This window comes from Bradyrhizobium manausense (assembly GCF_018129685.1).
In the GTDB taxonomy this organism is placed as follows: Bacteria; Pseudomonadota; Alphaproteobacteria; order Rhizobiales; family Xanthobacteraceae; genus Bradyrhizobium; species Bradyrhizobium manausense_D.
On sequence record NZ_JAFCLG010000025.1, the window covers coordinates 1 to 56,181 of the forward strand.

At 59.0% G+C, this 56,181-nt stretch carries 54 protein-coding genes and 7 pseudogenes (1 of these 61 only partly in view); 26 read left to right on the forward strand and 35 right to left on the reverse strand.

Translation table 11 applies throughout. The features are described from left to right. From JQ621_RS31505 to JQ621_RS31525, 6 genes are all read left to right on the forward strand, one after another. On the forward strand, window positions 1-616 hold a 616-nt coding region (locus JQ621_RS31505; RefSeq protein WP_212240800.1), incomplete at its 5' end, for a putative inorganic carbon transporter subunit DabA. Between the two features lie 8 nt (window positions 617-624). Next, window positions 625-1,482 (forward strand): DUF6671 family protein, encoded by an 858-nt coding sequence (locus JQ621_RS31510; RefSeq protein ID WP_212240802.1) that lies wholly within the window; start codon window positions 625-627, stop codon window positions 1,480-1,482. A gap of 427 nt (window positions 1,483-1,909) precedes the next feature. Continuing rightward, complete coding sequence (locus JQ621_RS35945; protein WP_312015459.1) at window positions 1,910-2,209, forward strand: hypothetical protein; 300 nt, start codon at window positions 1,910-1,912, stop codon at window positions 2,207-2,209. 5 nt (window positions 2,210-2,214) lie between these two features. Beyond that, window positions 2,215-3,507, forward strand: coding sequence for an ATP-binding protein (locus JQ621_RS31515; RefSeq protein WP_312015460.1), 1,293 nt, complete (start codon window positions 2,215-2,217; stop codon window positions 3,505-3,507). Window positions 3,508-4,238: 731 nt separating this feature from the next. Further along, window positions 4,239-5,741, forward strand: a complete 1,503-nt coding sequence (locus JQ621_RS31520; RefSeq protein WP_212240804.1) for an amidase — start codon at window positions 4,239-4,241, stop codon at window positions 5,739-5,741. A 17-nt stretch (window positions 5,742-5,758) separates the two neighbouring features. Continuing rightward, the gene (locus JQ621_RS31525) at window positions 5,759-6,580 is read left to right on the forward strand and encodes a sulfite exporter TauE/SafE family protein (RefSeq protein ID WP_212240806.1); all 822 of its coding nucleotides are present in this window, start codon (window positions 5,759-5,761) and stop codon (window positions 6,578-6,580) included. 313 nt (window positions 6,581-6,893) lie between these two features. Here the strand turns inward: JQ621_RS31525 and JQ621_RS31530 are convergent, their stop codons facing one another. Further along, complete coding sequence (locus JQ621_RS31530; protein WP_212240808.1) at window positions 6,894-7,466, reverse strand: hypothetical protein; 573 nt, start codon at window positions 7,464-7,466, stop codon at window positions 6,894-6,896. 499 nt (window positions 7,467-7,965) lie between these two features. On the opposite strand from JQ621_RS31530, the gene JQ621_RS31535 reads away from it, so the two are divergent. Next, the gene (locus tag JQ621_RS31535) at window positions 7,966-9,873 is read left to right on the forward strand and encodes a BTAD domain-containing putative transcriptional regulator (protein WP_212240810.1); all 1,908 of its coding nucleotides are present in this window, start codon (window positions 7,966-7,968) and stop codon (window positions 9,871-9,873) included. 108 nt (window positions 9,874-9,981) lie between these two features. Here the strand turns inward: JQ621_RS31535 and JQ621_RS31540 are convergent, their stop codons facing one another. Next, on the reverse strand, window positions 9,982-10,371 hold the full coding sequence (locus JQ621_RS31540; RefSeq protein ID WP_212240812.1) for an ABC transporter substrate binding protein: 390 nt from the start codon (window positions 10,369-10,371) through the stop codon (window positions 9,982-9,984). A gap of 20 nt (window positions 10,372-10,391) precedes the next feature. Here JQ621_RS31540 and JQ621_RS31545 point away from each other — a divergent pair, with 20 nt between their 5' ends. Next, the gene (locus JQ621_RS31545) at window positions 10,392-12,026 is read left to right on the forward strand and encodes an ATP-binding protein (RefSeq protein WP_249125689.1); all 1,635 of its coding nucleotides are present in this window, start codon (window positions 10,392-10,394) and stop codon (window positions 12,024-12,026) included. Window positions 12,027-12,227: 201 nt separating this feature from the next. Here the strand turns inward: JQ621_RS31545 and JQ621_RS31550 are convergent. The 3 genes and pseudogenes from JQ621_RS31550 to JQ621_RS31560 all read right to left on the reverse strand — a co-directional run. Next, window positions 12,228-12,386: pseudogene (locus tag JQ621_RS31550) on the reverse strand (transposase domain-containing protein); the annotation flags it as partial. 125 nt (window positions 12,387-12,511) lie between these two features. Then, window positions 12,512-13,162, reverse strand: a pseudogene (locus JQ621_RS31555) (PHB depolymerase family esterase); the annotation flags it as partial. 5 nt (window positions 13,163-13,167) lie between these two features. Next, window positions 13,168-13,587 carry a CopG family transcriptional regulator gene (locus JQ621_RS31560; RefSeq protein WP_212240816.1) on the reverse strand — a complete coding sequence of 140 codons (420 nt, stop codon included), beginning with the start codon at window positions 13,585-13,587 and terminating at the stop codon, window positions 13,168-13,170. A 233-nt stretch (window positions 13,588-13,820) separates the two neighbouring features. On the opposite strand from JQ621_RS31560, the pseudogene JQ621_RS35620 reads away from it, so the two are divergent. After that, window positions 13,821-14,080: pseudogene (locus tag JQ621_RS35620) on the forward strand (hypothetical protein). A 117-nt stretch (window positions 14,081-14,197) separates the two neighbouring features. Here JQ621_RS35620 and JQ621_RS31565 read toward each other — a convergent pair. The 5 genes from JQ621_RS31565 to JQ621_RS31585 all read right to left on the reverse strand — a co-directional run bounded on the left by JQ621_RS31565 (window position 14,198) and on the right by JQ621_RS31585 (window position 20,903). After that, window positions 14,198-14,425, reverse strand: coding sequence for a hypothetical protein (locus JQ621_RS31565; RefSeq protein ID WP_212240818.1), 228 nt, complete (start codon window positions 14,423-14,425; stop codon window positions 14,198-14,200). A 489-nt stretch (window positions 14,426-14,914) separates the two neighbouring features. After that, window positions 14,915-17,056 (reverse strand): glucans biosynthesis glucosyltransferase MdoH, encoded by a 2,142-nt coding sequence (mdoH, locus tag JQ621_RS31570; protein ID WP_212240820.1) that lies wholly within the window; start codon window positions 17,054-17,056, stop codon window positions 14,915-14,917. Continuing rightward, the gene (locus tag JQ621_RS31575; protein WP_312015464.1) at window positions 17,044-18,504 is read right to left on the reverse strand and encodes a glucan biosynthesis protein G; all 1,461 of its coding nucleotides are present in this window, start codon (window positions 18,502-18,504) and stop codon (window positions 17,044-17,046) included. The genes mdoH and JQ621_RS31575 overlap by 13 nt, the downstream gene beginning before the upstream one ends. Before the next feature lie 1,395 nt (window positions 18,505-19,899). Next, the gene (locus JQ621_RS31580; protein ID WP_212240823.1) at window positions 19,900-20,274 is read right to left on the reverse strand and encodes a hypothetical protein; all 375 of its coding nucleotides are present in this window, start codon (window positions 20,272-20,274) and stop codon (window positions 19,900-19,902) included. A 224-nt stretch (window positions 20,275-20,498) separates the two neighbouring features. Further along, window positions 20,499-20,903, reverse strand: a complete 405-nt coding sequence (locus tag JQ621_RS31585) for a hypothetical protein (protein WP_212240824.1) — start codon at window positions 20,901-20,903, stop codon at window positions 20,499-20,501. Between the two features lie 153 nt (window positions 20,904-21,056). Here JQ621_RS31585 and JQ621_RS31590 point away from each other — a divergent pair, with 153 nt between their 5' ends. Further along, complete coding sequence (locus JQ621_RS31590) at window positions 21,057-21,254, forward strand: hypothetical protein (protein WP_212240825.1); 198 nt, start codon at window positions 21,057-21,059, stop codon at window positions 21,252-21,254. A 50-nt stretch (window positions 21,255-21,304) separates the two neighbouring features. Here JQ621_RS31590 and JQ621_RS31595 read toward each other — a convergent pair whose 3' ends face one another. The 5 genes from JQ621_RS31595 to JQ621_RS31615 form a co-directional block, all read right to left on the reverse strand. After that, entirely contained in the window at window positions 21,305-21,616 is a 312-nt protein-coding gene (locus JQ621_RS31595; RefSeq protein ID WP_212240826.1) for a hypothetical protein, read from the reverse strand. A 25-nt stretch (window positions 21,617-21,641) separates the two neighbouring features. Further along, window positions 21,642-22,733, reverse strand: coding sequence for a DUF1236 domain-containing protein (locus JQ621_RS31600; RefSeq protein WP_212240827.1), 1,092 nt, complete (start codon window positions 22,731-22,733; stop codon window positions 21,642-21,644). 120 nt (window positions 22,734-22,853) lie between these two features. Continuing rightward, a complete protein-coding gene (locus JQ621_RS31605) occupies window positions 22,854-23,276 on the reverse strand; it encodes a hypothetical protein (protein ID WP_212240829.1) in 423 nt (140 codons plus the stop codon). A gap of 84 nt (window positions 23,277-23,360) precedes the next feature. Further along, window positions 23,361-23,762, reverse strand: coding sequence for a hypothetical protein (locus JQ621_RS31610; RefSeq protein WP_212240831.1), 402 nt, complete (start codon window positions 23,760-23,762; stop codon window positions 23,361-23,363). 393 nt (window positions 23,763-24,155) lie between these two features. Then, window positions 24,156-24,497, reverse strand: a complete 342-nt coding sequence (locus JQ621_RS31615; RefSeq protein WP_212240833.1) for a DUF1236 domain-containing protein — start codon at window positions 24,495-24,497, stop codon at window positions 24,156-24,158. Between the two features lie 143 nt (window positions 24,498-24,640). Here JQ621_RS31615 and JQ621_RS31620 point away from each other — a divergent pair, with 143 nt between their 5' ends. After that, a complete protein-coding gene (locus JQ621_RS31620) occupies window positions 24,641-24,874 on the forward strand; it encodes a hypothetical protein (protein ID WP_041955248.1) in 234 nt (77 codons plus the stop codon). 168 nt (window positions 24,875-25,042) lie between these two features. Here the strand turns inward: JQ621_RS31620 and JQ621_RS31625 are convergent, their stop codons facing one another. Then, the gene (locus JQ621_RS31625; RefSeq protein WP_212240835.1) at window positions 25,043-25,408 is read right to left on the reverse strand and encodes a nuclear transport factor 2 family protein; all 366 of its coding nucleotides are present in this window, start codon (window positions 25,406-25,408) and stop codon (window positions 25,043-25,045) included. 87 nt (window positions 25,409-25,495) lie between these two features. After that, entirely contained in the window at window positions 25,496-26,821 is a 1,326-nt protein-coding gene (locus JQ621_RS31630) for a histidine kinase (RefSeq protein WP_249125690.1), read from the reverse strand. 99 nt (window positions 26,822-26,920) lie between these two features. On the opposite strand from JQ621_RS31630, the gene JQ621_RS31635 reads away from it, so the two are divergent. Next, a complete protein-coding gene (locus JQ621_RS31635; protein ID WP_212240837.1) occupies window positions 26,921-27,565 on the forward strand; it encodes a response regulator transcription factor in 645 nt (214 codons plus the stop codon). A 10-nt stretch (window positions 27,566-27,575) separates the two neighbouring features. Here the strand turns inward: JQ621_RS31635 and JQ621_RS31640 are convergent, their stop codons facing one another. After that, window positions 27,576-27,914 (reverse strand): hypothetical protein, encoded by a 339-nt coding sequence (locus JQ621_RS31640; RefSeq protein WP_249125691.1) that lies wholly within the window; start codon window positions 27,912-27,914, stop codon window positions 27,576-27,578. A 69-nt stretch (window positions 27,915-27,983) separates the two neighbouring features. Here JQ621_RS31640 and JQ621_RS31645 point away from each other — a divergent pair, with 69 nt between their 5' ends. The 5 genes and pseudogenes from JQ621_RS31645 to JQ621_RS31665 form a co-directional block, all read left to right on the forward strand. Next, window positions 27,984-28,379, forward strand: a complete 396-nt coding sequence (locus JQ621_RS31645) for a PRC-barrel domain-containing protein (protein WP_212240838.1) — start codon at window positions 27,984-27,986, stop codon at window positions 28,377-28,379. A 387-nt stretch (window positions 28,380-28,766) separates the two neighbouring features. Next, window positions 28,767-29,699: an AI-2E family transporter gene (locus JQ621_RS31650; RefSeq protein ID WP_312015461.1), complete on the forward strand. Its 933-nt coding sequence runs from the start codon at window positions 28,767-28,769 to the stop codon at window positions 29,697-29,699. A 138-nt stretch (window positions 29,700-29,837) separates the two neighbouring features. Then, window positions 29,838-31,244, forward strand: coding sequence for a TAXI family TRAP transporter solute-binding subunit (locus JQ621_RS31655; RefSeq protein ID WP_212240839.1), 1,407 nt, complete (start codon window positions 29,838-29,840; stop codon window positions 31,242-31,244). Window positions 31,245-32,041: 797 nt separating this feature from the next. Next, entirely contained in the window at window positions 32,042-32,254 is a 213-nt protein-coding gene (locus tag JQ621_RS36140; protein ID WP_464165375.1) for a Ku protein, read from the forward strand. A 370-nt stretch (window positions 32,255-32,624) separates the two neighbouring features. Next, window positions 32,625-33,098, forward strand: a pseudogene (locus JQ621_RS31665) (integrase core domain-containing protein); the annotation flags it as partial. A 669-nt stretch (window positions 33,099-33,767) separates the two neighbouring features. Here the strand turns inward: JQ621_RS31665 and JQ621_RS31670 are convergent. The 3 genes from JQ621_RS31670 to JQ621_RS31680 form a co-directional block, all read right to left on the reverse strand. Then, on the reverse strand, window positions 33,768-33,953 hold the full coding sequence (locus JQ621_RS31670; protein ID WP_212240840.1) for a hypothetical protein: 186 nt from the start codon (window positions 33,951-33,953) through the stop codon (window positions 33,768-33,770). Between the two features lie 499 nt (window positions 33,954-34,452). Next, on the reverse strand, window positions 34,453-34,830 hold the full coding sequence (locus JQ621_RS31675; RefSeq protein WP_212240841.1) for a response regulator: 378 nt from the start codon (window positions 34,828-34,830) through the stop codon (window positions 34,453-34,455). Window positions 34,831-34,843: 13 nt separating this feature from the next. Beyond that, entirely contained in the window at window positions 34,844-35,239 is a 396-nt protein-coding gene (locus JQ621_RS31680; RefSeq protein WP_212240842.1) for a response regulator, read from the reverse strand. A 137-nt stretch (window positions 35,240-35,376) separates the two neighbouring features. Between JQ621_RS31680 and JQ621_RS31685 the strand changes: the two genes are divergently transcribed. Next, the gene (locus JQ621_RS31685; RefSeq protein WP_212240843.1) at window positions 35,377-36,363 is read left to right on the forward strand and encodes a sensor histidine kinase; all 987 of its coding nucleotides are present in this window, start codon (window positions 35,377-35,379) and stop codon (window positions 36,361-36,363) included. Between the two features lie 811 nt (window positions 36,364-37,174). Further along, window positions 37,175-37,271: pseudogene (locus JQ621_RS31690) on the forward strand (transposase); the annotation flags it as partial. 36 nt (window positions 37,272-37,307) lie between these two features. Here JQ621_RS31690 and JQ621_RS31695 read toward each other — a convergent pair. The 3 genes and pseudogenes from JQ621_RS31695 to JQ621_RS31705 all read right to left on the reverse strand — a co-directional run. Beyond that, window positions 37,308-37,541 (reverse strand): hypothetical protein, encoded by a 234-nt coding sequence (locus JQ621_RS31695; RefSeq protein WP_212240844.1) that lies wholly within the window; start codon window positions 37,539-37,541, stop codon window positions 37,308-37,310. A gap of 28 nt (window positions 37,542-37,569) precedes the next feature. Continuing rightward, complete coding sequence (locus JQ621_RS31700) at window positions 37,570-37,830, reverse strand: hypothetical protein (protein ID WP_212240846.1); 261 nt, start codon at window positions 37,828-37,830, stop codon at window positions 37,570-37,572. 1,004 nt (window positions 37,831-38,834) lie between these two features. Beyond that, a pseudogene (locus tag JQ621_RS31705) lies at window positions 38,835-39,524 on the reverse strand (IS256 family transposase); the annotation flags it as partial. A 741-nt stretch (window positions 39,525-40,265) separates the two neighbouring features. Here JQ621_RS31705 and JQ621_RS35635 point away from each other — a divergent pair. The 4 genes from JQ621_RS35635 (at window position 40,266) to JQ621_RS31725 (ending at window position 42,577) form a co-directional block, all read left to right on the forward strand. Next, on the forward strand, window positions 40,266-40,907 hold the full coding sequence (locus JQ621_RS35635; RefSeq protein WP_249125692.1) for a reverse transcriptase domain-containing protein: 642 nt from the start codon (window positions 40,266-40,268) through the stop codon (window positions 40,905-40,907). Window positions 40,908-41,240: 333 nt separating this feature from the next. Continuing rightward, window positions 41,241-41,423 (forward strand): hypothetical protein, encoded by a 183-nt coding sequence (locus JQ621_RS31715; RefSeq protein ID WP_212240849.1) that lies wholly within the window; start codon window positions 41,241-41,243, stop codon window positions 41,421-41,423. 124 nt (window positions 41,424-41,547) lie between these two features. After that, window positions 41,548-42,381: a sulfite exporter TauE/SafE family protein gene (locus JQ621_RS31720; RefSeq protein WP_212240851.1), complete on the forward strand. Its 834-nt coding sequence runs from the start codon at window positions 41,548-41,550 to the stop codon at window positions 42,379-42,381. Between the two features lie 16 nt (window positions 42,382-42,397). Then, a complete protein-coding gene (locus JQ621_RS31725) occupies window positions 42,398-42,577 on the forward strand; it encodes a hypothetical protein (protein ID WP_212240852.1) in 180 nt (59 codons plus the stop codon). A gap of 829 nt (window positions 42,578-43,406) precedes the next feature. Here JQ621_RS31725 and JQ621_RS31730 read toward each other — a convergent pair. The 5 genes from JQ621_RS31730 to JQ621_RS31750 form a co-directional block, all read right to left on the reverse strand. Continuing rightward, entirely contained in the window at window positions 43,407-43,919 is a 513-nt protein-coding gene (locus tag JQ621_RS31730) for a lipocalin-like domain-containing protein (RefSeq protein WP_212240853.1), read from the reverse strand. A 106-nt stretch (window positions 43,920-44,025) separates the two neighbouring features. After that, window positions 44,026-44,463 carry a cupin domain-containing protein gene (locus JQ621_RS31735; RefSeq protein WP_212240854.1) on the reverse strand — a complete coding sequence of 146 codons (438 nt, stop codon included), beginning with the start codon at window positions 44,461-44,463 and terminating at the stop codon, window positions 44,026-44,028. Window positions 44,464-44,530: 67 nt separating this feature from the next. Continuing rightward, complete coding sequence (locus JQ621_RS35950; protein ID WP_212240855.1) at window positions 44,531-45,661, reverse strand: helix-turn-helix transcriptional regulator; 1,131 nt, start codon at window positions 45,659-45,661, stop codon at window positions 44,531-44,533. Window positions 45,662-47,104: 1,443 nt separating this feature from the next. After that, window positions 47,105-47,524 (reverse strand): ferritin-like domain-containing protein, encoded by a 420-nt coding sequence (locus JQ621_RS31745; protein WP_212240856.1) that lies wholly within the window; start codon window positions 47,522-47,524, stop codon window positions 47,105-47,107. Between the two features lie 507 nt (window positions 47,525-48,031). Next, the gene (locus JQ621_RS31750) at window positions 48,032-48,892 is read right to left on the reverse strand and encodes an SDR family oxidoreductase (protein ID WP_212240857.1); all 861 of its coding nucleotides are present in this window, start codon (window positions 48,890-48,892) and stop codon (window positions 48,032-48,034) included. Window positions 48,893-49,801: 909 nt separating this feature from the next. Between JQ621_RS31750 and JQ621_RS31755 the strand changes: the two are divergent. Beyond that, a pseudogene (locus JQ621_RS31755) lies at window positions 49,802-50,098 on the forward strand (Crp/Fnr family transcriptional regulator); the annotation flags it as partial. A gap of 603 nt (window positions 50,099-50,701) precedes the next feature. Here the strand turns inward: JQ621_RS31755 and JQ621_RS31760 are convergent. The 3 genes from JQ621_RS31760 to JQ621_RS31770 all read right to left on the reverse strand — a co-directional run bounded on the left by JQ621_RS31760 (window position 50,702) and on the right by JQ621_RS31770 (window position 53,978). Continuing rightward, a complete protein-coding gene (locus JQ621_RS31760; protein WP_212240859.1) occupies window positions 50,702-51,013 on the reverse strand; it encodes a site-specific integrase in 312 nt (103 codons plus the stop codon). Window positions 51,014-51,030: 17 nt separating this feature from the next. Then, entirely contained in the window at window positions 51,031-51,951 is a 921-nt protein-coding gene (locus JQ621_RS31765) for a hypothetical protein (protein ID WP_212240861.1), read from the reverse strand. 1,841 nt (window positions 51,952-53,792) lie between these two features. Beyond that, on the reverse strand, window positions 53,793-53,978 hold the full coding sequence (locus JQ621_RS31770) for a hypothetical protein (RefSeq protein WP_212240912.1): 186 nt from the start codon (window positions 53,976-53,978) through the stop codon (window positions 53,793-53,795). On the opposite strand from JQ621_RS31770, the gene JQ621_RS31775 reads away from it, so the two are divergent. After that, window positions 53,964-54,338: a carbohydrate porin gene (locus JQ621_RS31775; RefSeq protein ID WP_464165376.1), complete on the forward strand. Its 375-nt coding sequence runs from the start codon at window positions 53,964-53,966 to the stop codon at window positions 54,336-54,338. The genes JQ621_RS31770 and JQ621_RS31775 overlap by 15 nt on opposite strands. Next, window positions 54,338-54,475, forward strand: a complete 138-nt coding sequence (locus JQ621_RS31780) for a hypothetical protein (protein ID WP_212240863.1) — start codon at window positions 54,338-54,340, stop codon at window positions 54,473-54,475. Before JQ621_RS31775 ends, JQ621_RS31780 begins: the two co-directional genes overlap by 1 nt. Window positions 54,476-54,629: 154 nt before the next feature. Here JQ621_RS31780 and JQ621_RS31785 read toward each other — a convergent pair whose 3' ends face one another. The 3 genes in view from JQ621_RS31785 to JQ621_RS31795 are tightly spaced (each overlapping or abutting the next) and all read right to left on the reverse strand, a layout consistent with a single transcriptional unit that may run on beyond the window. Beyond that, the gene (locus JQ621_RS31785) at window positions 54,630-55,364 is read right to left on the reverse strand and encodes a hypothetical protein (protein ID WP_212240865.1); all 735 of its coding nucleotides are present in this window, start codon (window positions 55,362-55,364) and stop codon (window positions 54,630-54,632) included. Next, window positions 55,361-55,777 carry a phage holin family protein gene (locus JQ621_RS31790; protein ID WP_212240867.1) on the reverse strand — a complete coding sequence of 139 codons (417 nt, stop codon included), beginning with the start codon at window positions 55,775-55,777 and terminating at the stop codon, window positions 55,361-55,363. The genes JQ621_RS31785 and JQ621_RS31790 overlap by 4 nt, the downstream gene beginning before the upstream one ends. Continuing rightward, a protein-coding gene (locus JQ621_RS31795) for a hypothetical protein (protein WP_212240869.1) crosses the window boundary here: on the reverse strand, window positions 55,774-56,181 show its 3' portion. Its footprint extends 156 nt past the window's final position; the window shows 408 of its 564 coding nt (coding positions 157-564); the start codon falls outside the window, past its right edge — the gene reads right to left on this strand; the stop codon is at window positions 55,774-55,776. The genes JQ621_RS31790 and JQ621_RS31795 overlap by 4 nt, the downstream gene beginning before the upstream one ends.

A 56,181-nucleotide genomic window follows, 5' to 3' on the forward strand; every position in this document is an offset into this window, starting at 1 on the left:
GGCACGGCTCGAGCGTAGCGCGCTGCTCGGGATCAGGGACGCCGCTGGCGTCGACGCCGCCGTCACCGCACGCAGCCATGACTGGTCGCAGGTGCGTCCCGAATGGGGCCTCGCCGGCAACGCCGCTTTCATCGCCGCGCCGCGCAGCTTAACCCGTGGGCTCGACATGTCGGGCCGGGCGTTCCTGCATTCCTACGCGCACGAGCAGGATCAAGGCTATCGCGTGCTCGAACTGATCATGACGGCGCCGATGGTGGTCGCCAGCTGGATCAATCTGCAATATTACGCATCGACCGTGAACAACGCCGCGTTCGGTAGCGGCAACAAGGTGCTGCACAACATCGTCGGTCAGCTCGGCGTGCTCGAAGGCAACGCGGGCGATCTCAGGGTCGGGCTGCCGTGGCAGTCGGTGCACGACGGCACGCGCTTCGTCCACGAGCCGCTTCGTCTCAACGTCTTCATTGCCGCGCCGGAATCCGCCATGGACGAGATCATGCGGCGTCACGCGGCCGTCCGCGACCTCGTCAGCAATGGCTGGGTGCTGCTGCATTCGCTCGACGATGCGGGATCGATGATCCGCCGCTGCATTCGTCCCGGTGTCTGGGTGGCGACATGAGGCATGGGTTGCCTGCGAAGATGTTCGAGCATCCCTACCGCGGCCGCTGGGCGGCGATCGCGACCATGCACGGCAAGGAGCGCGCGATCGCGCCGGTGCTGTGTCGCTGGTTCGGGATGACGATCACGACGGCGCCCGGCGTCGACACCGATGCGCTGGGAACGTTCACCGGCGAGATTGCGCGAAGCGGCACCATGCTGGACGCCGCGCGCGCCAAGGCCCTGCTTGCGATCTCTCGGACCGGCGCGCCGATTGGGATCGGCGGCGAGGGCGCATTCGGCCCCGATCCCGGCCTGCCGTTCATTGCATCCGGGCGCGAGCTGCTGCTGTTGCGGGATTCCGCGACCGGGCACGAGATTGTCGTGTTCCGGCGCACCGCGACCAACTACGATCATGTCACGATCGCGCCGGGCGACCCGATCGACGCTTTCCTGGCGCGGGTCGGCTTCCCCGATCACGCCGTGGTGGTCCGCGCCGAGCCGCGTGACGGCCGTGCGCCGGCCAAGGGGCTGCGCGATCGCAAACAGGTGGAGGCGGCGCTCCGCGACGTCTTCACGAGTGCGGGCAGGGCGGCGATCGAGACCGACATGCGCGCCCATCTCAATCCGACCCGCATGACTTCGATCGCGCGCCTCGCCCGGGCGCTCGCCGTCCGCACCGCGCGATGCTGCCCGTCCTGCGGCACGCCCGGCTTCGGCCTCGTGGACGTCGAGCGCGGTCTGCCCTGCGGGGAATGCGGCGCTCCGACCAGGCGAATCCGTGCGGAGATCCACGGCTGCTCGGCCTGCGCTACCAGAGCGCTGCGCCGCGAGCGCGCGGCGGCCTTGTATGCCGACCCAACCTGGTGCCAGATATGCAACCCCTGAGCCGCGAACCGCAGAATGTGCCGTCTCCGCCCATCCCGTCGTCCGCTCCGTCTCCTAGCAGGCCGGTTAACAGCGAAGCCTTACGAAGCCGTGCACTCGTTCGCGAAGCGAGAACGTCGACACCGAACGCTGCTCGTATCATCGCAAGGCAATAGCGTCGAACGCGACATCGGTGGCGGACGAAAGGCCGGCATTCGAAGGTCGTCCTTATGGGACCGTCCTCCGACTTGGCGAACGGCGAACCGAACCAAGGGATCACTTGTGGTTCGGTCACCGACTACGTCCTTCGGGGCGCCTGGCTAGTGAGCTCGCATGCCGATGTTGGGCACCCGGCCACGACCGATCGCACCGCCGAAACGGGAGAGGGACTTTCGGCCGGCGGTCGCGTTATGGTTCCGCAGCTATTCATCCGGAGCAAGATCTGAGTATGTGGGCTTTTTTTGAGCGGCTTCTCGATACAACGATGTTCTCGCCCCACGGCATATGCCTGTTATGGGAGCCCGAACTTATCTGGCTGCACGTCGCGTCAGATGCATTGATCGCCGCGGCGTACTTCTCGATTCCGGCCGCTCTCTCCATCTTCGTCTCGAGGCGCCCGGATGTCGACTTCGGATGGCTGTTCTGGGCGTTCGCCCTCTTCATCACCGCCTGCGGTTTCACCCACGTGCTCTCGATCGTCACGTTGTGGGTGCCAATCTACGGAATAGAGGACTCGTCAAGGCGCTGACGGCTTTGGCATCCATTTTTACCGCGGTTATTCTCTGGCCGCTGTTGCCCCGTTTTCTGGAAATCCCCTCGCCCGCACGGCTTCGTGAAGCGCAAGCGGCCTTGGCGGAAGAAGGCCGCTATCGCCGGGAAGCGGAAGAGATGCTGAGACACTCTCAAAAGATGGAAGCTATCGGTCAGCTGACGGGAGGCGTAGCGCACGACTTCAATAATCTGCTGACCATCATCAGCGGAAACCTGGAAATCGCCGGCCGAACTCTTCAATCATGGAACGAAGGATCTCGCGAGAAGCTGGGGAGAGTGATCGCGAGCGCATCGAACGGTGCCCAGCGGGCGGCGATCCTGACGCAGCGATTGCTCGCCTTTGCCCGTCGTCAACCCCTCGACCCCAAAGCGGTCAACGTCAACAAACTGCTGGGTGACATGTCCGACTTCTTTCGCAGGACGCTAGGGGAAAACATCGACCTCGAAATCGTCGGAAGTGCGGGGATCTGGCAGGTCGACGTGGATTCCAATCAGATGGAATCCGCGATCCTCAATATCGTGGTCAATGCCAAAGACGCCATGAGCGACGGTGGTAAGCTGACGATCGAAACCAGTAACGCGTTCATCGACGAGGCGTATTCGAGTCAGAACGCAAATATCCCGGTCGGCCAATATGTGCAGATAGCGATCACCGATACCGGGCCTGGAATGCCTAAGGATGTCCAGGAAAAAGCCTTCGATCCGTTCTTCACGACGAAGGAGCCGGGGCAGGGTACCGGCCTCGGTTTGAGCCAGGTCTACGGCTTCGTCAGACAGTCCGGAGGACACGTCAAGATCTACAGCGAGATCGGTGAAGGGACCACGATCAGGCTTTATCTCCCACGGAGCCACGGTGGCCCCGTCGTGCCGGAAAAAGTCGAGGTGGCCATCACCGGAAGCCGTGGAGGCGAAACCGTCCTGATAGCAGAGGACGAGCCCGGGGTTCGCAGCTATCTCGCCGAAACGCTGCGCGAACTCAACTACGAAGTACTCGAGTTTCCGGATGCGGCGGCGGTGCTCGAAGCATTCGGCAGGGGGGCCATCAAAGCCGACCTTCTGCTGACTGACATCATCATGCCTGGCATGAACGGCCGTCAACTCGCCGACGAACTCGTGGCGCGTCGGGTCCCGCTAAAGGTGCTCTACATGACGGGGTATTCGCGAAACGCTATCGTGCATCAGGGGCGGCTCGATCCGGGCGTTTCGCTTCTGCAGAAGCCTATCAGCCAGTCACTTTTGGCGCTCAAAGTAAGAGAGCTTCTGGACAAGCGCTGAGGCGGAATTCCGTAGTAATGGTTGGGAAGGGATGAGATCGGAGGTGGCCCCTATGAGGGCCTTGCGGATCGGCATCGAGATCAGCTTGAACATCTTCCGAAGGTTCTTTGTGGTGGCCGCTAGATTGAACTCGTCGCGTGCGTCGTTTGGGCCGCGTACTCTTAAATGTAAATTTTTCACGCGTTTTTCACGCCGTGGGTGGTCTTTGCACATCTATCATGGACGACCTGAGCTCTAATGATTCACGGGGCACTCTTGAGCTCGATGTCTGACACAGGAGGGGACAATATCGCTGTCAAACATCTATCCAAAGTGTGAAGAAGGCCACATCACTATCTGCGAAGCGAGCGTTATCATCGCTCCGTTACACAGACGCGTTTCAGGCCCAAGGGATGGCTGGCAAGACTATTTCTAATCGGCAGTCATCGTGGAATTGAGCGGTATGCGGGGATGACCAGCAGACGGGCAGAAACAAAACTGACCACAATCCACATTTAAAATTAGAACAATCAATCTGTATTCCTACAGGTGCAGCATGCGCGATGACAAGCTGTGTAAAGCGTCTGACGTGTACTTTTCCGATATTTGGGTTTCGTCGAAGAGAGCCAGAAGTGTCGCGTTTGCGAGGTTAATTTCGAGAGTCGCGCGCCGAGCTAAGCAACCATTTGCGCGATCAAAACTGACTGCAACGCCCCAGGTACCAGAGACGTCACATAAGAGTGGCTTCTAGCATGTACGATTTTGTAGCCGCAAGTCGGTCACCCAGAAATCCGGATCCTGGCGTCAAAACGAGTAAGTCAAACGCTGGAGATGACATCATCGCTCTCGGTGCATGTGAGCTCTCCGACATGATCATCTCTCGGGCGATCTCTTGCCGAGAAGTCGCCTTGCAATATCTCGACAATATCGAGCGCGTTAATCCACCCTATAACGCAATAGTCTCGTTGCGCACGCGTGACGCGATCCTCCTGGATGCTCGTGAAAGAGACGAGCTGTTATCCCGCGGCATTCGCCGCGGGTGGCTCCATGGTATACCGCAAGCAATAAAAGATCTTGCGGCGACCAAAGACTTGCGAACGACGCTTGGTTCGCTCATCCATCGAGATTCCATTCCTGACCGAGACGCATCGTTCGTAAAAAATACGAGGCAAGCTGGGGCGATTCTGCTCGGCAAGACTAATACTGCCGAATTCGGCTTAGGCTCACAAACCTACAACTCGGTTTTTGGCACTACGTTGAATGCTTACGATCGTACGAAAACGGCCGGTGGCAGCAGCGGTGGTGCGGCGGTCGCCGTCGCAACTGGAATGTTACCAGTCGCGGATGGAAGTGACAACGCAGGCTCGATCCGCAATCCTGCAGCATACAACAATTTGTTTTCGCTAAGACCTACGCCAGGCGGTATGCCCTTCGAGGGCCGGGATCCATATTTGCCGTCATTTGCGACGGTCGGACCGATAGCTCGATCCGTGAAAGACCTCGCTATGCTGCTCGCGGTGCAGTCCGCCGAGAGCAGCTGGCCAAGCTCGGATGAGCAGAACACTTCTGCTTGTTTCTCCGACAGGCTTTCAATCGATTGTGCAGGTCAACGTATCGGCTGGCTCGGTGATCTCGGTGGATATCTATCGTTTGAACCGGGCGTGCTGGCGCTTTGCGAAAAGGCATTGCCGTTCTTCGCTGAAATCGGATGCAGCGTGGACGCTGCCAGAATTGATTATCCGTTCGCTCAGCTCTGGAGTGATTGGGTGGTCCTGCGCGCCTGGACCACGGGTGGCGCCCTCGCGCGACGCTACGCCGACCCCGGTAAAAGGGTCCTAATGAAGGACGAGGCTTGCTGGGAAGTCGAACAAGCAGCGCGTGTTTCTGCAATCGATGTTTTTGAAGCATCTGGTCGCCGAGCAAATTGGTGTAAAGCGCTCGAAAAAATCTTCGATCAATACGAATTCCTGGCACTGCCCTCAGCACAATGCTTTCCATTCGATGCCAAATTAACTTGGCCTCGGGTAGTTGGTGGTCGCGCAATGGATACCTATCATCGTTGGATGGAGGTCACAATCTACGCAACGCTCGCTGGCTGCCCTGCGGTAAATTTACCGGTCGGCTTTTCTGGCGATGGTCTGCCAATGGGCATCCAAGTCATCGCGCGACCGAACAATGACTTGAATTGCCTTCGATTAGCTCATGCTTTTGAGCAAGCGATACCTTGGCGCCCTACCAGGCCCGACTCTCGATAAGAAGAATGGAGGCCCAGATGATGGCGTTTCCTGCGACACAAGCGATTTGGCTCGCAGTGGCTTTAACCGTTGCTGGTGGCTGCACAGGAATCCTTGCCGGGCTATTCGGCGTGGGCGGGGGAACCGTCGTCGTGCCGGTGCTCTACGAAGTTTTCAAGCTGTATGGCGTGCCAGAAGACACTCTCATGCCACTCTGCATCGGTACTTCCCTCGCGGTAATCGTTCCGACGTCAATATCTTCGTTTCTTGGCCATTACCGCAAAGGTGCGGTTGATATGACGGTGCTCCAGAGGTGGCTACTTCCCATCTCAATAGGTGTGCTGCTCGGAGTCTTTACATCATCGTTTGCGAAGCCGTCCCTCTTTAAAGAGGTCTTTATTGTCGTATGTCTCCTCCTGGCCGTGAGGCTGTTCACCAACAAGGAGAAATGGCGGTTGTCAGAACATTTGCCAGGTCGCACCGCCATGGCCAGCTACGGGCTCTTAATTGGTTCGTCTGCCTCGCTTATGGGCATCGGCGGCGGTCTCGTAGGAAATGTTGTTCTGACACTCTACAGCTTTCCTATCCATTCGGCGGTCGCAACCGCGTCGGGAATCGGTCTAATTGTTTCAATCCCTGGAGCCCTCGGTTACGTCGTCTCAGGTTGGGGCCAACCGGGCCTTCCGCCCCTGTCTGCGGGTTATGTTTCGATCATCGGATTCGCTTTGCTCACGCCGCTCAGTCTTCTGACGGTGCGGCACGGGGTCAAGCTCGCTCATCGGATGTCCAAGCGCGAAATGGAATTGGCTCTTGCAACGTATCTTTTGTTGATCAGTCTGCGCTTTGCGGTGACCATCTAAGACGACGCCTGCCAACCTCAGCAGCAGAGAGGTTTGAACCACTTGATGAGACCTAGCACCGGGAAGTTCTTTGGAAGCGGCTACCCAGAGCTTCGCCCCGTGGGTTGCTGTGCGCAAACGCAGGCTCGAACGGCCACGCCTCACTCCAACCGTTCCCGCACGACCACATCTATGGTCGCCAAGCGACATATTTCTTCGCAGTCTCTTCGCCGCCGTCGCCATTCTTCGATCTCATAGATAGTGGCAACAAGGCATCCGCCGAGACAAGTCACGAGCGCGATGAGTAAGAACGCCTGATCGCTCGGTTCCAAAGTCAATCCTGTCCCGCATAAAGGTTGGCATATTCGCCTAGCTCAAACAACAAAGACCCCGCGCGTATTTCCGCCCGTGCCATACCACGCAATAAGGTGAGTACGTCGTTGTCGAGTAATTCCAGCGCACACACTAGCGTATGATAGCCGCGCCGGCCGGCAGCAAATGCCACAAGCTGCAAGAGGTGCCCGTATATCAAAAGACGGTCATCAGCGGCCGAGCTTGCAACCACTAGTTCCGCGCAGCCGGCTTGAGAGGGGATTGGATGTAGTTCGACGATAGCGACTGGCTGATCCTGAGAGATACAGGCAAATACGGCAGTTTCGTTTGTATCCAGACAGCGGCAGTAGTGCAGGACCGAGTGGTCGGAAACTCCTCCTCCAAAACGTGCGCGCCGCTGATCGAACGTCAAGTTTCTAAAGAAAGGTTCTAGGATATTCAGTTCGTTCAATGAGAGTGACTTGAACTCCAAGATTGAACTGCCGGTAGCGCAAAACTCATGAGCAGTTGAAGTCTTCATCTGTTTTCCAATAAAACGACGGTTCACGCAGAGTTTTCGAAAAATATGCTTCACCGCACTAATCTAAAGCTATCGGATGCTTTCGCGGTCTGGCGTGAATTCGGCGTGAAATCGTAGTGCCGATGACCTGGTCGATCGACAAATAGGCATCTGGCGCAACAACGTGCAAATCAGCAGAAGCGTACCCCGACTACGTGGCGCGACAATTCTTTCAGAATTGATTCTCCGGGCGACATCGACCATGATTGCGCGGGTGGCGGCATAAAGCTTCCGCGGGCTCTAGACTGCAAGCAAAGGCTGGGGCCGTAACCTCTCTACGAACAGAGTTCAACACGTTTACTAAACTTCGGGCACTAGAATCAAAGCAAGAAGCATCTGAGCAACTTGCTCATCTGATAAGAGCGATGTTCATCCATTTATGAAACTTACATTTCTTGGGAAATTTTCGGCATTGAGTTCACGCGGCACTAAGCTGCCCGTTACGAGTTCAAAAGGCCGAATTCTCTGCGCTTGCCTGGCCACGGCGCCGCCTGACCAGCGTACTAGGAAGCAGTTGGCAGGCCTGCTCTGGGAGGATCGGCCGCCGGAGCAAGCACTTGTAAGTCTTCGGCAAGAGCTCGCCCGGCTTCGGAATGCTCTCCAGTCAAAACGTCTGGAAGAGTGGAGTGCTGGAAATGCGCTGAAGTTTCCATCAGGTTGGACGATCGATGTACAGCTGCTCCTCGAAGCTGCTGCGAGCGGTGACGCAGCGAATGTCGCAGCGCTCTATTCCGGTAGTTTTATGGGCGACGAAGAGCCGCGCGGCGAACGTCTCACGCAATGGTTGACGGAAACACGCTCTTTTATAGCCGCCAAAGCTCTCTCGGCTTGTGAAGCCAGCCTATCGCGAGATTCAGGTCTTTCCGCCGAACAGCAAGAAAAGATCGCAGAGTTGATTACGCGCCTCAACCCTGCTGCGCAGATCGCTCATATTAAACTAATTGAGGCTTACGCCTCCCAGAACAAGACGGCTCAAGCGATCGAATACTATCGTAAGTTTAGCGCCGGACTGTCGGCTAGAGGACAACAGGTCCCTTCAGCCGCAGAAGAGCTTCTGGCTCGGCTTTTGCGGTCTTCCAGACCTCATGACAGAGCACCAACAATCTTCAGTGACGGCATCGATTGGTTGGACGACATCAATCGACAGCATGACGAGGCAATGGCGCCGAGCCCATGCGCGCTCACGCCTCCACGCGACCGTCCCTCCATTGCCGTCCTACCCTTCCGTGATGTCACACCCTTGGGTCAAACGCTGGCCGGATTTGCGGATGGCTTCACTGAAGAGGCGACGACAGCGCTCGCAAGGCTTAGAAATCTGTTTGTGACTGCACGCCAATCGTCCCAGGTTTACCGTTTTGAAGCAAAGGATATCAGACAGATATCGCTCGAATTGGGTGTCTCGTATCTTGTCGAAGGCAGTGTTGAAAAGGCGCCGCATTCCGTTCGGGTCCATGCGCGGTTGATCAATGGAGCCACCGGGTTGGCGATCTGGGGTGATGTCTTCGAAGCTGAGATGCGTCGATTTATAGACGCGAGAGACCGTCTCGTGAATGAACTGGTAGCGCGCCTTTCACCTGCAGTGATGCAGCAGGAAATTGCCAATGCGCTCAGTCGACAGCCTGGCGACTTTGACGCTTGGACGCATTATCAGCGGGCTCAAGGATACGTTCTGTTCACGCGAAACCCAGAGAGACTTAGCTCGGCTGTCGCCGAGTTAAGATCAGCTCTACGCCGCGATGGGCAGTATGCGATGGCTAAAGCTCTTTTAGCTTCGGTCTACACAATGCGTTCGCTTTGGGGAACGCACCCTAGAGCTGCTGTCGAAAAAAAAGCCGCGGTCCGACTTTCGAACTCGGCGCTGCGCCTTGATCCTGAAAATCCCTCGGTACTCATCAACTGTGCCGATACAGCTTTATACAGCGCCGGCGACCTGGATAACTCGCTGCGGCTCCTCAAGAAGGCCGTAATCGTGGATCCATCCGACGCTCACGGCCTTGCGCTATTTGCAAACGTCAATCGCTGCGCAGACGGCGACATCGATCAAAGCTTAGACCTCCTCACGAAAGCGATGCGCCTGTCTCCTCGCGACCCAAGATCGCACCGTTGGTACCACTACTCCGCCTGGGCGTATTGGAAACAGAACAAGCTCGCCGATATGGAGAGCGCAGCCCGACAAGCGATTAGTCTCTACAGTGATGCGCCAGCCCAGTGGATCGCGCTAACCTGTAGCCTGGGCCTGCAACACAGACGACGAGAAGCTGTGAAAGCAGCCAGCATTTTAAAGCAGATGATTCCAGCATTCACAGCGCAAGCATTCTTCGGGATTGCAAAGAATTTTTATAAAGATCGGTTCCCACGCGAGGAGGACGGGTATCGGCGGCTATGCAGCGCTCTCGAGGATGCATTAACCGGAAAAATGTAAATCCGCTTCTCACGTGAAGGGAATCTACGATGGGGTAGCTTCTGATTTTGGCCCGTAGACTGGCCTGCTCTGAGCGCTGCGCTTTCCCCTTCCTATTCGATCACGCGATCAGCACGGCCAACCAGAAACGGCGGTAGGAATGCCCAGTGAAAACGCTGTTTTGAGGTTGACGATGAGATCAAGCTCAGTTGGCTGTTCGACGGGCAAGTCGCCGGGGTCGGCTGCGTCCAATAGCTTCTTCAGATAATAGCCCATATGGCGAAGGACCTTCCGAACCGATGCGCCGTAACAAATCAGTCCACCAGCTTCGACAGCCGTTAGGCTATTTGTGAAAGTTGGAAGACTATTTGCGCTGGCGAGTTCGCTGATGCGACCGCCTAGATCACTCAGCAGCGGGTCTGCGAGGACCTGCAAAGCCGACGGCTGTCGGGGTAACAATAAGTAGACTGTAGACCAGGTTCGAATACGAATCAGGCGTATAGAAGTCGTCGGGAACATATCTCGATCGGGGCGAAATCATGGCCTTACTGGAACGTCTCCTGAGTTCGTCTATGTATTCTCCCCATGGGATTTGTTTGCTGTGGGAGCCGGAGTTGATATGGCTGCACGTTGCCTCCGACGCCCTTACGGCGATCGCCTACTTTTCAATACCATTTGCGCTGGCCATCTTTGTGTCCAAACGCAGCGATCTTCAGTTCGGCTGGGTCGGTTGGGCCTTTGCGATTTTCATCACGGCTTGCGGGCTGACGCACGTCTTGTCGATCTACACCCTTTGGGTGCCGATCTACGGAATTGAAGGTTTGGCTAAGTCTGTCACCGCCTTAGCGTCTGTCGTAACCGCCGCAATGCTCTGGCCGCTGTTGCCAAAGCTACTTTCTCTACCCTCGGCATTCCAGCTTCAGCAGGCCTATGCCGCCTTGGAGGAAGAAGGTAAGCAACGTCGCGGAGTTGAGGACCAGTTGGAGCATTTCCGACGTATTGAAGCGACGGAATCGCAAATCCGTCAATCTCAGAAGATGGAAGCTACCGGCCAACTTACGGGAGGCATAGCGCACGATTTCAACAACATCTTGACCGTGATCACGGGAACGATCGGAATCCTAGCAGATGCGGTCAAGGATGATCCTCGGCTTGCCGAGATTGCGGAGATGATCGACGCCGCGGCGTCTCGCGGCGCCGACCTCACGCAACACCTGCTTGCTTTTGCCCGGAAGCAACCGCTCGTGCCACGAAGCGTTGATATTAATTCATTGATTCTCGAAGCGGTTAAATTGCTTAGGCCGACGCTCGGCGAGCACGTGGAAATCGACACGCTGTTCGCCCAAGATGTTGGGCCCGCGCTGATTGATCCCAGTCAATTGTCCACCGCAATATTGAATCTCGCTTTGAATGCTCGAGACGCAATGCCGGATGGTGGCAAGCTCGTCTTCGAAACCAGGAATTACGTTTCAGACGCAACATCGGTAGCTAATGAAGAGATTGCCACAGGAAACTACGTGATGATCGCGGTCAGCGACTCCGGTCTGGGTATTCCCGCTGCAATTCTGGATAAAGTATTCGAACCGTTCTTCACGACAAAAGACGTCGGCCAGGGATCGGGACTCGGGCTCAGTATGGTGTACGGCTTCGTCAAACAGTCGAACGGGCACATCAGAATTTACAGCGAAGAAGGGCATGGTACGACCGTTAAGTTGTATCTGCCTCGCGCATCGAACGCTGCCAATTTTGACAAAGCACAACCTGGCAATCGTGATTTGGAGGTTGGGTGCGAAACCATTCTGGTCGTTGAGGACGATGATTTGGTTCGCAAATATGTCGGGGCGCAACTAAGAAGCCTGGGCTATGTAACCTTGAAAGCCAGAAATGGAGCAGAAGCGTTAGCTGTAATCGACAGCGGGGCAGCGATTGATCTGCTCTTCACCGACATCATCATGCCCGGTGGAATGAACGGACGCCAGCTGGCCTTGGAAGTCCAGAAAAGGAGACCAGCCATCAAGGTATTGTACACGTCTGGCTACACCGAGAATGCCATAATTCATCATGGTCGATTAGATCCTGGTGTCTTGCTGCTGACCAAACCCTATCAACGATCGGACCTTGCAAGTTTAGTTCGAAAGGCCCTTTCGGAAAAGGAGCGATTGACAGCGCAATAATGCGCAAAATTTATTCGGAAGAGATGCTTTGCGAGGCGCGCTATCGGCTCGGTACCGCGTATGGACCGGTGTTTGTGAATGCTGATCGAAAAGTGCTCCCCATCGGCGTGTTCGGGACCCCTTCAAGTCACTAATTGAATTGAATGTGATTGATCGGACGCCACGCCGATCAAGGTCGATACCCCGCGCCGAAATACACCGTGCCGTCTCGCCGTACGCGGCGACTTGCTCCACGTCTTCCAGGCCCAGCAGCATCTGATCTTCGGGTAGCGTCTCCGCACGCCGACCAAACCGGTATCGCTGCACTTCCTTGATGATCGGACGCAGCCGTTCGCTCTCGCACCGCACGGCAAGCAGCATCGCTTTCAGCGTATCGAGATCGCCAGGCAGGGCGTGGCTCACACCCAAATCAGAACATTTTCGCCACCATCTTGCGACGCGTTCGGCGCTCCCGATTCACTTCGTCGCAGCACTGCCAACAGCTAGTCGCGCATGACTTGGCGCGTGATGCCCGCGATCAGCGAGGGCTCGCCTTCGTCGCGGCGCTGGTCGGCCGCGCGAAACCAGTTCCAGCACTTGGACGGATTGGCGCCGCCGGGCTGTGCCGGATAGACCACCAGACAGTTCTGTTCTTCCGCGATAAAGTTCATTCTGGTGCCGGCGGCGAAATCGTCCGGCGACTGCGTGCAGCCATGCAGCATGACGACCAGCGGGAGCGTTTGACCTCGTTGGTAGCCGCTGGGGATGAACAGCTTGTAGGACCGACTTCCGGCGTTGTTGCTGTACTTGCCGTCGATGAACTTCGTGCCTTCCGGCACGATGTCGGCCTTCGAAGATGGCGCGTGCTCGGCGCCCCGCAGGCCGAGCCAGGTACCGTCCTTGGCCCGATCGAACAGCGGCCGGTGCCGACCTGCCGTGATCCCCGGAGCTTTGGGGTCGGCCCCGCCGATGCGGTTTGATTTGAGGTCGATGGTGGGCGGAACACCGCCCGGAAGACCGACGATCTGCGGGACGAGTGATGCCGCAGCGGGCGCGTGCACTCCTTGGAACATGCCCTGTAGCAGCGCCGTGGCTTCGGTCAGTTGCCCCGCTCGGGTCAATCGCGTGGCTTCTCGCAGCATTTCCTGATTCAACATCGTGTTCACCTTGTTCTGTCGGCGAGAGCGGCCTTGACCGCGGGGGTGGCATGGAGGGCGCCGAGCACCGAGACCGAGCCGATGGTGGCGCGGGCGAGATCGGCCGTGACGTCCTGCGCGATGCTGGCGAGGCCGAGCACATTGATGTGCAGCATCTCGCCGGCTCGCTGCGCCGCTTCGAGATCCGCGCGCGCGTAATGCCTGAGGCCGAGATCCAGGCCTTTACGGGCGGTGGATTGCTTGACGACGTCGGCGTGACGCTCGAGCTGATTGCGGATCGCCGTCCGGATGAAATCCGTGCGGTTCGAATAGAACCCGTCTTTCACCATCAGATCGATGTGGCCTAGATCAACGAAGCCGAGATTGATGGTGATCTTTTCGCTTTCCGGAGGCTTCGGCCTCAGTTCTTGGACATTTGAGAGCATCAGAACACCTTCCTAAACCATCTGTATGGATGGTACATGGATGGCAAGAGGGCCGGTGGCCAAGCCTCGACGAAAGGGCGCCAGACTTTGGCGGCAGGGGCGAAAACCTTCGACGACGACCGAGGCGACTGGAGCAGGGGGGAAATCCTTCACCCTGCCGATTCGGAATCCAGTCCCGTGCTAACCGGCGGAACGACCGAGGGGTGGGATTCGCTCCAGGGAGGAGCGACGGCATGCCAATGACGAAACAGAGACGCCCGGCGGTCCGAACGTTGCAAGGCTGGGCGCTCGCAATATCGCAAGAGGCCGGCGCAATCCACGAATGCGAAGAGCACGGCTGGCCGCGGGACCACGCTGATTTTCATGCCCGAGAACGCGCTTTCGACATAGCCCGCCGGGATCCGCCCATGGCATCTCGCCGGAGGATGCCGTCACGGAAATCGGCAACGTGCTCGGATTGATCTGCGACACTTGCCCAGAATGCACGCAATAACACTGATGGGGCAAGTGCACGTGCAATAGACGCCAACTTCGCATCTATCCGAATTCGTCGTCGATCTCGCAACTGCATCCCATACCCGCGCGCCGACCCGGTACGCGGGTCAAGCGATCACTTTTGATCCGCAGGAGCCTGGGCGTTTGCCTTGTTGGCGTCCGCCTTGTTCGCTTCGTGATGACCGACAACGCAGCCGGCCGCAGCGCCGAGCTTGCCGTGTCCCGCCATGTGTCCAGCGACGCCACCGAAGATGGCACCCTTGATGCAGCCCTTGGCGTCCGCAGTGGGCGCCAGCGTGAGAGAAATCACGGCTGTGCAAGCCGCTGCCAAAATCCATTTCATGAGAGGTCTCCGATCGTGAAGGATGTAAGAATCCAACAAATCGGGAAACACTCCGTTCCCACACGCAAGGCTCGGCGCTACTCGTTCCGAGTGCGGCGCAAAGCAGAGGACAGGTAGGGCTTTGCATGGAGCGCTCCGCGCTTTCGTCACGTGAGATCTCAACGATGACGTGCGAACCAAACTCCTAACACGAAGGCCGCCAAGAGCGAGCGTTGCGGCGCCTCCATGGTCACCTTGCGGACACGCTCGGCCAATTACTCCACCGATTGTCGCAGGGGTCCGCCGGCTTACTCGTTCCCGGTAACCGTCGGGAAGAATTCTAGTGAGGTTCGTGACCTCTTATGAGCCCGGAGGCTTCCGACATCGCAGCGGTTTCGCTGGCGTCCATGCAGTCCTCCTACGTCCAATAGAGCAAGCTTCCTGGGACCCGTCGGTTCCTATTCCAAGTTTCGCCGTGCTCCGACGGCCGGCTTGGCCGAATTTGCCACACTAGTCTTGGCCACCGAGAGGCAGCTCAAGGATTTTCTTCAGTAGCGTGGGATGCTCCAGAACCGCGCGTATTTCCAGCTTGTCGAGCCAGACGGCGACATCGTCCAAGCTTTCACATTGCTCGACCTTGGCGGTTGCCGTTGCAAGAGGCACATCGATCGAGCCAAACCTTCGAAGCCTGGCAGGTGACAAAGAGCCCAAATGCTCGGCCAGCAATTCCGGATCCCGACCCAGATGACGTAGAGCCCCAACCATACCGGTGGGCTCGGACGCGGCGAGCTCGTTCGCGCGTAGCACCACGGCAGGCGGCCTGTTGGTTTCCGGTGTGGCAAAGACGCCGGGCGCTCCCAACCGTGAAGACGTCATGATCCCCAACGGGATGGAAAGCAGGAGCCCCAGAACCACCGGCGACATCCAAAGAAGCAGGGGCAAAGAGACTGCGCAGGCGCACAGCGACAGGACGAGGCCGCAGAGCGTCGGCCCGGCCAGCTTTCGATAGACTTCGCCGCGCTCAGGCTGTCCATCGCCTCGGCGCTGCACTTGCCAGCCCGCATCTCGGCCAGCGAGAATTTCTACGACGGCCTTTGTCTGGAGGATCATCATGCAGGGAGCAAGCAATGCCGCCACAAGCGTCTCGCAAAGGACCCCCGCCAAAGCACGAAAGCCGCCTGCAAATCCGGTCCGCTCGTCGCGATTGCTGATGAGAACCAGATAAGCCAGCAGCTTCGGCAGGATCAGAAGCCCCATTGTCGCGGCAAAGACCCATGCCGCAAGCACGGGGTCCTGTTGCGGCCAGGTGGGAAATAAACTGAAGCCCTTCGGAAAGTATTCCGGACGGATGAAGTGCGCCTGCAGTGAGATGAGCAGACCGAGCAGCAGGAACAGAAGCCAGAGAGGTGCCGTCACGTAGGATCCGATACCAGTGAGCAGGTGCAGCCTCGAGACCCAGTGCAGCCCGCGCGCGGGCAGGACCGCGAGGTGCTGCAGGTTACCCTGGCACCAGCGACGGTCTCTACCTGCAAAGTCCAACAGCGACGGCGGGACCTCTTCGAAACTGCCGCGAATGGCCGGGACCATGTAGATCGCCCAGCCGGCCCGACGCATCAACGCGGCCTCGACAAAATCATGACTGAGGATGTGTCCACCAAAGGGCTTGCGACCTCTGAGTTCGGGCAGTCCGGCCTCCTCGGCAAAGGCCTTTATCCGGATGATGGCATTGTGGCCCCAATAGTTGCTGTCGCCGCCATGCCACCAGGCGTTGCCCGCCGTGATGAGGGGGCCGTACACGCGCCCCGAAAATTGCTGCAGCCGGCTAAACAGCGTGCGCGCGTTGACGATGACCGGCTGCGTCTGGATCAACGCGCAATTGGGATGGCGCTCCATCGCGTGGACGATACGAACGATCGTATCAGCCTCCATGAGGCTGTCCGCGTCAAGGACGATCATATGATCATAGGCCGCGCCGAATCTTGTGACCCAGTCGGCGATGTTGCCGGACTTGCGCGCGGTGTTGTCCGAGCGATGCCGGTAGTGCAGCCTAGCTCCGCCGCAGGCGCGGCGCAGCTGCATGAAGGCCATCTCTTCGCTGATCCAGATGTCGGGGTCGGTCGTATCGCTTAGTAAAAACCAGTCGAATTGTGCGCCATATCCGGTCGCTTCGATGGACTCATACATCGCGCGCAACCGCGCAACGACATGATGCGGGTCCTCGTTGTAGGTCGGCAGCAGCATGGCGGTGCGCGCGGTGACGTGTGGCAGCGGGCCTGTCGTGTCGATCGGCAGGCTGGGCTGCCCCCGCGTCAGTAGCACGAAGAATCCGGCAAGGGCGGACATGAATGAGAACGCGACCCAGGCGAGCAGCACAAGAAATAGACCGAGTAGCAGCGCTTCGAGAAAGGTCACGCCACCGACTTTCACCACGTCGTACATGCCGTAGCCGCCTGCAAGCGTCAGCAAGGCCGTGCCGGCAAAGATGAAGAGACGGCGAACCGTCAAGCTGGCGCTCGACAGCGCTTGCGATGGCCTGACGTCGGCCGCGCGGTCCAACCTGCACGGCAGCATCGACAGCGGGCTTTCCTGCGGCAGAAACGGGCGGGCGGGAGCGCCTGGCGGCAGCACCTGCGACTGCTTCAGGGCGTCCATCGATAGATCCATACTTCGGAGACCGGCGCATCGTTCTGCGCCAGGAACGCGCGCAATTCGATCGACGCCTGCCCCTTGACTGAGCATTGGAAGCTGAGACGCCATCCGCCGGTCGCGGGATTCGGCTGCGTGACGACGTTGCTGATTTCAGCTTTCTCAGCGGTCACCACTCCTTTCATGGCCTTGGGATCAACGCCCTTGAGTTTCTCGCCCATAAGCTCTAGAACGAACAGCTTGCTGTCATCTCCCCGGCTGCCAATTCCCGTTCGCGTGAAGCGCGCGAGCGCGTCGGCTTTCGGCGCGTCTGGCCCCCAGTGCAATCGATATGTGAAGATGTGCTCGCTCTTTGCCGTCAGTGGCTGCTTCGGCTGCCAGAGCGCGGCGATATTATCGTGGACCTCCTCCTTGGTCGGAATCTCGAACAGTTTCACCGCACCTTCGCCCCAATCGCCGATCGGTTCGAACCAGAGGCTGGGGCGCGTCTCGAAACTGGATTCGAGATCCTGATAAGCGAGATAGTTTCTTTCCCGCTGCATGAGGCCGAAGCCCCCCAGATTGACATCGCCAAAACTGCTCACCTGCAGATCGTGCGGATTGTTGAGCGGTCGCCAGATCTGCTCACCCCTGCCATTGAAGATCGACAGTCCATCCGAGTCGTGGACGGCGGGGCGGAAATCGTCAAAGTCCTTCCGATCGTTCGGGCCGAAGAAGAACATGCTGGTCATCGGCGCGAGCCCCGCGTGCTCGAGGTCTACCCGCGGATAGATCGCCATCTCGACGTCGAAAACCGTGGTTTGGCCAGGCCGGATGGTGAATCGATAGCTTGCTGCCGCGCTCTTGCTGTCGAGCAAGGCGTGGATCACCATCGAGGAGGCATTAGGCGCCGGCTTCTCCAGCCAGAATGCCTTGAACACCGGAAACTCTTCGCCTTTGCTCTCGCCGGTGTCGATCGCGAGCCCCCGCGCGGAAAGACCGTATGTCTGTCCTTTCGCGACTGCCCTGAAGTAACTTGCCCCTAGGAATACACAAAGCTCGTCGTAATAATCCGGCTTGTTGATCGGAGTGTGGATGCGGAACCCTGCGAACCCCAGATCTGCATCGGGCCATTGGCCAAGTCCTTCACCAAACGAAAAGTCGTCGCGCCGGTACACGACCTGAGTGACGTTCCTGTTGGCGACCTGAAAAATGTCAACTCTGTTCTTGTAAAAGAAGCCGCGATGGAAAAATTGCGCCTCGAATGGCAACTTTTCATCATGCCACAGCGCCTTCTCTGGTACGAAACGGATAGATCGGTATTGGTCGTAGTTGAGATTCTTTAGCGCGTCCGGCAGCTTCTCGTCTGGGGGAACAAACGCCTTGGTAGCGAGCGCGCGGGCAAGCTCTCGCACGTAGGACGGACTGAACGTCAGGGCGGCGCCGGACTGGGCATCCGCTGCACGCGGCAACACAGCTGCAGCTGAAGCAGCCACCGATGCATGAAGAAGTTGTCGGCGATTCAAGTTTATGCCTCCGATTTCGAAGCGAAGGAGCAACTGCTGCTGTTCCCAGGAGTTCCGTACGGGAGACCAACGGCTGAGCCGGCAGGAGTGTGTATGCGGCCGGTCACGGGCAAGCTGCGGAGTCCTATTGCCTTCCTCCCTAACCGAAGAGCGCACGCAACGCCGACACGATAGCTGCGGAAACCGCAAACGACACAGCGAGCAACGTCCACCCCGATCGAGCGGTCTCATCAGCAAACCGACGCACAAGCGTCTGCATCCGCCTCAGCATATCTCGCCTGCAAGTCGCACAAATTGGCCATTACAAACCCCGTTAATTCTCCTCGGCGTCCGCATTACGCGCATCCCAATCGGCTGCACGAAATTTTCCAGACTGCAGTCCCCTGCAAGGACCACGCTGTTCCTCTTGTCGCGGATATCCGTCTCAACGCCCCGGGCATCGAAACATGGTTTGACGCCAACTCGGATTGAACGCGAAAGTTTCTACTTTTTCCCGATTGACTGTTGCGCCTGCGGGCGACAGCTGCGACGTTTTGGACCACGATCTCCCAAAAGCCGCTTCGGCCGGCCGTCGGCCTGTCCAGTATTCGCCTACGCGATGTCGTCGCGGCGGAGTGCCGACCAGCCTGTCCTATATCCGAGACGTGGCGTTTGATGTGCGAAGGATCTCGGAAAAAGGATTTGCACACTCGAACTGGTAGTTGCCCTGGAGAACCGCACCTGTCTGAGGAGTCGACGTGACCGGCAGCGCGCTCAATGCGAGATCTCAGACTTCCGCAACTTTTCAAAGCCAGAAGCCAGTAGCCTTTGCTGCAGGGCTAATTCACGTCGATTGGGGCGCTTGAAGCGTCGCATATGATTCCAAATACCCGCACGCTAAGCAACGACGCGTTACGACCGGCAGCGCCTGTCGCCCAAACATGAACGATTCGCGGTACGTCTTCGGTGGATTGCCTTTGAACCAAGTCATCTGGCCGCGTCCTGGGGTGGGAATGAAACCTGCTTCCATTTCACCCTTACACCTGAGACAAGATAACTGATCAGTCATCATTGGCTTCTTTCCCCTCCCATTCCGGCCTTCTTCGTCATCCCTTCCGCAAACCGACGCACACCATCGCCAGCGCAAATTTCATTGCGCACTCACGTTCGCCTTTAGTTACACAGGCGAAAAAGACATGCCGAGCCCGAGTAAGTCGGGCGTGATGCCGATCGTTAGCAAACCGCCCGATGGTCATCGACCGCGTTCAGCAAACCGCCGCGACGATGCACTCGACCGGTCCAGCCCAATGTCTTGCAGCAAAGGTCCTGTCGTCGTAGACAATTTGATGGTGATTTCGGAATGCGTCACACGATTTCGTAAGCGCGACGGGGGCCGGGCTTAGCGAAGTCTGGATTCTCGTCCAAAAAGGCAATCCCTCTTTCGATTATCCCGGTCACAAGAAGCCAAATCAAAGGGTTTGAGCCCTCGCCGATGACAACGATCGCGTCTTGATCTGGCAACGCCTGAAGTTCTTGCACCAGTTCACGCACTTTCATGGTCGAATTGCTCTCCAGCAGAACGATGACGCGCGCCAACCCGCGGTGCGCATCGAAGCCGGGCCGGCCGTCGAGACCGGCCCAGTCGCCGCCCTTAGTGACGATGCCGCCAATTGCCACGCCCATGATACCAGCCGTAGTGATGACCACGATTGCCGTGCCAGCCATGATGGCCGTGACCATGGCCGCCGCCGCGCACCTGAACAATGGCATCATCCTGGGTCGAGGCCATGGGGGCAATGCCAAGCCTCGCTGACGCGGGAGAAAACGCGAGAACCGTCGCCAAAGCGGCTGCGGACGCCAATATAAGTACCTTCATTCTGCTCTCCTGATGCGTTTCTCATCGCCCCGGTTGACCTGAGTATGCGGGACCGGAACACACCCGCATGTTCGAATTTCAATCCGGGCTACCACCCGCCGAACAGTTCATGGCGCTCCATCGCCACGCGTGGCTCGGTCGGCTTTCGTATCGCACGATGCACACGGGGGGTTCGACGCTCGGCGACGCGAGCGACCTGCTTCGGCTCAGGCTGCACGGTTCGAGTATCCTGCGGTATCATCGCGAGCGCGTCCCGCGGATCTTCGTGCTGTTCGGTCGAGATCGGATCGGAAGCAATCGCCGCAGGGGCGTTCGTCGCCATATCAAAGACGATCTTATCCGGGAGGTTTCGCGCAGAGCGGATCCGGATGATACTTCGGTCCACGTCGATCGCGGCCGTTCGCTCGGCGGGCGCCGGCAGATATCGATCGGCTGCCAAGAGCAGGCCGAAGAGCAGGCTGCCGACGAAAACGAAATACCTGACGACCGGCATGAACCCCCACTTGATCGGGCCCGACAGTCGAGCCCCGCGTCACAACGGGAATTTTCGGCAATCGTTCCTTTTTGCCCGCAGATCGGGAGGGCGATATCTGTTTGGACGATCCGGGAAATAGTGGCAGCTTCGCTCCGAACAGGAGCGATATCGATGTCCACCGAAAGCAGTGCCGCGGCTGCCCGCGCGTGGGAAGCCTACACGACGATCAACCCGACGGCCAAGAATGACGACGTGCGCCACACGGCCCTAACGCGGTTCGTCGAGGAGCGATCGGCCGCGGAGGGCCTGAGCGCGGAAGCGTTGGCGGTGGAAGGGGTGAAGTTCCTGAAGCGCCTCGAAGTGGGATAAACGAAAGGGGCCGCCCGAGCGGGCAGCCCCTTCGTCGAAGGTCTCGTCGATCACCAGCCGCGGGTACCGAAGCTGAAGCCAATGCTCGGCCCGCCGGAGTAGCCGTAGCCACGATCGTAGTAGCCCGGTCCGCGGTAATAACCGTAGCTGCGGCGCGCTACGTAGGCGTCGTCGTCATAGTAACGCTGGACGTAGCGCGGGCCTCGCGTACGGAAGCAACGGCCATATTCGTCGCAGACCAGGCGAACCTGTTCGACGTTTGCCGTCTCCGCGGAGGCCAGGCCGCCGGCGTTCAGCGGCGCGGCCGAAGCGGCGGTTGCGAGCGATGCCGCGGCGGCGGCTGCGAGCAGAATGGTCTTCATCGTTCTCTCCTCCTGTCGGTTGCCGTTAGTCGATTTCTTCGATGACCCGCCGCTCCTGCGGCTCGACGATATAAGTGCGGCTGTCCCGGTGGATGTAGCGGTACTCCCGCATCGTCGGAGCATCGCGATAGACCTCCTCCGGGAAGGCTTCGATCTCGACGCCGTCAGGCACGCGTTCGCCTCTGCGGATCTCGGTTCGCACCGTGCTGCCCGTAGTCGTCGTCCGCCGTTCGGCGGGCGACGCCCGCACGTGCTTACGCACGGCCTCTCGATCGCGATCGCTGAAGGTCACCTTGCGCTGCTCGCGGGGCGCCGGCGCGGCCGCCGTCGTTCGTCCCGAGTACGGCATGGTGGCGACGATCTGATAGCTCGAAGGATCGACGATCACGATCTCGTCGCGGACCAGGACGAAGTTGTAGCCTCGATACTGCGGAACAATTTCGACGACGTCGGCGGGAAGCTGCTGAAGGCGCACGTCGCGCGGAATGGCCGTTCCGACCGACACCGAGAAGTTTACGTTGGTGAGAGGTTGGACATTCAGATGCGAGACGGATTCGCTGACGCGGGTCCGCTGCGCGTCGTTGATCTGAACAGAAACATTGGTCCGATCCGAATCGGTTCTCGCTCCCGCACTTTGCTGAGTGGCCTGCCGCTGTGCGGAGGGGGGCGACGAATTGCTTGTCGCCGGCGTCTGCTGCGCCTGGTTGGTGCCTGTGGACGGCGCCGGATTGGTCGACTGCTGCTGGTTGGCCGCCGGCTGGCCGGACTGGGTCTGGCTGGCCGTAGACGGCTGCTGAGTGCCCGCCGACGTGCTGGTGCTGGCGCCGTTCGTGGCCGTCGAGTTCTGGTTGGTGCGGCTACTGTCGGTGGGGGTGTTCTGCTGCGTCTGAGTGGTCGTCGACGCGGACGGGGTCTGGGACGAGGCGGGCGGAGGCGAGGCTTGCGACTGGGTCGACGTCGTGGTCGAGGGACCGGACGTCTGTGGTGTCGACGTGGATTTTTCGGTCTGCTGCGCCGAGGCGCTCGCGCTCGGAACGTCCTTGGAATTGCTCTGCGCGAAAGCCGCGGTGGAAATCAGAATGGCTGCGGTCGTCGTCATCAACTGGCGTTTGATCATGGTGTGTCCTCCAACAAAAGCGCACACCAACCGCGCGTCCAGGCGATCGTTCCTTAAATCGGGAAAAAGTGGCAATCACGATAGGGAACTCATGACCGCGCCGGTTCTTCTCGCGACGCCCTACTGAGGCGAGATCTCGCCATTTCCGCTTGCTTCCTGCTGCTGCCAAAGCTTGCGATGATGTCGCCATTCCCGCCTCTCGGCGCGGCGCTCCTCTCGCAGTTTCCGCCGCTCCTCACGCAACTCCCGCCTCGTCTTCGGACGTTCCTCCGTCTGCGCTGACTGAGCCCGCAGCGGAAGCTGCGTTTGTTGGGTCTTCTCCTGAGCGACGTCGATCGCGACGACGGCGGTCGGAGCGATGGGCTCGGAGGTTGCGGGAAGAGCGACGCGCACTGCGGGCGCAGCCACTTGATGGTCGATGCGAGCCGGGCGCACCTGATTCGATGCCGAACTCGCGAACAGCGCGCCGCCTCCGAAGCCCGCGGCGATGATGGCGATTGTCGTCGCCGCTCCGGCAAGAAAGAATCGCAGGTTCGCAGTCATGGGACCTCCTGGTTCGGTCGAATCGAACGCACCAGGTCGAACAAGGTTGCGGCTCGGATCGGCTGGGAGCGGGGCGACATTGCCTTACTGGGCCGAAGACGTTCGCTTCGCCGCCGCCGCGCGGCGCAACCGACGGCGCTTCTGCCTGCGTTGATTCCGCAACGCGAGAGGGGCGCCGTCCGTTTGGCCGAACGATTCGCGGACTGCCTCCGGCGCTGGTGGCAGCCCGGATGCCGATCGTGCCTCCATTATCTCGAGCACGGCCCGGCCTTTGTCGGTGATCCGCCAGCCGCCGTCGAGACGTTCGACCAGTCCTTGCGAGAAGATGTCGAGGTCAGGTACCCGCGCCGCGAGCCGCCGAGTGCGCTCGGCCCAGTCCCGCCCACTCGTCGCCAATATCGCCATGTCGCGCTTGAGGTCCGCCATGGAGGCATGGCCTCGCGGGTAACTCACCAGAATCTTCAGCACCGTCACCTGGAAGTTCACTGACCGCCTCTGTGAAACGGCAGCCGCCAACTTGGTATGAAGAGGACGCCGCACGTCATTTGAGTTCAGAAGTGAACAAAGGAACTTTCGGTATTCCGAGGGTGCAAACGGCTTCAGCGATTCTGCGGCACGGTTGCCGCAGACCATAGGCCTTGCCTGCGCTAGATTGCCAGAAATTCCCGTCTATACGTGTAGCGGAAGCCGGAAAGTGCGCATGACGGAACACGCCCTCCGGTCGGCCTTGCCTCAACATTGGTTGCTCCGACGCCAGCAATCGACGGATTTTCAGGATTACGAAAACGAGTCTATCGCACGGCCCGAAGGGTCGGCTCACTTGGAGCAGTCGGATCGAGTTTGCGGCGGGGCGTGTGTTCGACGGCCCGCCGCAACGACTTACTCGACTTCCTGAATCACGGCGCGCGTTTCAGGGTCGACCAGCATCACGCGCTCGCCGGAATAGACGTAGCGGTATTTGGTGAGCGACGGACCCCACTCGGTCGGCACCGCCTCGAGTTCGACGTCGCGCGGCACCGGTGAACCTACTCCGATCTTCTCCCGGGTCTCGACCGGACGAATCTTGTGCTCGGTGACGTAGGTCCGGATCTTCGTGCGGTATTCGGGCTCGATCTGCACGGCGCCGGAGTGTCCCGTTCCTGTCGTCGTAACGACGGTCGTCTGAGCGAATGCGCTCGTCGAAACCAGTACCGCGGCGGAAATCAGCAGCAACTTCTTCATCACGTTCTCCTCGCCGCTGGATGCGGCGCGCAGCGAAGAACCTGGCGACCGCAGCAATGTTCCTCGTGCCAGGAACCAATTGCCGCTTTTTCCCGTTAGCGTCCGCCCGTGGATATGCTGCGGGAAAAATTGGAGGAGACGATATGACCTTTAAGACCCTTGCCGCCGCGACGTTGATCGCGGCCTTCGTGACACCGGCGTTCGCGGCCGACGAATTCTACGTCGTGCAGGATGCGAAGACGAAGCATTGCACCATCGTCGACAAGAAGCCCGTTGACACGACCACGACGGTCGTGAGCCCGTCCGGCACGATCTACAAGACGCGTACGGAAGCCGAAGCCGGGATGAAGACCGTCAAGGTCTGCTCCTCAAACTAACCGCAGAAACCGAAGGAGACGAAAATGCCCGTCCTCATTCTGTGGGCCGTGCCCGCCGTTCTTTTCGTCGGCGGCGGCATTTACCTGATCGGTCACATGCACTGATCGCGGTCGTGACGGTGGAGAGGCTCGCCGAATTGCGGCGACCTCTTCACCGTAGCCCGCGTCCTACGCTGCCCTGGAGCCGAGGCCGCCAAGCGGCATGCAGCGCGTCCTGCTGATGTGCCCGGCATCGTCGAACCAGAATTTCGTACGCACGGTGTTGCCGTCGTAATCCCGGTAGTCCAGGACGACGCAATCGTCTTCGGGCAGCACCTCATGGAGCTCGAAAGCGTCCGGCGTTGCGGCTCGCAGCTTGCTTGGCCAATACCTAAGCAGGCCGCTACGACCGACGAAATGTCCTCCGTCACAACAATCCAGCGTCGCCCGATTGGCGTAGAGCTCCAACAGATCCACCAGGCGTCGCTGGCGGCAAGCATCTAGCCAATCGATCACGACCGCGACAGGGTCGAAATCAGTTCCCAAACCCGACATATTCCACCTCGCGTATTGTCCCCGGTGGCATGTGTTGGTTAGAGCGAGCGGGTTGAACGCTGTATGAACCGCCGGTTCTGCTCCTGTTTAGGATTGGTCAAGCGTCGCGGGATGGATCGGAAGACTGCAGCGTATTGTCGTGCGCCCGTTCTCTCGCGAAAGCTCAAGCTTGCCGTCGAGTGCACGAACGCGTTCCGACATGCCAGTCAGGCCCCGACCGAATTTAAGATCTGGAAGCAAGGGGCCGTCATCTGCGACCGCGATTCGTAGATTTTCGCCGTCGATCAGCGCCGAAATCTCCATGTCAGACGCGTTCGCGTGGCGCACCACGTTCGTGACGCCTTCCTGCATCACGCGGTAACTCGTCTGCGACAACACGCCGTCGAGGGCATCGAGATCGCGTCCGATATTCGACCGGATCCGTAAGCTTGGCACTTGTTTGCGCGCGTCGCGCAACAGCGCATCGAGGCTCCCGGACAGACCTAGTTCCTCGAGATAGAGCGGGCTCAAGCCCTGCAGGATACGCTTGTTGGCCTGCTGCAGGGCTTCGGCTGCCTCGACGAGGCCTTGCGATGGCGCGCTGCGCTCGGACGCGCTTTCTGAGAGCACCGCCACGTTGGCCCGGATAGCAAAAAGCAGAGGGCCCATCTCGTCGTGAAGTTCTCGCGCGATCCGACGGCGCTCCTCGTCCTGCAGCGAGACGAGCTTACGCAAGAGATCTCGGTTGTCGCGACTTAGCTGCTTCAAGGTCGCAGCGAGTTGGTTGGCCTCTCGGCAGTACCCACGAATCTCAGGTGGACCAGTAAGCGGAATGACCGCATCGTAGGCGCCTTCGCGCATCCGGGTGAGGCCGGCACCGAGCCGCTCCATCGGGCGGATCGTCCTTCCGGCGACCAGATGCGCGCCGAACGCCGCAAACAGCATCGGCAGCGAGCCCGTCGAGACGATCGCCAGAAAGCCCATCCACTTTTCCCAGATGTCGGCCGACAGGTCCGGGGTGAACACGATGGCGCCGACCCGAGCATTGCCGATGTCAACTGGATAGCTCTTCGCGAGGTCAGGAATGGCGAGGTTGGAGACGAACCAGGCCGGAACTCTACCGCCTTGAGAGCGCGCGGTGTGCGCAGGCGCAGCCGTACCCGCAGGAAGATACCCGACCGCCTCGACGTTCCCGAGATTGGTGCCGAAAGCGTCGAGCGTCTCCTCGGGATTTCGGGAAGCCTTCAGGGCCGCGTTGAGAGCGTTAGCGACCGCCCGCGCGGAGCCGGCTTCTTGCTCGTTTTCGTACTCGAACTGGTCCGGCGAGAAGACGAGAAGCGCGACCCCTCCAGACATTAGTGCGCTGACGATCATGGCGGCGATCGGCAGCAACAGTCGCTGCCGGAAGGAAAGTACGTCCCAGATCTTGCGCAATTCGTGCTCCTTCGAGCATTGTGCTCTATCTTCGGGTCGAGCAATTTTGAACTAAAGACGCCCCCCGACGTTCCTGTCGTGTGAATCGAGGAAGTGTTCGTGCAGGATAAGGCAAAATCGGTCGTTCGGGTGCTGATCGTCGATGACCATCCCGTGGTCGTATCGGGATGCCGCGCGCTTTTCGCATCGGACCCTTACTTCGAGATCGACGAGGCCTTCGACGCGAAGACGGGCCATCGGGCGTACCTGCAGAAGCATCCGGACGTGACCGTTGTGGACCTCAGGCTCCCCGACCTGACAGGCTTTGAACTGACGCGTCGGATCCGCAAGGACGACCCGGCCGCTCGGATTGTCATGCTAAGCGTGAGCGACGATCCAGCCTTCGTGGCGCGCGCCGTGGAAATGGGCATCCAGGGATACGTATCTAAGAGTGACGATCCCAAAATCCTCGCCAAGGCGATCCGGAAGGTCGCGGCGGGCGAGCGCTTCGTCTCGCCGCGCTTAGCCGAAGCGACGACCTTCGCCGGCGCAGCGATCCAGGCCAGCCCTCTGACGCAGATGAGTGCACGCGAGCTCGAGATACTGCGGCTGTTGGGGCGGGGCGACCGGATATCGGAAGTGGCATCCGGACTGGACGTCTCCTACAAGACCGTCGCGAACATCACCTCGGCGCTCAAGACCAAGCTCGGCGCCAAAAACCACTCGGATCTCGTTAGGATCGCGGTCGAGATCGACCTGCACTGACAGCAGCCGCTCAACTCGTCCCTTCGCGCATCCTCCGGAACGACGCGGCGATCCATGAGCGCACAGCGAGGATTGTCGTCCAGAGCTTCGCAAACCACGGAATGATCAGCAGCTTCGGCTTGACAATGATGAAGAGCCGCTCGACCAGGAATAGGCTGAGCAAATAGCACGTCACGATCATGGCCGTCCCCGCGATCCAGTGACCTTCGCCGGCAACCGCGACCGCGACCAATTTCAATGGTTCTACCGTCGCCATCGGCACCGCCAACAAAAGCAGCGATTGGTAAGGTCCGAGATTTTCGATCCGCTGTCTGAGGCTCATGAGCAACAACGGCGCAACGAAAGGCAACGTTCCATCGTCGGAACACTTGCCACTTTATCCCGTTGGATCGGACAATATGGATCGAGGAGTTTGTATATGAAGAACAATCTCGCAATCGGGTGCCTGCTGGCCGCAACGATGGCAACCAGCGCATTCGCCGCGACCACCGTGCTGAACGCGGCGCCGACCGAAAGTTGGACAGTGACGAACTACTACAAGAAGGCCGTGTACGACCCTAAGGAGAGCAAGATCGGCGACGTTGACGACGTACTCGTCGACAAATCGGGCAAGATCACGGGACTGGTTATCGGGGTTGGCGGATTTCTCGGCGCCGGCGAGAAGGATGTCATCGTGCCGTTCACCGCGGTCAAGACCGCGAAGAAGAACGACAAGTGGTGGCTGACCCTCGACGAAACCAAGGACGACCTGAAGGGCGCCCCAGGTTTCAAGTACGATCGCGCCAGCACCACCTGGGTGCCGGAAAAGAAATAGTCGGTCGGTCGCCGCGGAGAGCGAGCGGGGCTTTGACGCTCGCTGTCCAATCCAGGAGGGGGTGGCTCGACCCGTTGGCGCACCCTCCGCTTAGAAGCCATCCACGATGCCAGCGAGGCGTGCTCCGCTTCTTGGCGCAACCATTGAAGTAGGGAACGTGAAACGGGCAACTCCAAGCGTGAGCCGAAAGAAACCGAGCGGGTTAAAGTCGATCGATTCCAAGGAGAAGGCCCCGGCGAAACCGGGGCATAAGCCGTTGCCGCTTGGATCGGACGCACGCAAGAATGCGCGCGTCGTGTTTGCTTTGGCGATCGTCGCACTCTCCCTGTGGACCGCCGCGGGCTTCCTCTCCGCGTTGATATGGGCCACCATATTGGCAATTTCTCTGTGGCCTCTTTACGTATCGTTCGTTGTCGCGTGACGTCGAGCCCGTCCGGCTGGGCCGCGTTCGCATTCACGTTTTTCGTTGCCGTCATCCTGTTCACGCCGATGTCGCTCGCGATCTACCAAGTGGCGCAGCAGAGCGGGGAGATCGCGGGTTGGCTGAAGAAGGCCCGCGAGAGCGGCATCGAGGTGCCCGATTGGATCGCCCGCCTTCCGATCGCGGCGGAGATCGCGCAGCAGTGGTGGCGCGCCAACCTTTCGGACCCGCAGGCCGCGGCCGGCTGGTTGAAGGCCATCAGCGCCGACAGCGCGTCGGATCTCTTCAATACTTTGGGCGGTCAGTTGCTGCATCGCTTGTTCATGCTGCTGTTTTCGCTGGTCGCGCTCTTCGTTCTTCTCAGCAACGGCCGATCGGTCGCGAGCCGCTTTCTGGAGACGAGCGAAAGAATCCTGGGCCATCCCGGCGAAGGCGTGGTCGAGAAGATCGTCGATTCCATTCGCGGCACTGTGAATGGCACCGTCGTGGTCGCGGTCGGCGAGGGGCTCTTGATAGGCGTCGGGTATCTCGTTGCGGGCGTGCCGAATGCCGTCATGTTCACTATATTCACGACCGCATTCGCGATGCTTCCCTTCGGTGCCTGGGCCGCTTTCTCCGCGGCGGCGCTCACCTTGATATCGAACGGAAACGAAGCCGCGGCCGCGGGCGTATTCTGCTGGGGGGCGGTCATCATGCTCGCCGGCGATCATTTCGTCTGGCCGGTGCTTGTCGGGGGTTCGGCTCGCCTGCCTTTTCTTTTGGCTTTCGTCGGGATCTTCGGCGGCCTGGCGGCCTTCGGACTTATCGGCCTATTCCTCGGTCCGGTCGTGATGGCGGCCCTTTTGATGGTGTGGCGTGAATGGATCTTTCGCCCTGTCGCAGCGAACCAGTTCGACTAAACCGGGCGCGAATACGCTGCGTGGCCCCCCAAGGTGTGACGTAAGCGGTTACCGGCACGGAACATTCCGGTCGGAGATTGGTTCGCTCCTGTTCTCCGCGGCGCGCCTTAGCGGGCGGCTGTTCTGACGGGGTTGCCGATGTCGCCGCCCAATCATCCGATCCGGAGCGCCCACGATCGACGCCAACGAAGGCTCTTAGTCGTGTTGGCCGTAGGATTCGTCGTTTTCGGCGCCGCTGCAGGCGCCCTATTCTACGTGTCGCAACCTGAGACCCTGCGGATCGCGGTCGGGCCCGCGGACAGCGACGATCATCAATTGGTGGAGGCGATGGCCGAGGCTTTCGGCGACGAAAGCAGGACCGTCCGGCTCTCCCCGATCACGACCGGGGGAGCGGTCGAATCCTTGGCTCTGCTCGGCGCCGGCAAAGCCGACCTTGCGATAGGGCGCGGCGACCTCGGTATGCCGGCCCATGCACAGACACTGGCGGTCCTCCGCAAGAACTACGCCGTCCTTTGGTCGCCTACCGGGGCGCAGACGAAAGGCTCGAAGAAAAAGGCCGCCGGAAAGGTCGGAGAGATCGCCGATCTGGCGGGCCGCAAGGTCGCCATCATCGGAAGGACCGGAGCCAACCTCGAATTGCTGCGCACCATCCTCGTCGCCTCAGGAGTGGATCCGGACAAGGTCGCGACGATCCAATACGGCACCGAAGAAACCGAAAAGCTCGCCCAGGACGCGACTGTAGATGCTTACCTCGCCGTGGGCCCGCTCGACAGCCGGATCACCGTTGCCGCGATCGCTGCGACATCGCGCTCGCGCGGCGCTCCGAAGTTTCTTCCGGTCGAAACATCCGAAGCCATCGCCCTAAAACACGCCCGCTACGAAGCCGAGGAGATCCCGGGCAGCATATTCAACGCGAACCCACCTTGGCCCGAGGACAAGGTGGAGACCATTAGCGTCAACCATCTCATACTGGCCAGGAAAGAACTTTCCGAAGCCAAGGTCGCGGCCTTCTATCGGCAGCTTTTCGCCGTCCGGGACGCGATCGCGCAGCGCGTCGCCGGCGCCGCGCACATCACGAAGCCCGAGACGGAGAAGGAAGCCGAGCCGGCAGTGCACCGGGGCGCGGCCGCGGTGATCAACGGCACCGAGCGGACCTTTCTGGACAAATACAGCGACTATTTTTGGTTCGCGCTGCTTCTCCTTTCCGGGATCGGTTCGGCCGCCGCCTGGCTGCGCCGCTATCTAAACCGGGACGACCGGGACGACACCACCAGCCATCGCAACCGCATTCTTGCCGTGGTCTCGGGGTTGCGCGATGCCGGGTCCGAACAGGACCTCCTGGTGTCGCAGCGCGAGGTCGATGCGATCATCGGTGAAGCCTTGAAACGCTACGATGACGGCGCGATCGAACAAGAAGACCTCGCGGCGTTCGGCCTGGTTCTCGAACTGTTCGATCATGCCCTCGCCGAACGGCGAGCTGCGCTGCAGGGCGATCCGGCTGATCAAGCAAAAACTTCGGCGCCGACCCTTGCTTCTCGCCGGTAGCGAACCCGGCACAGCCTCTTGACGTCGCCGGCCTTGGTCGCCTTCAAACGCCCCGAAATCGGTCGAACCTTATCGCCGAATCGGCTTCCCCGGTGGTACACAGCGGTGGTCACAAATCGCGACCGGACTTTTCCAAATCCTTGCTTTCCGGCTGATTTCGCGCAAACGGCGCTCTGTGGGAGAGAATCCCACTCTCTCCGCCACCGATTTTCGGAAGCGAAAAAGTCCTTCAAAATCAGGGATTTCCTGAGTGGCCGGCTTTTGACGGTGGAGCACCCCGGTGGGGCACTTCCGAACCCCCTTTTGCCACATCGAGGCGTATCTTTCGACCAAAAAGTCGAGGGCTTCCGAGGATGGGCCACATGAGGAATGGCCGCGGGCACTGCAGCCTTCCTGCGTACGCTGACTAGCGGATCTCGAAGGGTGATGATGCGCTGATTGCTGGGGTGGTTTTTCCTAATCGCGAAACGGGCGAGATCACGATCGCTCAGACGCCCAATCTCGCTCTATGGATCGTCATCGTGGCGGGGCTTCCGCTCTGGATTTGGCCTACCGCCGGCAAAGTGAGCCTCTTTTTGACGGTTGTCTTCAGAGGGGCGCTCCTCATTTGGGCCGCCGATGAGATCGTCCGAGGCGTCAATCCTTGGAGGCGTTGTCTTGGGGTTGCGGTCGCGGGTTACGTAATCATGAACGTTCTGCGGTAGGCGGAAAAAAATGATCCTCGCAAGTCGTGCTCATGTCGAAACAGGGCTTGCTCGATCGTCTTGAGTCCAGGTCCGGATCCCTGGAGTTTGCGTATGGCCCCCCGCGCCAATTGGAAAGGCTTCCTGCGTCTGTTGCTCGTCACCTGCCCGGTGGCGCTGTACCCGGCGACCTCGGAATCCGAGAAGATCTCGTTCAACCAGTTGAACCGCCAGACCGGACAGGGGAAGCGGGGCGGCAGCATTGTCTACCCAAGCACCTTCGGCCGGCGGCATTTTACGCCGACCCACTATCGACATGGTCGGTAGGGGATGGATCGGCACCTCCGCTCCTCAGACGGAAGTCTTGGCCCCCTATCTGAAGGATGCGTTGGCCGGGAAGAGAACACTTGTCTTGGCGGTCGAAACACAGTCCTCGACCGATCCGGACGATGACGATGATGTGGATGAGGATCCGCCGTCTCGGATGAAGGGGCCGACCAAACCTCGTTATCCCGGAACAAAACGCAAAGTAATCCAAATCTAATGGGTCGCAGCCACGCCTATTCGTGCCGTCCTGTGCTCAAGCACTCGCCTGAAGAGATGACGCCTCCGCTGCAAACCAAATCGAACCATGGTCATTCGCTCCGGCCTGGGGAAGCTTAGGACGGCAAAGCAGGACGGAGAGCGGCACAATCAGATCCCCGACACCTCGATCCCAGGGCGGCGGGTGGCACGCGAGCTGACGGCGCTGATCAATCAGCGCGGCAAGCCGGGCATGATCGTCTCCGACAACGGCACCGAGTTTACCTGCAATGCCATGCTGGCCTGGTCGGATGAGAACAAGATCGACTGGCACTTCATTGCGCCGGGCAAGCCAATGCAGAACGGCTTCTGTGAAAGCTTCAACGGCCGGATGCGGGACGAGCTTCTCAACGAAACCTTGTTCTTCGGCCTCGATCACGCCCGCGCCAAGATTGCGGATTGGGTCGGCGACTACAATGGCCAACGCCCGCATTCTTCGCTCGGCTATCTGACCCCTGCGGCCTATGCCGCCTACCTCACCGCAACGTGCGATCGGCTGCGCAACCCCGACCAGCTCCGCCGATCACACGTTGCTCACACCGCGCCAAACGGCGTAACATCCGCCGAGACTCTAACCGCTACTGGGTGAAAATTCAGGGGCAGGTCAGGGTTTTGCAAACCAACCCGGGGCTGGGAAGCCGCTGCTCGCGACACGGATTAGGTGGGCAGCGTTTTTTCCCATGAAGCAGCTTATTCGGTTGGAACTAAAACGCTCTGTGCATTTTTGGACAGTTCCAGGAACGAAATACCGCCGCAAGAGTCATCGCACCATTCCAGTGACGAGGACGGACTAGTGATGGGTAGGAAGTATCTGACAGAGCAAGCGGCAACGCTTTTGAGGTTTGCCAAGGCCACCACAAATCCGGACGTGGCGGCGGGCCTTCTATCCAAGGCCGCCGATCTATCAGCCAAGAGCGAAGAGGCGCCTGACGCCAGCCCCCAAGCGCCTGAGGTGGAGCGGCCGGAGAGCTGACGCACCAAAGAGGCAGCCTCCTTTGGCGGTCTCTTTCATTTCGTCTCATAACCGGCACGAGTTCCGTTAGAAAAACCCAAGGCTCAGATCCAAGCCATAGGTCATCCAAAGCGCGGTAACGAACAAGATAGCGCAACAGAATAGTACGGCTTGCCTGAGGATGTGAGATAGGATTTGAAGGGTGGAAACTTTTCGCGCAAGAAACCTTGCGATAGCGGTCATTCGCGACTCACTCCATGCAGCTTGCCCAACCCAAAATTGGGTCTGCGTCCGGCGCCAAAAGGTTCACAACCGTTTGCCTGCATCAGCTTTTCTTTGTCCCAAAAGCATCCCTGTCGAGAGATTGATGAAGTGCAGCTGGGTACAAGCCGGACAGGTCACAGCCTCATATTCATCGCCGCGCGGACTCGCAGCATCGATACGATGCTGCACTTTGAAGTCAGTTCGGGGGCAGACAAAGATCAGGTCCATGCGACATCATCGGCGGCCGCAAGCAAAGCTTCTTGATCCAGCGCAAGGTTTACTTTGTGCGTAGCATTCTGGGTGAAGCAATGCGCCCGCATCGGCTTCTAACATTATCCCCTTCAGCGATGAATCTCCCGACGATGGTTCAAGGGCTCGATAGCTTGGGTGAGGTCAACCTTTGGCGCGGATCAAAGCTCAAACCTTGACCGAACAAGTCGAACTTAGCCTGGCGGCCGCTAGTTCCGAGACGGACTTGGTATTGGCTGCGTTGTTCCGGTTTCACTTTTGAGCGGACGATCTCGACGCGACCGCTGGCAAGCCGCCATTCGACAGCCGCGTCGCTGATCACCTTGCCGAGGCGCCAGCCACCGCGCGGGCAACGTTCAAATTGACCAGATGCGAGCAGACGCAGCAGTTAGCACGGGTGTGTCTGATATCATCAAGAAGCTTGTCTCGTTTGCAGACGGCATGATCGTCGACGCGCCGATGATCGACAAAGTCCGCGCTAGGTCGGCCCGAGATTGTTGCTCGCCAGCGGAGACAGTGCTGAATCGATGGCGGACCGAAGCTCAGTCAGCAAACAAGGCTTTCTCACGACCAGAGTGCTCTTAAATGCCTCCGGCACTCCCGACGATCCGTATCCGCTAACGAAGAAAAAGGGTTTGCCTCGACGAGCAATCGTCGACGCGATTGGCTCGATGGTATCGCCGCCTACATTGATATCCAGAATTGCGAGATCGAACTCGGCATTCGTTGCAAGGACCGCACCTTTTCCGACATCTCCGGCTTCCGCGACGACCGAATGACCGACCTCTTCGATCATTTCGATCAACATCATGCGGATAAGGGCTTCATCTTCTATGACCAGGACTGAAGCGGGCACGGGTTGCGGTTCCTCAGGCGGGACCCGTCTGCTGCGAGCCTGCGTTCAGGAGCTGGGAAACAGCTGAAACGACTTGCGCGGGCGCAAATGGTTTTTGAAGCAGAATGCTGTTTGGTACACCGAGTACAGGCCACTTATCAGCCGCGCCGCCAGTCATGTAAACCACGGGAAAATGCGGGTCGATCTCGCGCGCGGCTTTCGCGACTTCCCAGCCGTCGAGGCGACCTAGTAGGTTGACATCGGTGACAAGAGCACGGTGCGCGGTTAGACCGTTCTTTAGAATCGTCACAGCTTCTTCGCCAGTCTTAACAGAAACGATTTGAAAACCGCCCTCTGTGAGAGCCTCCTCGACGATCAATTCGATCGCCTCATCGTCTTCGACCACCAGAACGCTCGGAACTTCCAACATCACATCTTCCCCCCGTCCCGTTCTACTTGTGTTACAAAGTGCACACAAACAGTTTTGTTCCCGGCTGTTAAATGGTGAAGATCCGATAGGGAACGCGAACTACGTTCCGGGGATACCTCGTGCTGTAGGGACTAGCTATGACTGGGTTGGTCTGGGACGTCGAAAAACTTCGTACGGCGACTGAAGCGGCTGGCATCGCCCTCTGGTCATGGAACGTAGATACAGACCAGTTGGAACTTGACGAACGTGGTTATCTACTATGGGGGGTTCCGAACACCGGCAGCATTACGTTCGAGGTCCTCTCGGCTTGTATTCATCCGGAAGACCTCGACCGAGTGCGGGCTTCCTTTGCTGCAACGCGAGATATGCACGGGGCTTATGAAACGGACTTCCGCATTCTTTGCGATGGCAAGGTCCGTTGGATATCAGCGCGCGGTCGCGGGGATGACCAAGGTATTGTTGGCCGGATCATGTACGGCGTGTTCCTCGACGTAACAGAACGAAAGAAGGCAGAAGAAGCTCGTGAGATGCTCGCCGGCGAAATGAACCACCGCGTTAAAAATATCTTTGCGATCACTTCTGCCCTGACGGCAATGTCCGCGCGTTCAACTACGACAAAAGACGAGATGGTGAGGGATGTTGGCCAGCGGATTACTGCCCTTTCAATAGCCCGCGATATGGTCCGCCCTGATTTGGGCCAACAGAAAAAGGCAGCCGAATTGGGGGAGTTATTGAAGACCCTGTTGCAGCCATATGCCAACGCGCAGTCACAAGAAGACCGAGTTAAAATCGACACGCCAAGATTGCTGGTAGGTGAGAAGTCCGCATCTGCTCTCGCGTTGGTCGTGCACGAACTAGCAACTAATTCCGTTAAATACGGGGCGCTTTCAGTTGCAAATGGTGTTCTCGACTTAGAGTGTACTGTGAATGGCGGCGTGGTCACCCTCACATGGAGAGAAAGTGGCGGCCCGCCAATTTCTAAAGCGCCGGGCCGATCGGGGTTCGGCAGCAAGCTCGTTGTTAGCAGTCTTTCAGATCAGCTTGGCGGCAGCATATCGGCGAGCTGGCGACCCACAGGAGCGGTGATTACCTTGGAGATCAGTGAAGCCCGGCTCGGCGCATAATCGGTAAGGCGGCCTAGTTGGCGGCCCCTTTCAATTCCTCCGGATGTCGCCTGGCCTTTCACGCCTGAGGGGCTACCGCCGACAAGCGGCGCTATCCGGACGCACCCTGCCTGGTTGAGGGCCAAATTGTCCTAATGTGAATCTAGCGGAGACCTAAATTACTAAGGATTCTTTAGTTTCCTTGGGCATGTGAGCAATACTGACCAGCGTTGTGTCGAGCGAAGTTGCACACTGTTCCCATCACCGCCCACCCCGGAACTACCGGTGACTGGGAGTTCTGTAATGCTCCCGCCCGATCCGGCGTGCAACATGCACCATCCCCAAACGCTATGCTCAACGTGCCGATCAGAAGCAGTTACGTTTGAGTGCCCCGCCTGCAAGAACGTTCACCAGCTTGTAGCCGATCTGGTTGATCCTATGGAATCCCCTCGAACTACCGGCTGGCTTCGCGGTCAATTGCAAGCGCCGACGTAGCAGGTTGCACCTATCCGGCCGCGTTTCCGTATCAGCGCCTTTAATACCCGGGGCATAGTGCGCAGTTTGACCAGCGTCAGCAAAAATGTCGGAATGTGATCCGGTCGCCAAATCGTTCGTACACCGTTATCGGGGCGACCCGAAAGGTTAAAACATGATGCCCAAGGTGAAAGAGCATATCTGCCCAACATGCAATGGAAAGGGCTTTCCCGTATCGATGCAACCGGTCAATCCGGGACACAAAATCTATCCGGGAAAATGCAAAGCCTGCGGTGGCAAGGGAAAGATTGCGGACGCCAACTGAGGGGCCGACCCGTCGTCTCCGCCTTCGTCGCCACCGCCGCAGCAACGGACCAAGCTGCACTCGACGGATCGAGCGCCTCAACGGTGTGATCAAGCGGCGGGCCGAGGTGGTCGGCATGTTTCCAAACGAGTGACCACGCTGTGAGTCTCCCCATGATCGGGACGGTCTAGCCCCACTCGTTCTCCGACACAGAGCCCGGCGGCGGCTTCAGCTCCGCGATACCCGTCTCGATGATCGCAATCTCGTCCCGAACGGCGTTCACGGCGTTCGCGGGATTGATGCCGGTGACCGCCTGGAGTTCGCCGAGCACCTTGCGTCGATGCGTCAGCAGATCGGATAGCGCGCGATGGTTCCTCGTCTTCACGAAGCCGGCGACGATCAATTCCATTGCTCTTGACATACCGGTCTCCGATTGGAGCAGCGGCCGATCATCTCGGCATGCAAACTTCGGCGAGGCCGGTTTGCGTGATGCGATATTCGATCCCGGTCGGCGTGTCGCGCCGCTCGATCCAACCGTTGCGAAGAAGCGTCATCTTCGTACCAGGGGCGTCCGGAACTCTTGAGGCCGTTACCCAACTGCCATCACGCAGCCGATCCAGGAGCTGGCGGTGATACTGATTGAACGCTGTCGCTGAGCTGCGCTCACGAAGTTCTTCGAGAATTGTCTTTAGAGAGCGCTGGTTTTCCATGCTGCAGTGTTGCATCGCATCGTTGAGAAGTGGTTATCGGCAGCCGAGCACGGAATGCCAGCAAGCGTTCACTTATGAGCGCTACGGGCTGCCGATGTCGGAGCTGGGGGCCCAAAACGGAGAGTGGGCGGCGGGCCTATCACGTCGTACTTGAATGCCACGCCCTCAGGATCGTTCTCGGTGAACCAGACATCAGCCGCGTCTTCCGAAGCGAAGACCTTCAGGTGGTCCTTGTCTCCGATTTGTTTCCGTGCGTCAGTGTAGATCCAGACGGTCATTGATCCCTTTTCAGCTTGCGCCGGCCCTAACGCGGCTCTTCGCCCTTCGGGTTCAACTCCGGGACGCAGTGTCGGTTCAATGCGCGCATGACGCCGATCCGGGCGAGCATCGTCGGGCCGCCGCGATCGACGACCAAGAGTAGGGCCTGCATGGCCGCCCGCCGCTCCTGCGCATCGTGCTCCTTTTCGGCAGCGCGGCGATGTACTCGCCGGCGTCGCGCAACGTGACTAAGCTACCGCCGTCGATTTCAATCGGCTCATCGAAAGGCCGCCCCTAGCCCTGGTTCATGTCGTGTTTCGATACCCGATCACCGCCATCTGCGGGTTGCCGCGTTCGAAGTCGGGCCGAACGTCAGCACCGCGATATCCGCACCTCTGGCAGACGAACCGCGGCTCAAGATTGTGAATGCTGATCGAAAAGTGACCCCCATCGGCGCGTTGGGGAACCCTTCAAGTCACTGATTGTATTGAATGTGATTGATCGGACCCCACGCCGATCAAGGTCGAGACCCCACGCCGAAATACAACGGCTTGCGTCTCGCGCCGCATCCGGACCGGCGAGGAGGGGACCGTGCCCCAATTTTTATGCACAAGGTCACTGCAATTAAAGACCAGTGTGCGGAGGGAGAGGCGAAGCGCGCTCTGATCGCGCAGCGCTCGATCGTGTCCCCTAGCGTGGTGTAGCTGGCGGCGGGTCACCGCGTTCGCCGGCATGGGCCGGGCTGATCAGCTGGCGATAGCCTGAAGGCTGACGGTGGGATCATCGCTCAACGGCGCGATGGTTTCCAGCGTCATGTAGCGGGCGCGCTGGACGGCCCATTCATCGTTTTGCTCGAGCAGGATCGCGCCGATGAGGCGAACGATGGCATCTTCATTGGGGAAGATGCCGACGACCTCGGTCCGGCGCTTGATCTTGCCGTTGAGGCGTTCGATCGGATTCGTGGAGTGCAGCTTGGTCCGGTGCTGCAGCGGGAACGTCATATAAGCGAGCACGTCGGTCTCGGCCTCGTCGAGGAAGCTGGCAAGCTTGGGGAGCTTGGGGCGGAGCTGGTCGGCGACTTTTCGCCACTATGCTTGTGCGGCCTCGGCATCGTCCTGGGCAAACGCGGCGGCGATGAAGGCCGAGACAACACGGCGGCCGCTCTTTCCGGCATGGGCCAACGCATTTCGCATGAAGTGCACGCGGCAGCGTTGCCAGCTGGCATTGAGCACCTTGGCGACGGTGGCCTTGATGCCCTCATGGGCATCGGAGACGACCAACTTGACGCCACGCAAGCCGCGGCGGGCGAGCTTGCGCAGGAACGCCGTCCAGAACGTCTCGGCCTCGGACGGGCCAATGTCCATGCCGAGAACTTCGCGCCGGCCGTCGCTGTTGAGGCCGACGGCGACGATCACTGCGACCGACACGATGCGGCCAAAGCCGCAGCAGGCGAGCCGGGACCGAGTCTTGCGGGCGTCGCGGCAACGCGAGGTCTGAAGTGTAGACAGGAGCCATGCGGGTGCGGGAATGAGCCTCGAAAGGTGGATGTTCGCGGAGCCGAGTGTGTTCCCTAAGCACGAAGGCAGCATGAGCATTGTCGTTATGCGAGACGATGCTGCTCCGTCGGGGTCGATGGCCGCATCACGCATGGAAGGCAATCATCGGAACATGAGAGGCCCGACCGGGTCCACTGGATCGGTCTCCAGTGGGGGACAGCGGCAAGGCACTGCCAGAGCTGCGGTCCGAGCTGAGGTCGGGAGTCGGACTGGTCCATACTACCACCCTCGAACGGGTGAACGCGTCGGCCAAGCAGGCTGCCCAAACCCGGTTCACGGCCCTGCTGCATCACATCGACGAGGACGCTCTGCTTCGGGCGTTTCGACGACAAAAGGGGCAGGCCAGCGCGGGGGTCGATGGGGTGACGGTGGCGAAGTACGAAGAGGAGCTCACGGACAACCTCCGCGACCTCTGCGGGCGGGTCCACACTGGTCGTTATCGGCCACAGCCGGTGCGACGAGTCTACGTCCCCAAAGCTGATGGCGGTAAGCGGCCTCTCGGTGTGCCGGCGCTAGAAGACAAGATTGTCCAAAGCGCCGTGGCAGAGATGTTGAGCGCCGTTCTACGAGGCCGACTTCCTCGGGTTCTCCTACGACTTCCGGCCGGGGCGGAATCCTCATATGGCGCTTGACGCCTTGCACACGGCGATCATGAGCCAGCGCGTCAACTGGGTGCTCGATGCCGACATTCGCAGCTTCTTCGACTCGGTCGACCACGAGTGGCTGTTGCGGATGGTGGCGCACAGGATCACCGATCCTCGCATCTTACGGCTCATCCGGCTGTGGCTGCGAGCTGGCGTTCTTGAGAGCGGCGAGAAGCAAGAGACAGACAGGGGTACGCCGCAAGGGGCGGGCATTAGCCCGCTCCTTGCCAACATCTTCCTGCACTACATCCTCGATCTCTGGGTCCACCAATGGCGCCGTCGCCATGCACGCGGTCGCGTCGTGACCGTGCGTTATACGGACGACTTCGTCATGGGCTTCGAGAACAAAGCAGATGCGCAAGAAATGCTCTTGGCCCTCAAGGCGCGGCTGGCCGGCTTCGGCCTAACGCTCCACGAGTACAAGACGCGGCTAATCGAGTTTGGCCGGTTCGCGGCCATCTCGCGTCAGCGGCGCTGCGAGCGGCGGCCAGAAACCTTCGCCTTCCTCGGCTTCACCCACTACTGCGGGCGGACCAGGGACGGCCGGTTTATCGTGAAGCACAAGACGGAAAGGAAACGCCTGACGCGCAAGCTGACGGCGTTGCGCCAGGAGGCCTAGCGGCTCATGCACGAGTCACTGGCTGCGCAGCACGAGTGGTTCGCCGCTGTGCTGCGTGGACACTACGGCTATTACGGCAGGCCGCACAACTATCCAGCGCTCAACGGCTTCTACCGCGAAGTGCGTCGGACATGGATGCGCTGTCTGAGACGGCGCAGCCAGAAAAGTCGACGCATGGGGTGGCTCGAGTTCGAGACCCTGACGGCACGCTTCCGTCTGCCCGTTCCACGCATTACTCGCACTTGGGCACAGGCGCGGATATGACGCGGGTTACCCTCGGGAAGAGCCGGGTGCGGGAAAGCCGTATGCCCGGATCTGTGAGGGCAAAGCAAAATGGCTGAGCTACTCGACCACGACCTCGAGATCCACGAGGTTGAAAATCCGTCGAAGCAACTGTTTGGACATGCCTCGTTTTGCGTCAAAGGCTCCCCGTTTTTCAACAATTCGAATGCAGGAAGCTCTTTTCCTTCTTTCATCACCCTGTTGGGTGACGTCTATCCTGGAATCAAGAACTAGCTTTCTACAACAACTCGACAATGCGTTCTGGTGAATTGCTTCACACAGCCTGTGCTGCGCAACGCGTAAGGTGGCTGCCATTGACGAGCCGTTCGAGAAATAAATATCGCCGTAGCGGTGTCATATGCAGCCAACGACCGACAAGGTAGCCACAGCAACGCCGAGCCTCCGGGCGCTTATGCACCTTCCCGCATTTTCGTTGTTGTTCTTCGCGCTTGCTCTCGCAACACCAACTTCACATCAAGTTCAACTCATTTCCTGGATCGTCCTGTTTTCTGCTTTGGTTTCCAGCATCGCAGGCTTCGCCTTTTCGCCGATAGCTGGCGTCTTCCTCTTCCATACCGTCCATGAGCCGCTTGAAGTAGTGAGGATCCTGCTTGTCGCCTCGATCGCACAACAAATCTACTGCGTCTGGCGCCTGCGTGCGACTATCCAGATCAAGGCGTGCGGCCCTTATCTGATCGGAAGCGTGGCGACCCTGCCCATCGGTCTCTACCTTCTCTGCAAAACATCCGCATCGGTGTTCCTGCCGCTTCTCGGCATTCTGCTCATCGCATACGGAATATTTGCGGTTTTAAAGCCCACGCTGCGCGCTGGGACGGATCCGCTTTGGGGACGGATCCTGGCCGGGGCGCTGGGAGGCATTACCGGCGGTCTGGCCGCGTTCCCGGCAGCGTTCGTGACGATGTGGTGCCTCTTGCAGGGATTTGACAAGCACCGCACGCGATCAGTCACCCAGCCTTTCATTCTGGTCAATCAGATCCTGGCTGTCGCCGCGTTGATGATAGTCCGTCCAATCAATATAGGCGTGACCGACACCTTTCATTATGCCGCGCCTTCCGTCCTTGGCGCGCATTTTGGCCTGCTCATTTTCAATCGTGTCAGCGGGTCCACATTCAATCGCATCGTCGGCGCGTTTCTTGTTTTGGCTGGACTTGGCTTTGTCAGACCTTTTTAGGTCAAAGGAGTCTCTCATGCAGAAATTTCCGACCGGTCTACCGGCCAGTGAGCGCAAGGTGGTCCGCAAGTGGCAATTTGCTGTCGTGGCCTTTTATGGCTCCCTGCTGTCTTTTATGGTGTTGATGGCGTTTCTCTCCAAGCAGGATGTGCAGGTTGCGAAGTCCGAGACACCCCAACGCATTCAGGGTAAATAACGGACAAGAAGTCCGCGATCACGGATGGCGCCATGGACCGACTTCTGGACTTGTTCTACGACGCTGCCGGCGATCACGAGCTCTGGCCTGTTGCATTGACGGCGACTGCACGATTTTAACCCACAGGCGCAAACGAATGCGGCTCTTGAAAAAGCGCAAAGCGAAAACAACGAAGACATCGTTGAATCCGCCCGCGCGCCTCCTTCTCAGTATCACGACGCTACGTTTCGATGCATTGAGGATGCGGAGACATGCGACCGGTCAACGACTGTTCCGAGGTATATCTGCACCGGAGCGACCCGGTTCTGTTTGGCTTCGCGGCTCAATGCGAAGTGACGTTCTTGCGCTGCGTTTCGCGAACATTGCCTACGGCGGCACTTATAGAGTTGATGGCAGCTGCTTCGATGCCATCCTCACAACCATGAGACATTCGCCCGGGCCAACCCAGCGTATTCAGTATCGATCAAGTCGAGATCAAACTCGCCGGCACGGCCGTCGGCAATTTTGCGCCATGCTTCGGCGAGATTGCTCAAGCGCCGGGCATGCTCTTCGAAGTCTTTCTCCTGACGGCTTGCGAAGACGAGGTTTCTAACGACAAGCTTCTCGAAACTGCCGCGAACGGATGTATGAGCCTGGTTTTGTTTCGCGTCTCCTCGGAACGGCTCGTGACATTACCGCTCAAAACGCCCTTTCCACCTGCAAACTATGGCTCAGACATCAAAGTTCTCCAAAGCGAAGCTGACGGCGACTGTTAAAGACGTCTTGGAAGCGTCTGTGGCTCGAGATCGCAGCTCAAACTAGGGATAGGCGGCGGCCCTATTTTTTTGGCTCAGGTCGCCCTCTTCCAAACCAGCCGGTTGAAGGTTGTTTGTCCACCATCGTCCCGAGCTGGGGTTAGCAACGACAACCCGTCTTCGTTGATAGAGACATTGCGCTTCAGAATGGTCCCCGTTTCGTACGGGAGGAGAGAGCTAACAACGTGGTGCGTCACGACGTGCGCCGCGTCGTCCACCTCAAACGTGCCACAATAGGCGTAGTATTCATCAAACCACGCCGCACGATCGGCGGCGGAAAGCTTATCGAAATCAGCGCGCGAAATCGTGCCTGCATGTGCACCTGCTATTTGCACACTCATCCAGCCATTTTCGCTGTAAATAATGACGCCAGTGATAGGCGGATGCCGCCCGAACCAGGGAACGGTCTCGTTCCCCTTCACCGTCACCGCTTCAGTCAGCAACCAAGTCCCGATCAATCGAGAGCGTAGGGGAAGCTGATCGGCTGTTGCGGAGGAACTGGTAGCCAGAACTCCCATTGAAGAAACGAGAAAAGCTCGTCGGTCCATCCGCGCCCTCACAGTTTGAAATACGTTATGCTACCTTAAAAGTCGGCTGTTGCAGGGAGAGCCGACATTGGCCTTAGCCGCGGCCCAGATAGACGAGCAGCCACCTTCATTTCGGCGATGCCTGGTTTGTCCCGGACGGGCCAACGCCAACCACCTGTATGACGACCTCGCCGTCTTTTGCCCATGCAAAGTGAGGCGTGTTTGCCGGTTCGGTCCAGGAGCTTCCTGGTTGAAGTGGTTTCAGTTCAATAACGTTGAATTCGGTTCCATAACCAAAGTAGAGCGTGCCGGATAGGACCGTGCCGACGCGGTCATCCGGATGAAAGTGCGGCGCCAATCGAGCATTTGCCGGGAAACGTATCCGGTAGGCGTAGAGACCGGATTTTGCGTCGTCCCCTGCGACAGTCGCCCTTTCATTTCCTGTGTTGATCTTCTTCCACTCTAACTCTGCAGGCAGCAAGCGGACCTCCGAAAGAGGATCAGCCCATGCCAACCGGCCGAGAAAGAAAAAGGCATTTAACGAGATCAACACAAGGCGACGCATAAATAGCTCCCGCGTTAGACCGTCTCACAACCAGAAACGACGCAACCATGCGTGATAGGACCGACTATTATGCCTCGGCAGGCGGACGCAATGTACCCACCGCCGTCATCAACATAGCGAGCTCGACCTGGCTTTCGGTCGCGGTCTTTGCGTAGATGCGACGCAGGTGGGTCTTGATCGTGTTCGGCGACAGATTTAACAGCCGCCCGGCTTCGCTGACGTTGAGCCCGGACGAGACGGCAAGCGCTACGCGCGCCTCCGCCTGGGTGAGCTTGTAGCCATCCATGATCTGCTCGGAGGAGATCGAACGCCGGTTCGCTGGATCAACAACGAAGAGAAACACGGCGGCATCCTTGAAGCCGGCGTCCGACATCCGTCCGAGGTCCTTACCTCGGATTGAGGACACGGTGAGTGTCAGGAGGTGTCCATCGGCATTGCGGGGAATGCTCATGATGCCTCCCGGCGCCCCGCTTATCGCCGCTTTGATCATCGCGGTGAGGCGAGGTGAATGGCTCGACGACGCCAATGCAACTGTCGGCCGCAAACGAAGCATGCCTTCCGTCTCGAGCGCTCGTACGGTTTCATTGGCGAACAGGATGCGAGCCTTGCGATCAAGGATTGCAACGCCATCGAAAAGACGATCTAGGACCTCGAATGCGGCGTCCCGGAGACTGCGGTATCCATCGATGCGAAAGCCCAGTGCCGCGGAACGGCCCATGTGCGGCGACAGCCATTCGAGCAGGCGCAGTTCCTCAGCCTTGAGCGGTCCCTGACGCAGCGTCCGGCACAAATTGAAGGCCGCCGCGAAATCCTCTTTTCTCGCGATGGCCATCAGGGCGCTATGGCCGACTTCCTGCGGCCGCAACACCTCGTCGTAAAACGGCGTTCGCTGCAGGTTGTCGAGTTCCATGATTTCGTCCGACATGACCAGCCGCCCGACCGGCTGCTTTTCCATGTAGATGGCCCAGGGGTTCATCAAATGCCGCTCCTGAAAGGCCTGTTTGCATTCCTCGTTCAGACGGCCGTTGTAATCGAAGTAGACCGCCTGCTTGAGAAACGAAAAGCCAAAGAGGATGCCACCCTGGCTGTTGGTCAAGTCGGCTATGGCTGTCAGCACATCGCGCCAGAGGTCATTTTCGGCTGCTGCGTCGTAGATGAGGTCGAGAACTTTTTCGATTCGTTCGCTTGGGAGTATCACCGGCGCGTTCCCTCTTTACTGCGGTCCATACATGACAAGCGCGCCCGGGTTGTGACGACCCGACTGCAGCCTACCACAACTTGAGGTCGCTCACCTCACCCACCTGGGTGATTAAGCCTCACTTCGACCAGTCCCCGGATGTCCGTCGGAGCAACCAATGCAAAATTTAACGGCTGCAATTTTGTTATAAGAGACTTGTAGTCTGGCAGACGCGCCCCGCAAACCGTTTTGCGGACGAGTCAAGTAACGCAGACAGCGAGATAGCAATCAGCAGAGTCCATCTTTCCCCGCCGATCCGCGAGGGTTCGACGGGGCTTAGGTGGATGGTGCGAGGCCGTGACGCGCACCGGCCAAGCCCCCGGCAGCTGATCCAATTTCGGATTTGAGCGCCGGGGCGCCCGGCCGATAAGGTTACCGAAAGTTCCAGATTCGGAGCTTACGAAATGACTCGCGGCCCCTCGGTGACGTCTGTTAAAGTTTTCCTACCGGGGCTGGCGCATACTTCACTTAGATCTCTTTCACCCGGCATTTTTGAACTGGCGCGGGCCGTAGCGATTAAACCTCCCGCTGCGGCCTTCGTCGTTCTGGTGTCTTAACCGACGGCGGTGCGTCGTCAGAGAGCCAGTTCCGCCCGGGCAAGGACCTCGTCCGGATCTTCATCCCGCCGGACTTCGCTGACGCCGGCGGACATATTCACCCGCAGGACGTTTGCCGATCGCATCGCAATTCATTTCGCCGACGATTTGTCTTGTCCAGTCGACCATGAATGGCGTCGTCCTGCGGCGCTTGCGCGACTTAAACAAAGACCCCCGCCGGGCCGCGAACGGCATGCAGGGGCTTAATATCCGAAAAAGATGGTGCAAGGCGAACTTTCGCCCGGTGCCGCTCCATGGACCCACGACAACAAAGCGCGCGAAAAGGATTTTCGGCAAGCTGGTCTGCGCTTCTACTTTGTAGAGCAAACGATTCGCGGGCGGCGCCTGGTCGCGGCGGCCTTTCAGCGAAGGGACGGTCCCACGGATCTCCGTAAAAAATCCCCGGCTAGAAAGATTGATCGTAAGAAAGAACCCGCCTCTGGAGTTAATGCGAAGAACGGAGAGGACGGCAATGCCCTCAGCGTACTTTGGATTAGGCGCCCAGAGGCGGAGCCCAAGGAAAAGGGCTAAAGGTTACCAACGAAGGATGACGAAATACGATTGTCAGCCTCCGCGGCCAACCTAGCGGTCGCGGCCTTAGCACTCAAGCGACAAAAGAGAACCGAGAGACGGCCCCCGTGTTGGCCGAGAACAAGCGTTGGCGCTGGGATTTTGGCGATGCCCGCGCCTCAACGCACTTGCTTAATCTAATCAATAGAGTGCGTATCGAGGAAGTGACGCTGGATGCGGAAACAGCCTAGCTAACACCATCGAAATTTGGACTTGACCGCTGCGACGTCTTGGGACCTTACGTGTGAAGACGCTCCATCTCAGCGATCTTGACAAGCAAGTTCTGTTTCTGACGAGTCAACGTAGCGACGAACTCTCGATCCGAGGAACATTCTTCGATCGCTTCGTCGTACTCGTCGACAACTTGTTTTTCACCCATCACGAATGAAGGAAGAGAATTGGTCCCTAGCCCTGTGGTGGCCGCGCGGACGCCGATGACTGTCTTGTGGACCGTAGCCATGAACGATCCGGACTCGTCCGGCTTCTCGCCCAACTTCGTTAGGCCGGCGTGCAGTTCGGCGTGATCCTTCTCCTTCAACGCGGCCATTTCGCTGAACAAGGACTTCACATTCGGCTCAGCGTCCTCGACCGCCTTCTCGTAGCCTTTCCGATTGTCGACGAGCGACGTATGCAGTTTTTTTAAGCTATCCGCGGCCATCGCAACCTCTCATGTGCAGGAGACTGTAATGTTGCAGACTTGTGTTTGTTCCAAGTTTCGGCCGCGGTCCGCCGTGATGCCGCCAGGACACCTAAGAGGCCTGCAGTGCTCTGGAAACGGCGCTGGCTTACCGTCTTATCCGGCCGTTCCTATCCGCGTAGGAACTAGCAGAGCCTTCATCGCCCCTTGCCAGCTTCGCTGACTGGCGGGGCAGGAGCACGGCGGACCATCCCATTAGCCGACATGTTTGGTCTTCCAAGACCGGCCTAAATTTCCCTATACTGCATTAACCCACGGCTCTGTATGTCCGCTGTTGGCGCCGCGTTAGCGTTCTCCGCTAGGTCCTTATGGCTGTTCGAAGACAATATCACTATCTCTCACCTGACATCCTTCCACTCATATCGGAACTGGCAGACCGGGTGTGTTCGTCTGCGCAGACGATCCTGAGCCGTTGCAGAAGTGGCCAGCAAGTTTGTGGTCGCAGTGTTATCCTTTCTTTTCGTTCGGTCAGAGAATGACGTCGAGGCCGAACTCTCGCTTGGCGATGGACTTAAATTCTTCGTCTGTGGCACCGCCCATTTGCACGATCTCCTCGTCAGTCTTGCCTGCACGCCATTTAAGGAAAGGTTCGGCGTCGGGGCCCACGGGATATCGGAGCTGCCAACTACCGCTCTTCACGATTTCGCAAATCTTTTCACCAACAATGTACGGAGACGTGGGTTGGGTCAAGGACGCCGAAAACAGCGCGCGCTGCCGGCGTGCATGAGGATAAGGACTATCCGGCGCGATTGGGCGTGCCTTGCTGAATATGGGAGTAGCAATTACTCCGGGCTCTACGATCGCGACCCGCACATTGAATGCCTTCATCTCTTGGGCCAAGCTTTCACTGAGTGCTTCAAGCGCCCATTTTGAAGCGGCATAAGACCCAGCTGGCGCGATGGCCATCCGACCAGCGATTGAGGTAACGTTTATGATGCAGCCAGCGCGACGTGTGCGCATGCTCGGAATCAAGGCCTTTATGCATCGCAATGCGCCGAAGTAATTAGTTTCCATGACTTCGCGAAAAAATTCGAGCGGGAGTTCTTCTATGGACCCTCCACCGCCGAGACCCGCATTGTTCACTAAAACATCGATGTGACCACGGTCGTTGAGCAAGCGCCGCATTAGTTCATCAACGGCAGTATCGCTGTTAACATCGAGTTCTTCGAACGAGATTGGCAGATCTTCGACTTCGGCTATCTTCTTTAGCTCTGTGGCTCGACTCAAATCTCGCATCGTGGCGATCAACGTGTGGCCACTACGGGCCAAAGACACAGAGGTGGCCAGTCCAATGCCACTGCTCGTTCCGGTAACTAGCGCTAAGGCCATTACAAACTCCTCCAATAGATTGGCGGGCACAGCCGCCCAAATATGCGAAGGGCACCACGTTAGCAGACCGAATTGTCGTACGTCACCTCATGCTGGCGCCGATCTATGCCCAATCCAGGCTGTCGGACGGACAATACCGACCGAGCTCTTCGCTCTGCCTAAGGGTTCGTTGGATGCTCGATGTCCCTTATTGGCCGATCGTTGCCTTTGACCCGCTGCGGCTGCACGTCGGCTCAGAGGGGTAGAGCGGAAGTCCGCGGTCGAGCGCTGGACCTGCCATCCGGCCGCGAAAATATTCCGCTGCAATACCTGCAACGCTGTCGTCTCACTGCCTAGGTGAGCCTGTGCCACCTCTGATCTGATAAATCGAAGGCCTCATGAGACCTTCACGCTAACGAACAGTGTCGGCCTGAAGATACCTGTCGATCCGAATTCGGGGTTTTGGTCAATATTGACCAGGCGCGCCAGCATGAGTTGAGCCAGACTGCGGCAATCGCTGCTCCGACAGGCAGTTATCAGCGACAGAGAGATAGGTAACGCTCCCGCCGAACTTCGGGGAAAGCAGATGTCATCTATCCAGCCAAACCCACTGCTTAGCCGGGCCGAGATCGGAATTCTTCCGTGTTTGAGGTGCGGCAGGCCTATGCGGCTCGTTTGCATCGAACCTGACGAGCCCGGTCATGAAGTCCGCATATTCGAGTGTTCGGAATGCAAAACGACCGGTCGGTTCAAAGCAGTGATATAGTTGAGTGCCGATGGCGGAGATCGACCAAGTCCCAAGGCTCGCTTCGCAGAGTCGCGAAATGACGCTCCGATGAACCGGGCAAAGGGTCTTTCCGTCCGGCTGGTTTATTGGGACCGCCTTCGGGCGGTAGGCCAAAGTGGACATTCATGAGGGCCAAAATCGGCATGCCCGGCAGAACCAATACACCGTTTGACCCGAGAGACTTTCTCGCCAACGTGGGCGAGGGAAAGACCATCCTTGAGATTGGCAAGGGCGACGTCGTTTTCTCCTAGGGTGACGAGGCGAACAAAATCTTTTACGTCCAGAAGGGACGGGTGAAGGTTGTCGTCATATCTGAGCAAGGCAAGGAAGCTGTTGTCGGTATTTTAGAGCCGGGTCAATTCTTTGGCGAGGGCTGCATGAACGGTCATTCGCTGCGGATTGCGACAACGACAGCGATGGAGGCGTGCCTGTGCCAGTCAGACGGGGGCGGCATCAGGTAGTGTGCTATTGGCAGCCCAGTCCCTTTCTCAGGAGAGCCGCCGGCTTCAGCATGAGGTTGGTCAATTTCTCAGGACGGTACGTCTCGCTTAGGAGCGCGGGTTGCCGATCAACCAATTGTTGGCGGAAATCTAGGCCCAGGGTGCGTCCGTCCATCGTCAAGGCGTTAGGAACGAATGTCATCGTCACCGGCCATCCAGCGCACCGCGCCATTCCTGGAAGAAGGCTTTCCGCTTCGATTGGTCGAGATTCGCCAGCAGGTCTGGTCCGACGCGGATAGGAGAGTATCCTTGCTCACAATTGCCCTTTACCCGGTCGTCAGATCCGAGCGTACGGTGCCGAAGGAGCGTGTTGCCAACTGCTCCTGACCGATCCGAGAGAGCAGGAAGTCCATGAATGTGGATGCTGACCGAAAAGTGACCCCATCAGCGTCTTCAGTACTCCTTCAAGTCACTGATTGCATTGAATCTGATTCATCGGACCCCATGCCGATCAAGGCCGAGACCCTACGCCGAAAGACAGACGAGAGCGCCTTTCCGGTCGCGACTCTCGGCAAGCGGAATTCTACATCCGCCAAAGGGCAGCTATTCGGGATATATGCCGCCGGCCCTCCGATAGGCTTCGAGCAGGGCATCGCACCAGACCGCCATCGCTTGGGTCTTCTCGGGAATGCGCTGCGCCTGGAGATACCAGCGCTTGCTCGTCGGTGCGATCCGATCGAGATCGTCTTTCTTGTCGCCCTCGATCTCGTGGCCGATGAGCAGCGAGGCCGTACCGGGGGGAAGGTCCGTCTCGTCAAGGATGTGATCGCCTAGCGTGGACCGGATCAAATGCATGCTGAAGTCGGGAATGCCGCGCAGGTGATCCCGATGATTGCTCTCCCGCTTGCCACGCATGTTGCGGATATGGTTGGCTAGGGCCGAACCGGAGACGGCGAGGTCGCCCGCAGCGGTGACACGGGAGGCGAAGATCCACTTGGTCTTGCGCTGTATGCCAGCGCGCTCGTCTGCTGCGCCCCAATCGCGCATGCAGCATCGCATGATGTGTACGCCGAACGGCGGAATCGGAATGCGAACGGATCGTGCGTCTTGAGGATGTCGGGCTGCCAGGTCGCCAGGCCCCAACCCGGCTCCCCTCGGGGATCCTGGAACTGGACGTCTTCAAGCGCGACCCACGTTCCTGATCCGCGCCGATGGCCGGTGAGGGCGTCCCACCAGAAGCCCCAACGCACGCCTGGGGAGACGCGTTCGTTGCCGGTTCTTGAGGCGCAGTATCGCTCGTGCCGGTCCAGCGCCATGCCGAGATGCTCGACCTTGAACGCGGCCTTCTTCTTCAGGAGGGCCTTGTCGCGCTCAACCTTCTTTTCGACTTCCGTCTTCGTACGCCGGCGCTTCTCGGCCAACAGCCACCAGGCACGGCCGTCAAGCCCGCTGTCCTTTCGCCGGAACGTCTTGGCCCAGTTCAAGGCCGCCTGTCCGTAGGCGCGGAACTTGCGGTAGGCGTCAAAACCATATGTCTTATGCAGAACTTCCTGCACGTCCTCGAACCAGGTCTCGTCGAGATCGTTCAGCGACCGTCCGTCGTGCCGCGCGACCTCGGGACGACCGAATATCCCGCGAACGTCGCTCTGGGAGTCCTCCGACGGGTAGATCGCCCTGCCGGTCGCATCTTCCCTCATCTCGGACAGGTAAAGCTTGTATTCCTCGCCCAGCCTTCCCCACGTCCAACAGACGACCCCCTCGTCGCGGTCGCTTTCCGAAGGATTGCCCAGCTTCGCCCATTCGGCCCCATCAAGAAAGCGACCGACACTAGCAGAGAAGCCCAATTCTCGCACGCGGAAGAGAATCTTCTGACGACCCTGGCTCGATTGTATCGAAACGTGCAGCCATGGACGCGAGCGAAGCCTTCCGGTTCTGCAATGGCGATAGCGCCCGTCCCACCGAACGTGCGTGCTACGTTCCGCGCCTTTACTCTGAGCGCTTGGTCCCATATCTAGGCCATCCAATATGGCTGCGAGCCTGGTCATAGCTCCTCGTGAGCGCCGCCGCCAACTCGCCGATATGCAAATTGAGAAGCAGAGTTCATTTCGGGGGTTTCATACCCTCCGAATTGATCCACTCGTCAATATGGGCTCCGGTCTGTGCCTGCTGGGCTTTGCGAAGGGCCGCATCTCGTTCCGGTCCTGGCGGCAATTTCTCGGCTTCTTCTTGAGCGCGCCGGGCGAACTCCCCAAGGCGATCATGAAGAGATTTCGTCTGGCTCACACGTCTCCGCTTACCCATATCGTCGCACCTCTAAGTTGGGCGGGAGCACGAAGGGCGTTCTCGGCACCGATAGGAGCCACGGGCAGCGCGGTGATATCCGTATATAGGTACTTGCCCGTCAAAACCTAATCCGTTCGACGGAGCCAGCGCGCTTTAGCAGCCGCGCATTCATATTGACAACTTTAGGACCCCATTTGGCCGTGTTCCTGATGGCTTCTGGCGATGGGGCAGGACTGTCACTTAAGGAGTCCTGCATGTTTGAAAGAGTGCTGGTTGCGTCAACCTTTTTCGTAGTTGCGTCGCTCGCTGCCGAAGCCCGGCCCGTTCGCACAGCTCATGCGGCCGAATGCAATGTGATTATGCCGTGCGACTTTTCGTCTTCGCCGGACCACCAGATCGCACAGCGAAGATTACCATTAATGCAGCGGACTAGCGTCTCCGTCGCGAGTATCGGCGTAGGAGGAGAACGAGTCATTGGGAGTCGCCCAGCCGGTTGCCCGCAATCGTTTTGCGGTTGTGGCGCTTCCATCCGCGTCTTCGGGCATATCGTGCCCGAGTTGAACCTTGCATCTGCTTGGCTGCGTTTTCCTCGCACCTCGCCATCGCCCGGAATGGTCGCAGCGCGGCAAGGCCACGTCTTCGTGTTGGAGCAGCACATCGGCGGCGACACTTGGATGGCTTATGACGCAAACTCGGGCGGGCATGTTACGCGCCTTCATCCGAGGTCGCTAAGCGGCTACACCGTTGTCAATCCTCATGCGGCATAATCAGCGCGGTTCACGGCGAAGGTCCAATGACCGGTCCGCGGTCACCTCATCTGCATACGCGGGACGTCCCCGGGGCGATCAGGATGGCTTTCGGAGACCAGCCATTGTTGTCGCAAATGGTAAATGTCAGCACCGACCTTCGCCGGAGAGACGGCCCCGGCGGGGGGCTTGGGGGCAGGTAAACCGGGGCCGCTCCGCCTGCACCGGCGGCGGTGCTGGCATTTGTCAACAGGACGGCGACCGGCCCGTTCCAATCGAAGCTCACTCCACCAAGATGATCGTCGGTTTGTCGCTCTTAGGTTTGGTGGCTGCGCGAGAGAATGACGCCCTCTGCATGGTGGCCATCGTCATGCGAGCGAAGCTTTCAACGTCAGTTGCTCAGGGTCTCACGCGATGTGCACTCGATCCCATATCTGAGCACCGCAAGGGCATTCGAAGAAGCTGGCCGATCCGTACTGCTTCGGTTCTACTTTCAAAGGAGCGGCCACCGCTCGCACCGAAACTCACATGCCCGTTCGCAGTCGCCGAGAGCCTCTCGAATATCAAGAACATCGCCCCCTCCGTTGCGAGACGCATCGCATTTTGAGATCGCCACCTTTGGCTATCGTTCGCGGGCGCTATTCGTGCGGGTTGTAGACCTTTGGCTATCTGCTTGAGCAATCGCTCACGCCCGCCTTCACGTCGTCGCTCACGCCGCCGATGTAGTTGTCTTCGATCTGGGTCGTTCTAAGCGCGCCTGCGAGTGCAGCGCCGACCGCCAAACCAATGGCGCCGATGACCAGCGGCTGGCGCTCCATCAGGTCGCCGGCCGAAGACTGCGCTTTCGTCAACGTTCTCCTGCTGGCAGCGGATTGCCCCGGCACCCAATCATGCTGGCGGGCGACATCGGCGGCTGGGCGATCTTCGAGCAGCAGCTTTATCGCGTGCCCAAAAGCGATGACCGCGGAATCGGCATCTTCGCGCGCGTCTCCGGTGCTCTCGCCGATCGCAATCTGATCGATCTAACGCGGGGTTCGAATTCATCGGTCTCAGCGACAAACGGCCGGACGACAAGTTTGGGATCGCGGCCGGCTATGCGCACGTCTCGAAGCGAGCCCAGGCCTATGCGCGACCGAGTCCCGATCCTCGCGGCAAAGCTACTTCAGGAGGACCGTTCGCAAGAAAAGGCAGGTTACGATAAGGAGATCTAATGGAAGTCAGTGACAAAGACGCTCCCGGCTGGTGTTCATCGCAAGGGGAAGAGATAAAGATCTGGGAAAAAATGAAGGGGATCCTCGAGGCCGGCCTGATGGTTGGCCAGCTTGATAGGGAATGGCGAGTCAAATAACGTCCCTGCCAAGCTCCGAACTACTTGATGGCTGCGGAGTTCGTACAGATCCGAGGGAAGGAAGAGGGCTATCTTGGCGGCCTCACCAGGCTATCGAGGCGGACAAAAGTCGCCGCGTGGTCAGGCAACGACTTTCAATCCAGTCTCAATACGATCAGCGCATCATGGCCTTTTCACGTGCTGCCTGAACTGCGTGCATGCCGGTTTGCTTGATGCGATCCAGAGCGTCGGCACCGGCGTCCGAAACTTCGGCCGACAACGTGTCGGACGATTCGCGCAACGCCTGTGAAACGGCACCCGCCCGAGTCTTTAGGTCAGCCTTCACATCATCGCTCATCGAGCCGACGTAGTTGCTTTCGATTTCGGTCGTTCGAAATGCCCCTGCGACTGCCGCACCGATAGCCAAGCCAATGACGCCGATCACCAGCGGCTGCTTTTCGAGCGCCTCGGCCAGTGACGACTTCGCTTTTGTGACGGCTTCACTGCCCGGAAGCTGGTCGCCCACTTTAGCGAAACCGTCCCTCACCATCTCGACGCCGTCCTCAAACCTATCCCTCATCTTGTCTGCGGCCTCCGACAAGGCTCCGGACGCCGAGACCTTGGCTGACTGCAATGTGTCGCCCACGTTAAAGGTGCCCTCGTGATCCATTTCAGGCGCGGTGGGAGGCGCGGCTGTGCGCTGGAGCGCAGATGCCGCAGTCCGCATCGTGCTCACTCCGCTATCGACCGCACCGGCCGCAGCAGCTGCCGTGGACCGAGCGGCACCCTTGATCTTGTCGTCTCCAGCCATGAGCCAGAGCGCGCCGCCCCCGATAAGGACTGCGGCAAGAGGATTTTCTCGCGCCGCTGCGACCAGAATGTCAAAAAAACCAGGCTGCGTGCTCGTCATCGGACCATTCCCTTCACAGTGTCCTTATCCTTTTCCAGCTGTCGGATTGTTTCACGAGGCGCAAGGTTCCGGGCATCCAGCCGGTTGATGCCGATCGCAAACAGCACCCCCGCAATTGCCCCTGCAAAGATCGCGGAACTTAGGTAGGAAAGCGGCTGCGACCATCCCGCGGAGATCAGCGCTGCTGACAATGCAAAGAGCACCATCACGATGGCGGGCATCACCAGAAGGGCGCCGCCAGCAATGAGAGCTGCTGCTCCCGTTACCTTCTGCACTCTGTCGCTGAACTCCGCCTTGGCGAGGTCAATTTCGTTCTGGAACAGTTTCCCAAATTGCCCGATCGCGTCGGTTACCAGCGTAGAGATGGTTCGAAGATCGTCCTGGCTCGTCTTGATATCGCGCTGAATGGTCATGACACGCCCTGCATCGAGGGCGCCTTATTGCTCGTTTCGGGTCCCGATGAAGGCGCGCCGGAGGCTTTCAGGAAGCGAACCGCGGCAAAACCGGCGAGCACCGAAATGCCCAGGAAAGCAGCCGGCTGGCGCTTCGCGAAATCAGTCGCGCCGTCCAGGAGGTCGCGGAAGCTGCCGTTGCGCATCTTCTCGGCGGCATCTTCAACATAGTCCGCGGCGGAGTTGATGCCGCGCGCGGCGAAAGGCACGTCGCTCTCGAAAGCTCGAGCCGCCTCCCTGACGTTGTCGGCAAGTCGCTCTACAAACTCGGCCCCAGAGCGCTGCTGCTCGCGTGCATGGCCTTGAATTTGGTCCATGGTCCCTGATGCCAGGTTCTTGGCCGCGTCTCCCACTTCTTTGAATTT

Coding starts and splice junctions, on each gene's coding strand:
- JQ621_RS31680 (WP_212240842.1), bottom strand. CDS start 35,239: ATGTTGGAAGTTCCGAGCGTTCTGGTGGTCGAAGACGATGAGGCGATC.
- JQ621_RS31595 (WP_212240826.1), bottom strand. CDS start 21,616: ATGAAGACCATTCTGCTCGCAGCCGCCGCCGCGGCATCGCTCGCAACC.
- JQ621_RS31760 (WP_212240859.1), bottom strand. CDS start 51,013: ATGCGTGGCAAGCGGGAGAGCAATCATCGGGATCACCTGCGCGGCATT.
- JQ621_RS31720 (WP_212240851.1), top strand. CDS start 41,548: ATGCAGCCAACGACCGACAAGGTAGCCACAGCAACGCCGAGCCTCCGG.
- JQ621_RS31730 (WP_212240853.1), bottom strand. CDS start 43,919: ATGGACCGACGAGCTTTTCTCGTTTCTTCAATGGGAGTTCTGGCTACC.
- JQ621_RS31565 (WP_212240818.1), bottom strand. CDS start 14,425: ATGAAATGGATTTTGGCAGCGGCTTGCACAGCCGTGATTTCTCTCACG.
- JQ621_RS31625 (WP_212240835.1), bottom strand. CDS start 25,408: ATGTCGGGTTTGGGAACTGATTTCGACCCTGTCGCGGTCGTGATCGAT.
- JQ621_RS31745 (WP_212240856.1), bottom strand. CDS start 47,524: ATGGCCGCGGATAGCTTAAAAAAACTGCATACGTCGCTCGTCGACAAT.
- JQ621_RS31590 (WP_212240825.1), top strand. CDS start 21,057: ATGTCCACCGAAAGCAGTGCCGCGGCTGCCCGCGCGTGGGAAGCCTAC.
- JQ621_RS31585 (WP_212240824.1), bottom strand. CDS start 20,903: ATGCCGGTCGTCAGGTATTTCGTTTTCGTCGGCAGCCTGCTCTTCGGC.
- JQ621_RS31540 (WP_212240812.1), bottom strand. CDS start 10,371: ATGTTCCCGACGACTTCTATACGCCTGATTCGTATTCGAACCTGGTCT.
- JQ621_RS35635 (WP_249125692.1), top strand. CDS start 40,266: ATGGCGCTTGACGCCTTGCACACGGCGATCATGAGCCAGCGCGTCAAC.
- JQ621_RS31645 (WP_212240838.1), top strand. CDS start 27,984: ATGAAGAACAATCTCGCAATCGGGTGCCTGCTGGCCGCAACGATGGCA.
- JQ621_RS31545 (WP_249125689.1), top strand. CDS start 10,392: ATGGCCTTACTGGAACGTCTCCTGAGTTCGTCTATGTATTCTCCCCAT.
- JQ621_RS36140 (WP_464165375.1), top strand. CDS start 32,042: ATGGCCCCCCGCGCCAATTGGAAAGGCTTCCTGCGTCTGTTGCTCGTC.
- JQ621_RS31525 (WP_212240806.1), top strand. CDS start 5,759: ATGATGGCGTTTCCTGCGACACAAGCGATTTGGCTCGCAGTGGCTTTA.
- JQ621_RS31780 (WP_212240863.1), top strand. CDS start 54,338: ATGGAAGTCAGTGACAAAGACGCTCCCGGCTGGTGTTCATCGCAAGGG.
- JQ621_RS31695 (WP_212240844.1), bottom strand. CDS start 37,541: ATGTCAAGAGCAATGGAATTGATCGTCGCCGGCTTCGTGAAGACGAGG.
- JQ621_RS31735 (WP_212240854.1), bottom strand. CDS start 44,463: ATGCGTCGCCTTGTGTTGATCTCGTTAAATGCCTTTTTCTTTCTCGGC.
- JQ621_RS31750 (WP_212240857.1), bottom strand. CDS start 48,892: ATGGCCTTAGCGCTAGTTACCGGAACGAGCAGTGGCATTGGACTGGCC.
- JQ621_RS35945 (WP_312015459.1), top strand. CDS start 1,910: ATGTGGGCTTTTTTTGAGCGGCTTCTCGATACAACGATGTTCTCGCCC.
- JQ621_RS31600 (WP_212240827.1), bottom strand. CDS start 22,733: ATGATCAAACGCCAGTTGATGACGACGACCGCAGCCATTCTGATTTCC.
- JQ621_RS31655 (WP_212240839.1), top strand. CDS start 29,838: ATGTCGCCGCCCAATCATCCGATCCGGAGCGCCCACGATCGACGCCAA.
- JQ621_RS31615 (WP_212240833.1), bottom strand. CDS start 24,497: ATGAAGAAGTTGCTGCTGATTTCCGCCGCGGTACTGGTTTCGACGAGC.
- JQ621_RS31620 (WP_041955248.1), top strand. CDS start 24,641: ATGACCTTTAAGACCCTTGCCGCCGCGACGTTGATCGCGGCCTTCGTG.
- JQ621_RS31560 (WP_212240816.1), bottom strand. CDS start 13,587: ATGCTCTCAAATGTCCAAGAACTGAGGCCGAAGCCTCCGGAAAGCGAA.
- JQ621_RS31605 (WP_212240829.1), bottom strand. CDS start 23,276: ATGACTGCGAACCTGCGATTCTTTCTTGCCGGAGCGGCGACGACAATC.
- JQ621_RS31685 (WP_212240843.1), top strand. CDS start 35,377: ATGACTGGGTTGGTCTGGGACGTCGAAAAACTTCGTACGGCGACTGAA.
- JQ621_RS31725 (WP_212240852.1), top strand. CDS start 42,398: ATGCAGAAATTTCCGACCGGTCTACCGGCCAGTGAGCGCAAGGTGGTC.
- JQ621_RS31670 (WP_212240840.1), bottom strand. CDS start 33,953: ATGGACCTGATCTTTGTCTGCCCCCGAACTGACTTCAAAGTGCAGCAT.
- JQ621_RS31700 (WP_212240846.1), bottom strand. CDS start 37,830: ATGGAAAACCAGCGCTCTCTAAAGACAATTCTCGAAGAACTTCGTGAG.
- JQ621_RS31785 (WP_212240865.1), bottom strand. CDS start 55,364: ATGACGAGCACGCAGCCTGGTTTTTTTGACATTCTGGTCGCAGCGGCG.
- JQ621_RS31715 (WP_212240849.1), top strand. CDS start 41,241: ATGGCTGAGCTACTCGACCACGACCTCGAGATCCACGAGGTTGAAAAT.
- JQ621_RS31790 (WP_212240867.1), bottom strand. CDS start 55,777: ATGACCATTCAGCGCGATATCAAGACGAGCCAGGACGATCTTCGAACC.
- JQ621_RS31580 (WP_212240823.1), bottom strand. CDS start 20,274: ATGGTCACGGCCATCATGGCTGGCACGGCAATCGTGGTCATCACTACG.
- mdoH (WP_212240820.1), bottom strand. CDS start 17,056: ATGGACGCCCTGAAGCAGTCGCAGGTGCTGCCGCCAGGCGCTCCCGCC.
- JQ621_RS31520 (WP_212240804.1), top strand. CDS start 4,239: ATGTACGATTTTGTAGCCGCAAGTCGGTCACCCAGAAATCCGGATCCT.